The sequence below is a fragment of the Microbispora sp. NBRC 16548 genome (assembly GCF_030268985.1).
GTDB lineage: Bacteria > Actinomycetota > Actinomycetes > Streptosporangiales > Streptosporangiaceae > Microbispora > Microbispora catharanthi.
The window spans coordinates 282783-339540 of record NZ_BSSF01000002.1 but is presented as its reverse complement, the minus strand read 5'-3'; the positions used below and the strand labels follow the sequence as shown (position 1 = coordinate 339540).

General features: G+C 71.9%; 55 protein-coding genes (2 of these 55 only partly in view). 15 read left to right on the top strand and 40 right to left on the bottom strand.

Annotated elements, in window-relative coordinates; all coding sequences use genetic code 11:
• Positions 1-110: the 5' portion of a hypothetical protein gene (locus QSK36_RS06015; RefSeq protein WP_285781604.1), read on the bottom strand. The gene continues 268 nt to the left of window position 1, outside the view; the window shows 110 of its 378 coding nt (coding positions 1-110); its start codon is at positions 108-110; its stop codon lies beyond the left edge, outside the window.
• Positions 111-273: 163 nt separating this feature from the next.
• Positions 274-927, bottom strand: coding sequence for a TetR/AcrR family transcriptional regulator (locus QSK36_RS06010; protein ID WP_183534643.1), 654 nt, complete (start codon positions 925-927; stop codon positions 274-276).
• A gap of 162 nt (positions 928-1089) precedes the next feature.
• Here QSK36_RS06010 and QSK36_RS06005 point away from each other — a divergent pair, with 162 nt between their 5' ends.
• Positions 1090-2997 carry an AfsR/SARP family transcriptional regulator gene (locus tag QSK36_RS06005; RefSeq protein ID WP_183534641.1) on the top strand — a complete coding sequence of 636 codons (1908 nt, stop codon included), beginning with the start codon at positions 1090-1092 and terminating at the stop codon, positions 2995-2997.
• A 72-nt stretch (positions 2998-3069) separates the two neighbouring features.
• Here the strand turns inward: QSK36_RS06005 and QSK36_RS06000 are convergent, their stop codons facing one another.
• From QSK36_RS06000 to QSK36_RS05980, 5 genes are all read right to left on the bottom strand, one after another.
• Positions 3070-3243: a hypothetical protein gene (locus tag QSK36_RS06000; protein ID WP_183534639.1), complete on the bottom strand. Its 174-nt coding sequence runs from the start codon at positions 3241-3243 to the stop codon at positions 3070-3072.
• Between the two features lie 108 nt (positions 3244-3351).
• On the bottom strand, positions 3352-3798 hold the full coding sequence (locus QSK36_RS05995; protein WP_183534637.1) for a S26 family signal peptidase: 447 nt from the start codon (positions 3796-3798) through the stop codon (positions 3352-3354).
• Positions 3795-5714 carry an ABC transporter ATP-binding protein gene (locus QSK36_RS05990; RefSeq protein WP_285781603.1) on the bottom strand — a complete coding sequence of 640 codons (1920 nt, stop codon included), beginning with the start codon at positions 5712-5714 and terminating at the stop codon, positions 3795-3797. The genes QSK36_RS05995 and QSK36_RS05990 overlap by 4 nt, the downstream gene beginning before the upstream one ends.
• A complete protein-coding gene (locus tag QSK36_RS05985; RefSeq protein WP_183534635.1) occupies positions 5711-6253 on the bottom strand; it encodes a TlpA family protein disulfide reductase in 543 nt (180 codons plus the stop codon). Before QSK36_RS05985 ends, QSK36_RS05990 begins: the two co-directional genes overlap by 4 nt.
• Positions 6254-6268: 15 nt before the next feature.
• Positions 6269-6811: a MauE/DoxX family redox-associated membrane protein gene (locus QSK36_RS05980; RefSeq protein ID WP_183534634.1), complete on the bottom strand. Its 543-nt coding sequence runs from the start codon at positions 6809-6811 to the stop codon at positions 6269-6271.
• Between the two features lie 464 nt (positions 6812-7275).
• Here QSK36_RS05980 and QSK36_RS05975 point away from each other — a divergent pair, with 464 nt between their 5' ends.
• Entirely contained in the window at positions 7276-8613 is a 1338-nt protein-coding gene (locus QSK36_RS05975) for a penicillin-binding transpeptidase domain-containing protein (RefSeq protein ID WP_183534633.1), read from the top strand.
• 40 nt (positions 8614-8653) lie between these two features.
• On the opposite strand, the gene QSK36_RS05970 is transcribed toward QSK36_RS05975, so the two are convergent.
• Both QSK36_RS05970 and QSK36_RS05965 read right to left on the bottom strand, forming a co-directional pair.
• On the bottom strand, positions 8654-9715 hold the full coding sequence (locus tag QSK36_RS05970; protein WP_285781602.1) for an FUSC family protein: 1062 nt from the start codon (positions 9713-9715) through the stop codon (positions 8654-8656).
• Positions 9716-9939: 224 nt separating this feature from the next.
• Positions 9940-10932, bottom strand: a complete 993-nt coding sequence (locus QSK36_RS05965) for a GlxA family transcriptional regulator (protein ID WP_285781601.1) — start codon at positions 10930-10932, stop codon at positions 9940-9942.
• A gap of 349 nt (positions 10933-11281) precedes the next feature.
• Between QSK36_RS05965 and QSK36_RS05960 the strand changes: the two genes are divergently transcribed.
• The gene (locus QSK36_RS05960) at positions 11282-11920 is read left to right on the top strand and encodes an HD domain-containing protein (protein WP_285781600.1); all 639 of its coding nucleotides are present in this window, start codon (positions 11282-11284) and stop codon (positions 11918-11920) included.
• A 299-nt stretch (positions 11921-12219) separates the two neighbouring features.
• Here QSK36_RS05960 and QSK36_RS05955 read toward each other — a convergent pair whose 3' ends face one another.
• On the bottom strand, positions 12220-13812 hold the full coding sequence (locus tag QSK36_RS05955) for a glycoside hydrolase family 44 protein (RefSeq protein WP_285781599.1): 1593 nt from the start codon (positions 13810-13812) through the stop codon (positions 12220-12222).
• 369 nt (positions 13813-14181) lie between these two features.
• Here QSK36_RS05955 and QSK36_RS05950 point away from each other — a divergent pair, with 369 nt between their 5' ends.
• Positions 14182-14481, top strand: coding sequence for a site-specific integrase (locus tag QSK36_RS05950; RefSeq protein ID WP_183534629.1), 300 nt, complete (start codon positions 14182-14184; stop codon positions 14479-14481).
• A gap of 159 nt (positions 14482-14640) precedes the next feature.
• On the opposite strand, the gene QSK36_RS05945 is transcribed toward QSK36_RS05950, so the two are convergent.
• A complete protein-coding gene (locus QSK36_RS05945; protein ID WP_285781598.1) occupies positions 14641-15804 on the bottom strand; it encodes an acyl-CoA dehydrogenase family protein in 1164 nt (387 codons plus the stop codon).
• A 226-nt stretch (positions 15805-16030) separates the two neighbouring features.
• Between QSK36_RS05945 and QSK36_RS05940 the strand changes: the two genes are divergently transcribed.
• On the top strand, positions 16031-17344 hold the full coding sequence (locus QSK36_RS05940) for a UDP-glucose dehydrogenase family protein (protein ID WP_183534625.1): 1314 nt from the start codon (positions 16031-16033) through the stop codon (positions 17342-17344).
• 99 nt (positions 17345-17443) lie between these two features.
• On the opposite strand, the gene QSK36_RS05935 is transcribed toward QSK36_RS05940, so the two are convergent.
• The gene (locus tag QSK36_RS05935) at positions 17444-18043 is read right to left on the bottom strand and encodes a TetR/AcrR family transcriptional regulator (protein WP_183534623.1); all 600 of its coding nucleotides are present in this window, start codon (positions 18041-18043) and stop codon (positions 17444-17446) included.
• Positions 18044-18139: 96 nt separating this feature from the next.
• On the opposite strand from QSK36_RS05935, the gene QSK36_RS05930 reads away from it, so the two are divergent.
• Positions 18140-19567, top strand: coding sequence for an MDR family MFS transporter (locus QSK36_RS05930; RefSeq protein WP_285781597.1), 1428 nt, complete (start codon positions 18140-18142; stop codon positions 19565-19567).
• Positions 19568-19650: 83 nt separating this feature from the next.
• On the opposite strand, the gene purE is transcribed toward QSK36_RS05930, so the two are convergent.
• From purE to QSK36_RS05915, 3 genes are read right to left on the bottom strand one after another with little or no spacing between them, the layout of a single operon-like run.
• Positions 19651-20154, bottom strand: a complete 504-nt coding sequence (purE, locus tag QSK36_RS05925; protein ID WP_285781596.1) for a 5-(carboxyamino)imidazole ribonucleotide mutase — start codon at positions 20152-20154, stop codon at positions 19651-19653.
• Positions 20147-21313, bottom strand: coding sequence for a 5-(carboxyamino)imidazole ribonucleotide synthase (locus QSK36_RS05920; protein ID WP_183534622.1), 1167 nt, complete (start codon positions 21311-21313; stop codon positions 20147-20149). Before QSK36_RS05920 ends, purE begins: the two co-directional genes overlap by 8 nt.
• 35 nt (positions 21314-21348) lie before the next feature.
• The gene (locus QSK36_RS05915) at positions 21349-22323 is read right to left on the bottom strand and encodes a hypothetical protein (RefSeq protein WP_183534620.1); all 975 of its coding nucleotides are present in this window, start codon (positions 22321-22323) and stop codon (positions 21349-21351) included.
• 242 nt (positions 22324-22565) lie between these two features.
• On the opposite strand from QSK36_RS05915, the gene QSK36_RS05910 reads away from it, so the two are divergent.
• Positions 22566-23096, top strand: a complete 531-nt coding sequence (locus QSK36_RS05910; protein ID WP_183534618.1) for a GtrA family protein — start codon at positions 22566-22568, stop codon at positions 23094-23096.
• A gap of 16 nt (positions 23097-23112) precedes the next feature.
• Here the strand turns inward: QSK36_RS05910 and QSK36_RS05905 are convergent, their stop codons facing one another.
• The 9 genes from QSK36_RS05905 to QSK36_RS05865 form a co-directional block, all read right to left on the bottom strand.
• The gene (locus QSK36_RS05905) at positions 23113-24381 is read right to left on the bottom strand and encodes a sensor histidine kinase (protein ID WP_183534616.1); all 1269 of its coding nucleotides are present in this window, start codon (positions 24379-24381) and stop codon (positions 23113-23115) included.
• A 35-nt stretch (positions 24382-24416) separates the two neighbouring features.
• Entirely contained in the window at positions 24417-25085 is a 669-nt protein-coding gene (locus tag QSK36_RS05900) for a response regulator transcription factor (protein ID WP_030451323.1), read from the bottom strand.
• 271 nt (positions 25086-25356) lie between these two features.
• On the bottom strand, positions 25357-25839 hold the full coding sequence (gene bfr, locus QSK36_RS05895; RefSeq protein WP_183534614.1) for a bacterioferritin: 483 nt from the start codon (positions 25837-25839) through the stop codon (positions 25357-25359).
• 13 nt (positions 25840-25852) lie between these two features.
• On the bottom strand, positions 25853-26032 hold the full coding sequence (locus tag QSK36_RS05890) for a (2Fe-2S)-binding protein (RefSeq protein WP_079316362.1): 180 nt from the start codon (positions 26030-26032) through the stop codon (positions 25853-25855).
• A gap of 134 nt (positions 26033-26166) precedes the next feature.
• Positions 26167-27252, bottom strand: coding sequence for an S-(hydroxymethyl)mycothiol dehydrogenase (locus tag QSK36_RS05885; protein ID WP_285781595.1), 1086 nt, complete (start codon positions 27250-27252; stop codon positions 26167-26169).
• 10 nt (positions 27253-27262) lie between these two features.
• On the bottom strand, positions 27263-28264 hold the full coding sequence (locus QSK36_RS05880) for an adenylate/guanylate cyclase domain-containing protein (RefSeq protein ID WP_285781594.1): 1002 nt from the start codon (positions 28262-28264) through the stop codon (positions 27263-27265).
• A gap of 38 nt (positions 28265-28302) precedes the next feature.
• Positions 28303-28815, bottom strand: coding sequence for a PH domain-containing protein (locus tag QSK36_RS05875; RefSeq protein WP_183534610.1), 513 nt, complete (start codon positions 28813-28815; stop codon positions 28303-28305).
• A 44-nt stretch (positions 28816-28859) separates the two neighbouring features.
• Positions 28860-29705 (bottom strand): biotin--[acetyl-CoA-carboxylase] ligase, encoded by an 846-nt coding sequence (locus QSK36_RS05870; protein WP_285781593.1) that lies wholly within the window; start codon positions 29703-29705, stop codon positions 28860-28862.
• Positions 29706-29850: 145 nt separating this feature from the next.
• A complete protein-coding gene (locus QSK36_RS05865) occupies positions 29851-30999 on the bottom strand; it encodes a glycosyltransferase family 9 protein (protein WP_285781592.1) in 1149 nt (382 codons plus the stop codon).
• A gap of 114 nt (positions 31000-31113) precedes the next feature.
• Here QSK36_RS05865 and QSK36_RS05860 point away from each other — a divergent pair, with 114 nt between their 5' ends.
• The 3 genes from QSK36_RS05860 (at position 31114) to fdhD (ending at position 34392) form a co-directional block, all read left to right on the top strand.
• On the top strand, positions 31114-32307 hold the full coding sequence (locus QSK36_RS05860) for a glycosyltransferase family 4 protein (protein WP_285781591.1): 1194 nt from the start codon (positions 31114-31116) through the stop codon (positions 32305-32307).
• Positions 32300-33403 (top strand): glycosyltransferase family 9 protein, encoded by a 1104-nt coding sequence (locus QSK36_RS05855; RefSeq protein WP_285781590.1) that lies wholly within the window; start codon positions 32300-32302, stop codon positions 33401-33403. Before QSK36_RS05860 ends, QSK36_RS05855 begins: the two co-directional genes overlap by 8 nt.
• 137 nt (positions 33404-33540) lie before the next feature.
• Positions 33541-34392 carry a formate dehydrogenase accessory sulfurtransferase FdhD gene (gene fdhD, locus QSK36_RS05850; protein WP_285781848.1) on the top strand — a complete coding sequence of 284 codons (852 nt, stop codon included), beginning with the start codon at positions 33541-33543 and terminating at the stop codon, positions 34390-34392.
• A gap of 78 nt (positions 34393-34470) precedes the next feature.
• Here the strand turns inward: fdhD and QSK36_RS05845 are convergent, their stop codons facing one another.
• From QSK36_RS05845 to QSK36_RS05830, 4 genes are all read right to left on the bottom strand, one after another.
• On the bottom strand, positions 34471-37107 hold the full coding sequence (locus QSK36_RS05845) for a phosphoenolpyruvate carboxylase (RefSeq protein ID WP_183534604.1): 2637 nt from the start codon (positions 37105-37107) through the stop codon (positions 34471-34473).
• Between the two features lie 78 nt (positions 37108-37185).
• On the bottom strand, positions 37186-37659 hold the full coding sequence (locus QSK36_RS05840; RefSeq protein ID WP_285781589.1) for a hypothetical protein: 474 nt from the start codon (positions 37657-37659) through the stop codon (positions 37186-37188).
• 131 nt (positions 37660-37790) lie between these two features.
• On the bottom strand, positions 37791-39374 hold the full coding sequence (locus tag QSK36_RS05835) for a hypothetical protein (RefSeq protein ID WP_285781588.1): 1584 nt from the start codon (positions 39372-39374) through the stop codon (positions 37791-37793).
• Entirely contained in the window at positions 39353-40114 is a 762-nt protein-coding gene (locus QSK36_RS05830; protein WP_182898677.1) for an ABC transporter ATP-binding protein, read from the bottom strand. The genes QSK36_RS05835 and QSK36_RS05830 overlap by 22 nt, the downstream gene beginning before the upstream one ends.
• A gap of 223 nt (positions 40115-40337) precedes the next feature.
• Between QSK36_RS05830 and QSK36_RS05825 the strand changes: the two genes are divergently transcribed.
• From QSK36_RS05825 to QSK36_RS05805, 5 genes are all read left to right on the top strand, one after another.
• Positions 40338-41927, top strand: a complete 1590-nt coding sequence (locus tag QSK36_RS05825; RefSeq protein WP_285781587.1) for an acyl-CoA carboxylase subunit beta — start codon at positions 40338-40340, stop codon at positions 41925-41927.
• Positions 41924-42148, top strand: a complete 225-nt coding sequence (locus QSK36_RS05820; RefSeq protein WP_182898675.1) for an acyl-CoA carboxylase epsilon subunit — start codon at positions 41924-41926, stop codon at positions 42146-42148. The genes QSK36_RS05825 and QSK36_RS05820 overlap by 4 nt, the downstream gene beginning before the upstream one ends.
• 143 nt (positions 42149-42291) lie before the next feature.
• Positions 42292-43230, top strand: a complete 939-nt coding sequence (locus tag QSK36_RS05815) for an NYN domain-containing protein (protein ID WP_139573440.1) — start codon at positions 42292-42294, stop codon at positions 43228-43230.
• 156 nt (positions 43231-43386) lie between these two features.
• Positions 43387-44910 (top strand): DNA-3-methyladenine glycosylase 2 family protein, encoded by a 1524-nt coding sequence (locus QSK36_RS05810; RefSeq protein WP_285781586.1) that lies wholly within the window; start codon positions 43387-43389, stop codon positions 44908-44910.
• Positions 44907-45401 carry a methylated-DNA--[protein]-cysteine S-methyltransferase gene (locus QSK36_RS05805; RefSeq protein WP_182898672.1) on the top strand — a complete coding sequence of 165 codons (495 nt, stop codon included), beginning with the start codon at positions 44907-44909 and terminating at the stop codon, positions 45399-45401. Before QSK36_RS05810 ends, QSK36_RS05805 begins: the two co-directional genes overlap by 4 nt.
• A 72-nt stretch (positions 45402-45473) precedes the next feature.
• On the opposite strand, the gene QSK36_RS05800 is transcribed toward QSK36_RS05805, so the two are convergent.
• The 12 genes from QSK36_RS05800 to QSK36_RS05745 all read right to left on the bottom strand — a co-directional run.
• On the bottom strand, positions 45474-46436 hold the full coding sequence (locus tag QSK36_RS05800) for a hypothetical protein (RefSeq protein ID WP_183534592.1): 963 nt from the start codon (positions 46434-46436) through the stop codon (positions 45474-45476).
• Complete coding sequence (locus QSK36_RS05795; RefSeq protein ID WP_183534590.1) at positions 46433-47092, bottom strand: hypothetical protein; 660 nt, start codon at positions 47090-47092, stop codon at positions 46433-46435. The genes QSK36_RS05800 and QSK36_RS05795 overlap by 4 nt, the downstream gene beginning before the upstream one ends.
• A gap of 127 nt (positions 47093-47219) precedes the next feature.
• Positions 47220-50606: a hypothetical protein gene (locus tag QSK36_RS05790; RefSeq protein ID WP_285781585.1), complete on the bottom strand. Its 3387-nt coding sequence runs from the start codon at positions 50604-50606 to the stop codon at positions 47220-47222.
• Complete coding sequence (locus QSK36_RS05785; RefSeq protein ID WP_182898951.1) at positions 50603-51004, bottom strand: pilus assembly protein TadG-related protein; 402 nt, start codon at positions 51002-51004, stop codon at positions 50603-50605. The genes QSK36_RS05790 and QSK36_RS05785 overlap by 4 nt, the downstream gene beginning before the upstream one ends.
• A 149-nt stretch (positions 51005-51153) precedes the next feature.
• On the bottom strand, positions 51154-51543 hold the full coding sequence (locus QSK36_RS05780; RefSeq protein ID WP_285781584.1) for a TadE/TadG family type IV pilus assembly protein: 390 nt from the start codon (positions 51541-51543) through the stop codon (positions 51154-51156).
• The gene (locus tag QSK36_RS05775) at positions 51540-52073 is read right to left on the bottom strand and encodes a TadE family protein (protein ID WP_285781583.1); all 534 of its coding nucleotides are present in this window, start codon (positions 52071-52073) and stop codon (positions 51540-51542) included. Before QSK36_RS05775 ends, QSK36_RS05780 begins: the two co-directional genes overlap by 4 nt.
• Positions 52074-52084: 11 nt before the next feature.
• Positions 52085-52330: a hypothetical protein gene (locus QSK36_RS05770; protein WP_285781582.1), complete on the bottom strand. Its 246-nt coding sequence runs from the start codon at positions 52328-52330 to the stop codon at positions 52085-52087.
• Positions 52330-53364, bottom strand: a complete 1035-nt coding sequence (locus QSK36_RS05765) for a type II secretion system protein (protein WP_285781581.1) — start codon at positions 53362-53364, stop codon at positions 52330-52332. The genes QSK36_RS05770 and QSK36_RS05765 overlap by 1 nt, the downstream gene beginning before the upstream one ends.
• Positions 53361-54296: a type II secretion system F family protein gene (locus QSK36_RS05760; protein ID WP_285781580.1), complete on the bottom strand. Its 936-nt coding sequence runs from the start codon at positions 54294-54296 to the stop codon at positions 53361-53363. Before QSK36_RS05760 ends, QSK36_RS05765 begins: the two co-directional genes overlap by 4 nt.
• A complete protein-coding gene (locus QSK36_RS05755) occupies positions 54293-55612 on the bottom strand; it encodes a TadA family conjugal transfer-associated ATPase (protein ID WP_240808812.1) in 1320 nt (439 codons plus the stop codon). The genes QSK36_RS05760 and QSK36_RS05755 overlap by 4 nt, the downstream gene beginning before the upstream one ends.
• On the bottom strand, positions 55609-56400 hold the full coding sequence (locus QSK36_RS05750; RefSeq protein ID WP_139573449.1) for a CpaE/TadZ family protein: 792 nt from the start codon (positions 56398-56400) through the stop codon (positions 55609-55611). Before QSK36_RS05750 ends, QSK36_RS05755 begins: the two co-directional genes overlap by 4 nt.
• A gap of 1 nt (position 56401) precedes the next feature.
• Positions 56402-56758, bottom strand: the 3' portion of a protein-coding gene (locus QSK36_RS05745; protein ID WP_183534579.1) for a hypothetical protein. It continues 327 nt past the right edge of the window; 357 of the gene's 684 nt are visible here — the last part of the coding sequence; its start codon lies beyond the right edge, outside the window — the gene reads right to left on this strand; the stop codon is at positions 56402-56404.

Sequence of the window (56758 nt, the reverse complement as noted above, 5' to 3'; positions counted from 1 at the left end):
AACGGGCGCTCCGAACCGCCGGGATAGCGGGAGCGCCACTTGTGCACCGCGTGCCGGCTCACGCCCAGCGCCTCGCCGATGCCGACGACGCCGAGGTACCGCTCGGTCATGGTGCACCAACTCTGTCTGTACGGCCTCCTCCGCGGGTCTCATTACTACCACGCCCAGGACGAAGCCCCGCAACGACAACGAGTTAACTTCGTCTCTTACGGAGACGAAGTTAGAGCAGGAGGCGGGACATCGTCAACCGCCCGCAGGCCGACGGTCTCCGTCTCACCTACGAGATGGACGCTCCATCGGTGGGGGCTCCCCCGGCAGGCGGAGCGTACGGTGGACCATCTGATGCAGATAGCTGCGGAATCGCCACAGCGCGACTGGATGGTCGTGGTCGTAGCGCCGGCCCGACCGGTCGTACACGCCGCTCTGCACGAAGCTGTGGACGCACCAGATCACCGAGTTGATGGTGTAGTCCACGTCCACGTCCGGGGCGGTCACCAGGGGAGCGATGGTGTCGATCACGAACTGCGCCGCCGGCGCGGCGTACATCGGCTCAAGCTCGGGGATGTCGGTGGCGTCGGAAAGCCACCTGTGGGTGTAGAGCGCCGGATACTCCGGCTGCCTGCGGCAGAAGTCGATGTATCGGTCGAGGAGCCGGTGCATGGCGACGATCTTCTGTTCGGGCGAGGCGCCGACGATGTCCTTGACCCCCTTTTCCAGGACGGCGTTGTGCGCGCTGTTCATGCGATCCATGACCTCGAGGTAGATCTCGCGCTTGTCGCCGAACCGCCGCCTGACGTAGGCCACATCCGTGCCCGCGGCGTCGGCGATCTGCCGCATGTCCGTGCCGTCGTAACCCAACCCGGCGAACAAGCGGGTCGCCACCTGGAGAACGCGGTCGGACAGGCCCCCGTCGCCCGTACCCGTCATGGGGTAGTCGGTTCCCGCCTGGTCTCCCCCTAATCACGCACTTGCCCCGGTAGGCGCGATCCGGAACTGTTCCGGACGCTCGCCGACCTTGTGGGGGTTTGCGGCGGGCAGGGATCTTCGTGGGGATTCCGACGCCTATGGAGGTCCCCTCGTGCACCGATCATGCGATTGGACGCGTACGTCCGCGCCCTCGGGCTTCCGGAGGGCGGATTGAGCCTCCGGTTCGGGTTGCTGGGCCCGGTCGAGGTCAGGAGGAACGGCAGGCCGGTCCCGCTCGGCTCGCCCAAGCAGCGCGCCCTGCTGACCGCGCTGCTGCTCGAACCCAACCGGGTCGTGTCGATCGACCGGCTGATCATGGCCGTGTGGGACGAGGAGCCGCCCCACTCCGCCGTCGCCAACGTCCGCACCTACGTCAACCGGCTGCGGGGCACGCTCGGCGAAGGCGACCGGCTGACGGCCCGGCCGCCCGGCTACGTCCTCACCGCGCACGCCGGCGAGCTCGACGTGACCGAGTTCGCCGATGCCCTGCGGCAGGGCAGGAAGGCGCTGTCCGCCGGGCGGCCGGAGGCGGCGCTGCGGCACCTGTCGGCGGCCCTCGCCCGGTGGCGGGGCGCACCGGCCGAGGACGTGCCCAGGTCGGCGGCGCTCGGCCCCCGCCTGGACGCGCTCGCCGAGCAGCGCTGCCTGGCCCTGGAGGCGCAGGCCGAGGCCCGCCTCATGCTGGGCGAGCACGCCGACGCGGTGCCGGAGCTCCGTGAGACGGTGGCCGCCCATCCCACCAGGGAGCGGCTGTGGGGCAGTCTCATGCTCGCGTTGTATCGCACCGGCGACTCCGCGGCCGCGCTGTCCGCCTATGGGCAGGCGCGCGCGTTCCTGGCGGAGGAGCTGGGCGTCGAGCCCGGGCCAGAGCTGGCCGAGCTGCACCGGAGCATGCTCAACCGGGATCCGGCGCTCTGCGCGGTTCCCCCGCTCCGCGCCCCCGGCTCGTCCCACCCGGCGCCTGCGCCGAAAGCGCGGCCGAAAGCGGAACCGATGGCGGAACCGAAAGCGGCGCCGACGCCGGTCGCGGGGTCCGGAAGTCTCGTGGGCCGGGATCTGGAGCTGGATGAGCTCGTGGCCGCGATCGCCGCCTCTCCCCCGCGGCCCGTCGCCGTCCACGGCCCGGCGGGGGTGGGCAAGTCGGCCCTGGCCCTGCATGCCGTCCGGATGGCGGCGCCGGATTTCCCCGGCGGCGTGCTCCACGTCGATCTGCGGTCCCTTCCCCGGCCCGGCGCTTACGAGACGCCGGCGCGGCTGCTGAGCCTGCTGGGGCTGGCGAGCGACCAGATCGCCCCGGACCTCGACGACGCGGTGCTCCAGTTCAGGACCGCCACGACCGGGAGGCGCGTGCTCGTCCTCCTCGACAACGTGACCGACGAGGGGCAACTGCGTTCTCTGATCGGCGCCTGCCCGGACTGCCGGTTCGTGATCACCAGCCGGAGGGTGCTCGCGGCGCTCGACGATGTCGACCATCTGCCGCTCGCTCCCCTGACGGACGACACGGCGTACGAGCTGCTGGTCCGGCTCTGCGGCCGGGACCGGGTCGACCCCGAGCAGGTGAGGAGAGTGGCCCGGCTCTGCGACAACCTGCCGCTCGCGCTGCGGATCGCTGGCAAGCGACTGGCGGTCAGACGGGAGTGGACGCTGGCGGCGTTCGCCGACATGCTGGCCTGCGAGGAGCACCGGCTCGACCTGCTGACCTGCGGTGACCTTTCCGTGCGGAGCGCTCTCGACCTCGACTACCAGGCCCTGCGGCAGTGCGGGGGAACGGCGAACGGCAGCGCGCTCGCCCTGTTCCACCGCCTCGGCGAGCGAGGCATGGCCGACTGCGGGTCTGCGACCGCAGCGGGGCTCCTCGGATGCGACCGGCGCACGGCGTGGGCGGCGCTCGGCAGGCTGGCCGATCTCCGCCTGATGAAGTCGATGGCCCCCGACCACTACCGGATGAACGACCTCACCCGCCTGTACGCCATGGAGATCGCCAGAACCGCCGGAAAACACGAGAGCGGGAATTCGGCGGCATTCGCCTAGGGTGGCGATGCGAGAGCGGAGCGCCCTTTACGCAAGGGGCGTTTACGCGACAGGGCGCTCCGCTGTATCCGTCTAGCAGAGGTACTGCCACGGAGTGCAGTAGCCGCTGGGGATGCCCGACCCGGTGCAGCAGTAGCGCTGGACGCAGGTTGAGCCCTCATACCAGCAGTTGACCGCCTCCGCGCGGGTGGCCGGGACCAGCCGGGCGACCATCCGGTCCGCCAGCCGCTGAATCGTCCGTGTCATTCAGCTCCTCCTTCTGAAGGACTCCTTTTCGGTGACCGACATTAGGAGCGGCTTCGGTCAGGGACGTATTACCCCGATACACGATTTCCTGTATTCGCTTCACCTGGTTCACGCGTTCAACCGCCGGAGCACGACACCGGTGATCCTGCTTTCCGGCAGGAGCCCCCACTGCCGGGAGTCGGTGCTGCGCGACGGGTTGTCCCCGAGGACGAGCAGCCGCCCCGGCGGCACCAGGGTCTCCCCCAACGCCTCGAATCCCGGAGGGATCGGATCCCCGGCCACGGCCGCAGCCCGCTTGATCGCCAGGTTCGTGCCGCCGTCGAGCGTGACGCCCTCCCCCGGGCCCACGCGGGAGATGACCACGATGTCCCCGCGCCGAACGCGCCGGCCGGGCCGGCCGGGCCGCAGCCTGCGCACGAGAACCTGGTCACCGGGCCACAGGCCGGGCTCCATGCTCTCCCCGTGCACCTCGACGACGTGCAACGTCCGCCTGGCCACCATCACGACGACGCCCCCGAGCGCCGATGCGAGCAGGACGAGCAGGACGGGTGTCATCGTGCCCCCGAGAGCCGGTCGCGCGGGGCGTCGGCGTTCCGGTCCTCCCGCTGCCGATATCCCTCCGCCTGGAGGGCGAACATATGGGCGTAGATCCCGCCGCACGCGAGCAGCCCGGTGTGCGTGCCCTGCTCGGCGACCTGTCCGCCGTCGAGGACCACGATGTGGTCCGCGTCGCGCACGGCGCCGAGCCGATGGCTGATCAGCAGGCTCGTACGGCCGCGGCGGTGCTCCCGCAGGCCCTGGTGGATCTCGTGCTCCGCTTCGGCGTCGAGGCCCGAGCTGGGCTCGTCCAGGATGAGCAGGTCCCGCTCGCCCCGCAGGTAGGCGCGGGCGAGGGCGAGCCGCTGCCACTGCCCGCCCGACAGGTGGACGCCCACGTCGCCGCCGCCGTCCGCCGCGGGACCGTCCTCCGCGGGGCCGTCCTCCGCGAGGCCCTCTTTCGCGGGGCCGGCGAAGATACGGGACAGCATGGTGTCGTACCCCCGGGGCAGGCCGCTCACGACGCCGTGCACGCCCGCCCGCCGCGCCGCCGCCTCGACCCTCCCCCGGTCGTCCAGCGCGGCGAGATCGCCCAGGCCGATGTTCTCCGCCGCGGTCATGTCGTACTCCATGTAGTCCTGGAACACCGCCCCGATCCGCGCCCGATGCTCCGCCGGGTTCATCTCCCTGAGATCGATCCCGTCCCAGAGGACCGAGCCGCGCTCCGGGTCGTACATCCGGCACAGGAGCTTGACCACCGTGCTCTTGCCCGCGCCGTTCCTCCCGGCGAGCGCCACCGCGCTGCCGTACGGGATGGTCAGGCTGACGCCGCGCAGGGCCCAGGGATGGCCGGGCGAGTAGCGGAACCACACGTCCTTCAGCTCGATCCCCCGGCGCAGCGGACCGGCCCGCCGGGGCCGGGCCGGGACCGGCAGGTCCGGCTCGGCGTCCAGGACGGCGAGGTAGTGGCCGAACAGCAGCACCTGCTGATGCGCGGTGACGAGTTCGACGACGAGACCGCTCGCCGCCGCCTGGACTCCGGCGACGGCGGCGAGGAACAGCGCGACGTCGCCGACCCCGCCCGTGCCGTTCGCCGCGGAGAGGAGAACCCACAGCAGGCCGCCCCCGGTCGCCAGCGCCGCCGTGGTCCCGGTGAGGGCCTGGACGCCGAGTTCCCGCCGGTCGGTGCGGCTCCGCTCGGCGTTCGCGGCCCGCCGCTGGGCGGTCATCAGCCCGCGCAGATGCGCTCCGATGCCGAAGAGCCTCAGCTCCTTGGCCGCCCGGACGTTGACGAGAAGCTCACCGAAGAAGAACTCGCGGCGCTCGACCGGGCCGATGCCCCACAGCATGGCGGCACGCCGCCGGGACAGCCAGAGCTCCGCGGCCAGGGACGGCACCGCGGCGCCGACCACGAGGGCGGCCGTCCACGGGCTTATCGTCACGAGGGAGACGAGGAACCCGGCGCCGGTCATCACCGTCCTGGCGGCGCCCAGGGCGGCGGAGACCACCATGCCCGGGGTCGCCCCGCCGTACTGCTGGGCCATGCGGATCCGGTCGAGGAACGCGGGGTCCTCGAACCTGGCGAGGCCGACGAACCGCTCGGTGGCCCTGAAGAGGCTGTCCTGGGCGACGAGCCCGATCCTGCGCCCGCTCTCGTCCCTGACGTACTGGACGATCTGCGGCCCGAGCGCCGTCAGCACCCCGCACCCGGCGAGCGCGGCGCCCAGCGCCGCCGTCACACCGGCCCCGGGCCGGCCGCCGGCGATCTCGTCGAGGACCAGCTTGGTGCACCAGGCGATCGTCACCGGCAGGACGGCCATGAGCGCGCTGAGGACGGCGAAGGCGATGGTCAGCCCCCTGCCGGCCCGCCAGGCCATGCCGAGAGCGGTGACCACCGCCCGCGCTCCGGCGAGGCCCCGCACCCGCGCCGTCACGCGTGTACGGGAATCTTGTCGAGGTCCTCGAGAGTGGTCCCGCTGGCGACGATCCTCCCGCGCACGTCGACCAGGGCGAGGGACGGGAAGCCGTTCACCTGCAACGCCTTCGTCAGGCCGGTGCCGTACTCCTCGATCAGCACCAGGGCGACCGGCTCCAGCGTCCGCCGCTCGTCCGCCACCTCCTCCTCCGTACCGACGAGCACGGCGAGCACGTTGCCGCGTCCTCCGGGGAAGGATCGCGCACGCTCGGCGAACTGCGGCAGACGGTCGTGGCAGGCCGAGCACCCGGGAGAGAAGACGCCGACGAGGACCGGCTCGGTCAGCGTCTCGTCGGAGACGTGGACGCCGTCGGTGCTCACCGCGGAGAAGCCGCCGATCGTCGCCCCGGGTGGGAGCACGATCGACGGGGACGCCACCGGCCTCGCCGACAGCATCTCCTCGTGCGCCCGCAACCGCCGGATCACCCCGACCGTCAGCACCAGGTCGATCAGGCACAGGACGCCGACGCCCAGGACGAGCGCTGTCAGGAACGGCATGAGGGACTACCTCCGTCAGGGTGAACTGGTGAAGAGACCGGCGATCTCGCCGATCGCGGACAGCAGGACCGCCGCGGCTCCGGCCGCCAGGGCGACCGCGGCGAGCCCGGCCGGCCCGAGACCCGCGGGGACGGCTCCGGTCCAGGCCGGAACCGCTCCGATTCCGGCCTGCACCGCTCCGGCCGCCGCCGCGACGATCAGCACCGCGTTGCGCGCGAGATGACCGGGGCCCACCGGAACGGCGGAGGCGCCGAAGCAGCGGCAGGGGACCCGCCTGCCGCGCCGCATGGCGACGACGATGGCCACGGTGAAGGCCACGAGCAGCCCGAGCGCGACGCAGAAGCCGGCGAGCATGGTGGGCGGCCAGGCCAGCAGTGGCGCGACGGCGACCTCGGCGGCGACGACGAGCGCCGCGACGGGCCGGGCCGGCAGCCGTGTGAGGGCGCGAGTGGCCAGCGTGAACTCCTCGTACGCCGCCCGCCCGCGCAGCTTGCTCACCGCGGACATGAGGAAGACGATCCCCGTGAGCAGCCGGAGGAAGGCGAAGAGATAGGCCACGGGCGTCCTCATCCCCGGTCGGGCGGGCGGGTCGCCCACCACGCTAGGAATCACCGCGGGACGCCGGGTACACGACGGCTACACGCGGCGATGTATCGGGGACGAACGCCCCGCCCGCCTGGCGATTCCCGCTACGCCTCTGCGCATGTGGTGAGCCGTTCCACAGCGACGTTTCATCCTCGGCGCTGTTCCAGCGATTGAGATGAAGTCGGCTCGCTAACGCTTTCGATGGCCATCCAATCGTTCATCGGCGGGGCTGAAAACTGAATAACGGCATGTCCATCGGCAATGACCGCCGCCTGCGGCCGTCATCGGTGAAATCACCCTGTCGAGGAATGGGCACCGCGGTGCCCGCGCGAATTTGGCCGGTGTGGTGCAGGGACTGCATCATGGAAGGACGTTTCGGCCCGGCGAGACAACAGGGGCGTGACGGAAACGCGGCCTTGGGCGACCGAAGGGCGACGATGAAGGCATTTCTGGTTTTCCTGGGCGTCGCCACGCTGGGTGCGGTGGTCGCGGTTTTCCTGTTATTGCGGAACCCGGCGGGCGGCAACGTCGACGAGGAGCCTGTGGCCTCGGTTTCCACCGCGGCGGCCTCCGCTTCCCCCGCGGCGCGGAAAAGCGTGCTACTGGATGCCGAGGGCGCCGTCATCGAGGAGTTCTCCGGCGACTGCGCGAACAGCGGATATCCCTATCTCTGCCGGTATGTCAAAGGGCGGCTTCTCGCCGAGGACCCGCGACTGCTCACCCGTGACGGCCTGACGATCCAGACGACGATCGACCAGCGGCTCCAGCGAGCGGCGCAACAGGCCGTCGACGCCTACGTCCACCGAGACGACCCGCAGGTCGCCACGCAGGTCATGATCGTCCCAGGCGAAGGGGCCGTGCAGGCGATGGTCACCAGCCGTGATCCCGCCGACGGGCCGGGCTTCCAGCAGGGCACGACGGCGATGCCCTACGCCCTGGCCGCCGCGCTCGCCGCCGGTGTCCGGTACGACGACGGGTTCATGGTCTCGGACGAATACCGTCCCCGGAGCTACTCGAAGTTCAAGGACTGCGCGGGCCGGGCCGTCGCGGATCCAACCCACAGCATCCACAACCGGAAGAAGGACGGGACCCGGTTCGTCACCCTGCGGTCGGGCACCCAGGACGCGGTGAACACCTTCTACATGCAATTGCAGGAGAAGGTCGGCCTGTGCGAGACCATCAGGATGGCCGAGCGGCTCGGGCTCAGGAGCGCAAACGGAAAGCCGCTTCAGGAGTTCGAGACCTTCGCGCTGGGCCTTATTGAGGCCGATCCCGTCTCGGTGGCCAACTCGTACGCGAGCCTCGCCGCCCGCGGCCGCTTCTGCGAGCCGCGAGTGATCACGGAGATCCGCGACGGCTCAGGCGCCGGGCGCCCCTTCCCAGCGCACTGCGTGCAGGTCCTGGACCCGGCGGTCGCCGACGCGGTCACCGGAGTGCTGGCGGACGTCCTGGCGAAGAGCTCACTCAAGGGCGTCGGCCGCGAGGCGGCGGGCATGCCCGGCACGGGCGACATCTCCCGCACCGCCTGGTACGCCGGTTACACCCCCGGCCTGGCCTCGGCCGTCAGCCTCGGCGACTCTCGTGGCCCGGTGCGGCACCCGATGGTGGACGTCACCATCGGCGGTCGCCGCTATTCGCACGTGGACGGCACGTCGGTGCCCGGCCTGATCTGGAAGAAGGCGATGACCGAGGCGCTGCGCGGAACGCAGGAGACCCGCTTCGTCCGGCCGGACGCCGAGCGCTTCGGCGGCTGCCACGACGCCTGCCCGAACTGACCGCCGCCGTCCCCGGGCGACGCTGGGCAGGCGTTCGATCTCAGCCGCGCATGCTCTCGTCGCTCAGCTCGTTCAGCGGGGTCAGCGCGGCCGATGCCGCGTCGTGATCCATGCCGGTCGCCTCGAGCAGGTCCACGGCGATGGAGCGCAGCTGCGCGATGATGACGTTCGCCGAGAAGCCCAGGTTCTTGGGCCGCTCCCGTGCGGCGACGGCGAGCAACGCCTGCCTGGTCAACATCGGTTCCCGTCCGGCGCCCAGTTCGAGCTGGAGCAGCAGCGCCGCCTCCGAGACTTCGCGCAGCAACTCGGCCAGGGCGACCGGTGGCGGGCTCGCCTCCCCCATCGCCGCGAGCGTGCGGCGGACCAGGACGCGTGCGTTGCGCAGCGCCAGATCCACCGGTAGGGCGGCGGTCGTGTACCTGGCCAGTCTGGCCCGGTGATGCCAGCGCAGCGGCGAGATCCTGATGATCTCCTTGCTGTTCTCCAGCGCCGCCGCGAAATCCTCGACCGCCGTCTGGGTCCTGCGGCCGCACTCCAGTGCCTCGGCGGCCAGGTCCATATCGCCCTTCTCGATCGCCTCCGCCGCCTGTTCCAGCACGGTGGAGAAGGCGTCCAGCACGCCGGACAGATGTTTGCCCGCGATGGTGAGCGGGCTGGCGGGCAGCAGCGCGACCGCGGCGATGCCGATGATGCCGCCGGCCAGCGCATCGGCCATCCGGTCCAGCCCGCCGCCGTCCTCGCCCGGCACCAGCATGGCGACCAGCACCGCGGACGACCCGGCCTGCGACACGAACAGCTCGCCGCTGTTCAGCAGCGCCGCGATGGTCATCGCCAGCGCGATCACGAGCGCCAGCTGCCAGGGGCCCGAGCCGATCCAGGACACCAGCAGGTCGCCGATGCCCACGCCCAGACTGACGCCGACCACCAGCTCGGCCACCCTGCGCAGCCGCTGCCCGAACCCCAGACCCACGCAGATCATCACAGCGATGGGCGCGAAGAGGGGATGGGCGTGGCCGAGCAGGTGAACGGCGACGATCCAGGCCAGCGCCGCGCCCACGGCGCACTGCGCGATAGAGGGCACGATCAGGCCGAACGTACCCACCCGTTTCCTCACCTGATCACCGAGCCACGTGCGCACTCCTCTACGATCGCGGATCTTTATGACATTGGGATCACATTTGCCCCGAATTCTTCTGGTTCGAACCATTCTGCGAAGGCCAGGCTTTTCAGGCGTGGCGATCGCCCTGTCGCCGTCACCTCGCACGACTGTCCAGAGGGTTGGCGGCTACCAGCCCGGGGACGTCGTCGCCGACCGATGCGGCGGCGCTACCCGGCCTGCGCCTGACCCGCGTTGACGTGCCGGGCCGTGCTGAACCGGCGCCGGTAGGCGGCGGGACTGATCGACATCTTTCTGCCGAAAACCCGCCGCATGCTTTCGTAACTGGGGAACCCGGCGAGGGCCGCGGCCTGCGTCGCGGTGTGTCCTTGGTCGAGCAGTGCCCTGGCCAGGTCGAATCGGATGTCCTCCACGTAGCGGGCCGGTGTCGTGGACAGCTCGTCGTGGAAAAGCCGGGTGAGGTGCCGGGTGCTCACGTTGAGGTGTTTAGCGAGCTCACCGAGCGAGTGGTCCCCGCAGGGGTTCGCCGTCACCAGGTCGGTGACCTTACGCAGAGCCGACGAGCGGGGCGGCGGTCCTTGCAGCGGTGCCGAGAACTGGGACTGGCCACCCGCACGCTGCATGTACACCACCAAGGCGCGGGCGACGTCGCGCGCGAGGTCGGGCCCGTGGTCCTCTTCGACGAGGGCGAGCGCCAGATCGATGCCGGCCGTCACCCCTGCCGACGTGTACGTGGTGCCGTCACGAACGTAGATCGCGTCGGGCTCGACACGACACGTCGGACACCGGGTGGCGAGCTCGTGCGCGACCTTCCAGTGCGTGGTCGCGCGCTTGCCGTCGAGGAGGCCGGCGGCGGCGAGGACGAACGCCCCGGTGCAGATCGACGCGACCCGGCCGGCCACAGCCGCGGGTATCCGCGCGGCGTCCGCCAGGTCGCCGGGGACACGGGCGCGCGGATAGAGATCGGACCCGGCCACCAGCAGCGTGCCCAAAGCCGTCTCCGAGGAGACGGCGCCGTCCACCGCGATCCGGACCCCGAGGTTCGACGTGACGTCCGCACCGGTCGGCGACAGCAGCACGATCCGGTAGTCGGCGCCGAACCGGTTCGCCTCCTTGAACACCTCCGCGGGACCGGCGACGTCCAGCAACGTCACTCCGTTGTAGACGAGGATCGCGACGCGATGGGGGGCGGCGTCCGTCACTCCGGCCCCACGGGAGCCGGATCCGCGCGATGACCGGCCGGATCCCGCCGGCACCGACCGCTGTCGGGCCGGCGACGCAGGAGGCATTGACACCGTTCATTGGTAGCACATCGTCATCGGAGATCACGGGGATCCTCCAGGCGTGACCGGACGATGCGAAGTCGCAGGCCACGCGCGGGGCCCTGCTACGCGAGGTGGTCGCGGTGGAGCACCCGGCTGCGATTTCGCCCTGTCTGGATATAGGTGATTCCTGGCCGGACGAAGGCGGCGGCGCACGCCGATCGGCGGGGAGCATGGAAGTCGGACACACGGTCCACAGCCCGACATAATTCCCGGAAGGTCAGGGGTCATGCCAGAGGTCATCGCGGGGTTGGAGATTCCTGAGACAGCGGCGGTCGCCGAAGCGACCGCGCTCATCCAGGAGACGACCAGCCCCCTCATCTACCACCACTCCCGGCGGGTCTACTTCTTCGGCCTGATCCACGCTCACAAGCTCGGTGTGGAACCGGATCCGGAGCTGCTCTACTTGGCCGCCATGTTCCACGACCTCGGCCTCCTGACTCCCTTTTCCGATGTCGAGCAGCGCTTCGAGGTGGACGGCGCCGACCATGCGCGCGAGTTCCTCCTGGACCGGGGTTTCTCGACGACCGCCGCCGAGACCGTCTGGACGGCGATCGCGCTGCACACCACGCCGGGCATCCCCGGCCGGATGGCCCCGGAGATCGCGAGCACGCACCTCGGCGTATTGACCGACGTGATCGGCTTCGGCCTGGACGGACTGGAACACGCTCAGCTGGACGAGATCCTCACCGTCCACCCCCGGGGGGACTTCAAGAACGAGTTCCTGCGAGCCTACGTCGACGGGCTCAAGAACCGCCCGGACACCACGAACGGCACCGTGAACTCCGACGTGCTCGAGCACTTCATCCCCGGCTTCCGGCGCACGACGACGGTCGAGCGCATCCTTGGCTCGCCCTGGCCGAGTTGACCGCACATCAAACGAGGCCCCAACGCCGACGCGTGCTCGTGGTGGCCGACGTTGTCGTCAGCGTTCGCGGCCCTCGGTGAATCGTCGCTGTTCGTAAGCGGAAGGCCGGTCGGCGGCGACAGGCGATCAGCGTCCCGGACGGCGCCGAAGCTCGCGAACATCCACGCCGGTCGGATCTTACTGGCGCCGCCGTCCGGTCTTCACAGAGATCCTGCCGCTGGAAACTCTCGCCTGCGAGGTGATTACGCGTCCAGGCCGGGAGAGGTCGGCCGACCAGGGCCGCGCCCTCCCGGGAACCATCAACGCCGATGCCCTGGCAAGACCAGCAGGGTGATCGAATTCGCCGGGTACGTCGCAGTGACCCGGCCCTGGTGCACCATGAGATCGTCACCGCGCACGATCGAGTTGAGATCGGCCGGGCTGTAGGTGAACCGCTGCGCCCTGGCGTTGCCGTGCAGTCCGGCGATCGACAACGGTGAGGTCAGATCACCGCCGGTCTTGTTGATGACCATCAGGGTCAGCGCCTTGTCGCGCGAGCGCTGCGCCCCGTACACCGCAAGCTGCCCTTGATCGCTGCTGGCCGCCGACACGCTCACGTCGCCGAACCGGCTCCCCGCACCGTCATAGTTGCGATACATCCGGAACGCGTAGGCGCCGGGCTGCGTCGGCTGAGGTTCGCCCCAGATGGTCGCGAGGTCGAGACCCTCACGCCCGAAGATGCCGAGAACGTCGGCCTGCGCCAGGGCGCCGTTGATGTCGTCCAGCGCGCCCCAGTTGTACTCGGTGATCGCGGTCTTCGTGCCGGGGTAGTACTGCGCGACCCACTCCTTCATCTTGCGGATGAACTGCAGCGGCGGCGCGTTCACGCCCGTGGGGCCGATCCAGGACTCCTCGACGTACGTCGGGTCCCACAGCGAACGCGTGGACCGCAGCCGCCACGCGTTGGACTCGGGGTCCTTCCCGCCGTTGATCTGCGGGTAGTAGTGCTGGTCGAAGTAGTTGAGCATGCGCTTGCCGCCGTGCGCGTCGCTGTAATCCTTCATGTTCTTCAGGAACCACTGCGACAGGTTGAGCCCGCCGTGCGCGGCCGCGTCAGCGCCCGGCGCACATCCGTCCACCCCGGATGCGACCCACTCGCAGTATCCCCAGCCGGACGGGCCGAGCACAGCGGCGCTCGGGTCGGCGGCCTTGATGGCCGCGGCGGTCGCGGTGCTCTTGCTGCCCAGCTCGTCGTACGAGACCGCCTCGGGGTGCACGTCGCGGTGCGTGGAGTTCCACAACACCGGCTCGTTGTCGAGCTCGTAGATCGACACGCCGCCGCGCGCCGCCGTACCGAACTGGCTCACGAGATGCGACACCATCTCGCCGTCGAATGAGGCGTCCACCGGGATCGAGGTGTCCTCAGGCACCGCCCCGGTGAGGTTCGCGTTGTTGAGCCTGCCGTTGCCGCAGCCGGCGTCCCACTGGTCGAATCCGTCCTGAGCGGGGAACCGGCTGGCAGGGAATCCGCAGGCGAACGGGTGCTGGGCGGGCGAGTCCTTGGCCACCCACCCGCTCATCGGCACGGTGACGACCTGTTTGCTGCCGCGGGCCTGGTTGGTCTTGACGAACGCCTCGACCGTGTTGTCGGGCCCGGCGACGATGTTCTCGAAGTACCAGTCGCTTCCCGTGTTGTAGGTGTGGTTCTTGAAGTTGTAACGCGTGCTCGCGTTGCCGCCCCAGCGCGCCACCGGCAGGCCGATCTCGGCGGCGAACGCCGGGTCGGCGCCGTTCATGCCGTAGATGTCCGGACTGATCGGGTGCCGGGCGGCGGACAGGTCCACCGACAACGTAGGACCCGCTGCCGCCGCAGCCGGGTCCAGGGCCGCCTGGGCGGTCAAAGTCCCCGCCACGAAGGACACCGCTACGCCGAGCGTCGTGGCCGATCGCAGCTTCCGCCGCCGTTGAGCACCCATCATCGACGCTCCCGTCAATCGATCTATCGGTCAACAATCGAGGAGCCTGACCGGACGCTTCACTCGAGTCAAGGCGCTGCAGTCGCGCGGAGGCGGGCGGCCAGGCGGAATCGAAGAAACTTGGCCCCCCTGACTTGGTGCGTCTCCAGGTCAAGCCTTGGCCGCCCCGTAACGACCCGGCCGCGGTTCAGGAGGACAGCCTGAAAGTTCCACACACAGCCCACGAATTCGGCCTCTCGGCTGCGCGGCGACCTGCAGATCGACTTCGTGGGCTCGGTTGACCTCGCTGGTCGACAACCGCGATCAGTGGACAACGTCACCACCTCGTGGTGTGACCGAAAACAATCAGGGCTGATCGCTTGGTCGGACGAGCGCCTCCATGCGCTGATCCACGCTCACCCCGATCTCTTCCGTCCGGTCCCGGTAATTGCGGCGTCCTGTGGGCTCCGACAAGGCGAACTCTTCGGCCTCGCCCTGGAAGACGTCGACTTCGACGAGCAGGTGATCCGGGTCCGCCGACAGATCAAGAAGCTGGGTGCCGACCACGTCTACGCGCTGCCGAAGAACGATCGGGAACGCGTCGTGCCGGGCCTATCAAAACAGTGATGGCATGCCCTCCTGGCCGCAATGGTGTTGCCCACGACGGTGGGCACCGCACCGTCTCTCACGGAGCAGGGACGGAACAGTGATCGTTTACGAGTCCTGTCAGGACACAGCGAACCCCGCCCGCCCTGAACGGCAGACGGGGTTTTCGCACGTCAGGGGTTACTTGAGGAGCTGGCGGGCCATGACCATGCGCTGGATCTGGTTGGTGCCCTCGTAGATCTGGGTGATCTTGGCATCGCGCATCATGCGCTCGACCGGGAACTCCCGCGTGTAGCCGTACCCTCCCAGCAGCTGGACGGCGTCGACAGTGATCTCCATGGCGGCGTCGGAGGCGGCGCACTTGGCGGCGCTGGAGAAGAACGTGAGGTCCTTGACCCGAGTGCCCTTCATGGCCAGCTCCGACTTGGCGGCGGCGGCGTAGGTGAGCTGGCGGGCGGCCTCCAGCTTCATCGCCATGTCGGCGAGCATGAACTGCAGGCCCTGGAAGTCGGCGATCGCCTTGCCGAACTGCTTGCGCTCCTTGACGTATCCGAGCGCGTAGTCGAGCGCGCCCTGCGCGATGCCGAGCGCCTGGGCGGCGATCGTGATGCGGGTGTGGTCGAGCGTGGCCAGGGCGGTCTTGAACCCGGTGCCCGGCTCGCCGATCATCCGCGAGGCCGGGATGCGGACGTTCTCCAGGATGACCTGGCGCGTGGGCGAGCCCTTGATGCCGAGCTTCTTCTCCTTGGCCCCGAACGAGACGCCCTCGTCGTCCTTCTCCACCACGAACGCCGAGATGCCGCGGGCGCCGGCCGAGGGGTCGGTCACGGCCATGACCGTGTAGTACTCCGACACGCCCGCGTTGGTGATCCACATCTTGGTGCCGTTGAGCACGTAGTGGTCGCCGTCACGCTCGGCCCTGGTCTTCATCGAGGCGGCGTCAGAGCCGGCCTCCGGCTCGGACAGGGCGTAGGAGAACATGCCCTCCCCGCGCGCCACCGGCGTCAGGTAGCGGTGCTTGAGCTCCTCGGACGCCGACAGCAGCAGCGGCACGGTGCCCAGCTTGTTGACGGCCGGGATCAGCGAGGACGAGGCGCACGCGCGGGCGACCTCCTCGATGACGATCACGGTCGCGAGCGCGTCGGCGCCCGCCCCGCCGTACGCCTCGGGGATGTGGACGGCGTGCAGGTCGGCCGCGACGAGGTCCTTGTAGACCTCCCAGGGGAACTCCTCGTTCTCGTCGGCCGCCGCGGCACGCGGGGCGATCTTCTCGTCGGCGAGGGCCCGGACCGTCTCGCGGAGCATCTCGTGCTCCTCAGCGGGGGCGTAGAGAGGGAAGCTCATAGCGCCGATACTAGGACGTCCGACTAGAAAGTTACCAGTCAGTACGACTCCCTCCTTGACACAACGCCCTGACAGGGGCGAGGAAGTGATGGCCTGGCGTCGACCTGGCACGTCCGGAGCCGTACCGTGGGGGCCAAGGCGCTGGTTTGCCCAGGTGGCTCACAGGGCAGTTGACTAGGCCGGTACCATGCCAGATCACAAAGAGTCGGTAAGAGGGGAGCATGCCGTGCCGTACCGCCTCACTGTGCTGGGGACCGGATACCTGGGTGCTACGCACGCGGCGTGCATGGCCGAACTGGGCTTCGAAGTGCTCGGTATTGACGTGGACCAGAGCAAGATCGAGCGACTGCAGCGCGGCGAGTTGCCGATTCACGAGCCCGGCCTGCAGGAGCTCCTCCAACGCAACCTCGACTCGGGCAGGCTGCGCTTCACCACCTCCTACGAGGAGGTGGCGCAGTTCGGCGACGTCCACTTCATCTGTGTGGGCACGCCCCAGACGAAGGGCGGGTACGCCGCCGACGTCTCCTACCTCGACGCGGTCGTCGAGTCGCTGGCCCCCCACCTCGACCGCGAGTGCCTGGTCGTGGGCAAGTCCACGGTGCCGGTCGGCACCGCCGAGCGCCTCGCGGACAAGCTCGTACGGCTCTCGCCCGCCGGGATGCAGGTCGAGCTGGCCTGGAACCCCGAGTTCCTGCGTGAGGGCTTCGCCGTGCAGGACACGCTCCGCCCCGACCGGATCGTGCTCGGGGTCGCCTCCGAGCGGGCCGAGAAGGTGCTGCGGGACGTCTACGCACCCCTGGGCGAGGTCCCGATCGTGGTGACCGACTTCCCCACCGCCGAGCTGGTGAAGTCGGCCGCGAACGCTTTCCTGGCCACGAAGATCTCGTTCATCAACGCCATGGCCGAGGTCTGCGAGGCCGCCGGCGGCGACGTCACCCAGTTGTCGCAGGCGCTATCGTACGACGAGCGGATCGGCGGCAGATACCTCAACGCCGGCCTCGGCTTCGGCGGCGGCTGCCTGCCCAAGGACATCAGGGCGTTCACGGCCAGGGCCGACGAGCTCGGCGCCCACCAGGCGCTCGCCTTCCTCCGCGAGGTCGACGAGATCAACCTGCGCCGCCGCGTCCGGACGGTCGACCTCACCCGCGACCTCCTGGGCGGGGCGTTCGACGGCCGCAGGGTCGCGGTGCTGGGAGCGGCGTTCAAACCCAACTCCGACGACATCCGCGACTCGCCGGCGCTCGACGTGGCCGTGAAGATCGCGGAGCAGGGCGGGCAGGTCACGGTCTACGATCCGGCCGCCCTGTCGAACGCGCGGGCGGCCCACCCCCACCTCGGGTACGCCGGGTCGGCCCTGGAGGCCGCACAGGGGGCCGAGGTCGTGCTGCTGCTCACCGAGTGGCAGGAGTTCGTGGCCCTCGACCCCGAGGAGCTGGGCACGGTCGTCACCGCCCGCACGATCGTCGACGGCCGCAACGCGCTCGACGCGGACACCTGGCGCGAAGCCGGCTGGGACTACCGCGCCCTCGGCCGCCCCTGATCTCCCCGCCGACCACGCCGACCACGCCGACCACGCCGATCTCGCCGACCTCACCGGCCGTGCTTGCCCAGGCACGGCCTGGGCGGTCGAGGAGCTCCGTCACCCCGCCCTGAGGCGGACGAGGGGCAGGAAGACGTCGTCGACGATCTCGGCGATGACATCCTCGGAGACCGGTCGCCGGGTCATCAGGAGTTCGTGACGGATCAGGTCGACCGGCAGGTCCGCCAGCCGCGCGGTGATGCGCCGAGGGTCGATCTCCCCGCGCGCGGCGGCGCGGCCGAGGACCTGCTCCATCAGGCGGGGTCCCCCGCGCTCCGCCAGGAGCCGCTCCCGCAGGTCGGCCAAGGTGGAGTCGGTCTCCGCGAAGTATTCGCTCATCTGCATGCTCATCACCACCGCCAACTCGCCGCGCCGCTCCGACATCCAGCGCAGCAGGGCCACGAGGTCGTCGCGGAGAGATCCGGTGTCGGGCACCGCGAACGGGTTCTTCCGGCCGTAGTGGCCGATCGCGGCTACCGCCAGGTCTGCCCGGCTGGCCCAACGGCGGTAGACGACCGGCCGGCTGGTCTGGGCACGTGCGGCCACACCCTCGAACGTGAAGCCGCCATAGCCGACGCTGACCAGTTCGTCCCAGGCGGCGTCCAGCAACGCCTCCTCCAACTCGGCCCCGCGCCGCCGGCTTGCGGTCTTCTCTGGCACGACTCCCCCTCAAGATACACGAATGCATCTTATTGACGGCGCGACGTCCGGTCGATTAGATACACGAGTGCATCCAATCATCGTCCGGAGGTCACCGTGAGCACCTTGCGGCCATCCCTCGCCCGGGAACGCCTCGACCCGGGATTCGTCCGGCTCTCGCTCGTCATGCTGACCGGCGCCCTCGCCGTCGTCTTCGACACGACGATCGTCAACATCGCACTGGAGACCTTGGGACGGCAACTGCGCGTGCCGGTCTCGACCGTCCAGTGGATCACCACGGGCTACCTGCTCGCCCTCGGCATGGCGGTGCCGACGACGAACTGGCTGACCGGCCGTTTCGGCGGCAAGAAGGTCTGGCTGGCCGCGCTGGCGCTCTTCCTGGCCGGATCCGTCGGCGCGAGCCTCGCCCCGGACGCGACGACGCTGATCGTCTGCCGGGTGGTGCAGGGCGCGGGCGGCGGTCTCATGCTGCCCGTCATGCAGACGCTCCTGGTCCAGGCCGCGAACGGGCGTTCACTCGGCCGCGCCACGGCGGTCATCGCGCTGCCCGCCCTGCTGGGCCCGGTGCTCGGCCCGGTCCTCGGCGGCCTGATCGTCCAGCACCTCACCTGGCGCTGGATCTTCTGGGTCAACGTGCCGTTCTGCCTGGCCGGGCTCGCGCTGGCCTGGCGCTTCATGCCCTCGGGGGAACGCGACCGCGACGCGGCGCTCGACTGGATCGGCCTTGCCCTGCTGTGCCCCGGCATCGCCGCGATCATCTTCGGGCTCTCCCGGGTCAGCGCCGACCGCGGCTTCGGCCACGCCGAGGTGCTCCTGCCGCTCGTCGCGGGCGCCACGCTCGTCGCCTGCTTCGCCGTACGAGCACTCAGGACGGACGGCACACCGCTCGTCGACGTGCGACTGCTGGGGAAGCCCTCGTTCGGTGCGGCGAGCGCGTTGATGTTCCTGTCGGGCTTCGTCCTGTACGGCGCGATGCTGCTGATCCCGCTCTACTTCCAGCAGGTGGGCGGCCTGGACGCGCTCACGGCCGGCCTCCTGCTCGCCCCGCAGGGCATAGGCGTGCTGCTGAGCCGGGGACCGGCCGGCACGCTCACCGACCGCGTGGGCGCGCGCCCGGTCACCGCCGTGGGCCTGGCGGTCACGGCGCTGGGGACGCTGCCGTTCGCCTGGGCCGGACCGGGCATCGAGACGTGGTGGCTCATCGCCGCGCTGGTCGTGCGCGGCATCGGCCTCGGCGCCGTCACGATTCCCATCATGACCAGCGCGTACGAGGGACTCGCCCGCGACCGGGTGCCGCATGCCAGCGTGATCACGAGGACCTTGCAGCAGATCGGCGGCTCGTTCGGCACCGCCGTGCTGGCCGTGGTCCTCGACAGCGAACTCGCCCGTCATCCCGGCGGGTCGCCGGACGCCGCGGCGGCCTTCGGCCACACGTTCTGGTGGTCCGTCGGCTTCACGGTGCTCGCGCTGGCCGTGTCGGCGTGGCTGCCCTCCCGGCTCACCCGCCGCGCGACGGGCCGCTGACCGCGCCGGGACTACTGACCGAGCTGTGCCTACTGACCGACCTGTGACTACTGACCGAGTTGGGCCTACTGACCGAGTTGGGCCTACTGACCGAGTTGGGCCGCCTCGGCGCGCAGGCGCTCGCCCTTGGCGTGCGCCTGGTCCCGCAGGGTGTCCTGGAACTCCTCCATCCGCCGCCGCAGCCCCTCGTCCGACGCCGCCAGGATCCGTACGGCGAGCAGCCCCGCGTTGCGGGCCCCGCCGACGGCGACGGTCGCCACGGGCACCCCGGCCGGCATCTGGACGATCGACAGCAGCGAGTCCATGCCGTCCAGATACTTCAGCGGCACCGGGACGCCGATCACGGGCAGCGGGGTGACCGAGGCCAGCATGCCCGGCAGGTGGGCCGCGCCGCCCGCACCCGCGATGATCACCTTCAGCCCGCGCCCGGCGGCGCGGGAGCCGTAATCGATCATTTCCGCGGGCATGCGGTGCGCCGACACCACGTCGGCCTCGAAGGAGACGCCGAACTCCGCGACCGCCTCGGCGGCCTGCCGCATCACCGGCCAGTCCGAGTCGCTCCCCATGACGATCCCGACGTCAGGCATCCACAGGTCCTCTCAGGCAGGTGACGGCGTGGTGAGCGCGGGCCCGCACCTCGTCGAGGTCGGTCCCGAGGGCGGTGACGTGCCCGATCTTGCGGCCGGGCCGGACATCCTTGCCATAGAAGTGAATCTTGATGCCCGGGTCGTTGGCCATCACGTGCTCATACCGCGAGTACACGTCGGGGTCGGGCCCGCCGAGCAGGTTGGCCATTACGACAACCGGCGCGGTCATCGACGGCGACCCGAGCGGCAGATTGAGCACGGCCCGCAGGTGCTGCTCGAACTGCGAGGTGCGGGCGCCCTCGATCGTCCAGTGGCCGCTGTTGTGGGGGCGCATGGCCAGCTCGTTGACCACGAGCCCGGACTTCGTGACGAACATCTCGACCGCGAGGAGCCCGGTCACACCGAGGTCGCGGGCGATCGTGAGCGCGACACGCTGGGCGTCCGCCGCCTGCTCCTCACCCAGGCCGGGCGCGGGCGCGATGACCTCGACGCAGATGCCGTCCTTCTGCACGGTCTCGACCACGGGATAGCTGACGCCCTGGCCGTGGGCGGACCGGGCCACCAGCACGGCGACCTCCCGCTCGAACGGGACGAACGCCTCGGCCAGCAGGGCCACACCGGTGCCGAGCACCTCGCGCGCCTCGTCGGGGGTCTCGCAGACCCACACGCCCCGGCCGTCGTAGCCGCCGCGCACGGCCTTCAGCACGACCGGCCAGCCGTGCTCCTCGGCGAACGTCTCCACACCGGCCAGGTCCTCGACGCGGGCCCAGGCCGGGCAGGGCGCGCCGATCTCGGTGAGCCGCTCCCGCATGACCGCCTTGTCCTGCGCGTGGACCAGGGCGTCCGCCCCCGGATGTACGGCGTGGCCGTCGGCGGTCAGGGCCCGGATGTGCTCGGTCGGCACGTGCTCGTGGTCGAAGGTGACGGCGTCGCACCCCTTCGCGAACTCCCGGAGATCGGCGAGGTCGCGGTAGTCGCCGAGCCGGGTGTCCACGATCACCTTGGCGGCGCTCTCGTCACGGGTGTTCGCGAGCACGCGCAGGTCGATGCCGAGCGCGATCGCGGCCTGCTGCGTCATCCTCGCCAGCTGGCCCGCGCCGACCATGCCCACCACGGGCGCGGTCACGGGTGCGGAAGGGGGAACGTTCGAGCTGTTCACGACAGGTCAGCCTACCTATTGCGCGAGGAAAACCGTCAGCCGGAGCCCTCGGCGAGGTCGGCGAGGACCCGGCGCATGCCGACCGTCGTCATCGTGGTGTCCTTCGCCACCCTGGTGGCCAGCACCAGGATCTCGCTGCCGGTGACGGTCGTGGCCGCGCCGCCCGTGAAGGCGCGTACGTCGGCGGCCCGATAGCGGGGGTGGGCGAGGGAGTGACGGCCCGAGCCCGGCTTCTGGGTGAAGACGACGCGCAGCGCGTGGAACACCAGCGATCCGCCGCCGGGCAGCGCGAGCGCGCGGGCCGGTCCCTCGATGCGCACGTCGGTGGACAGGTGATCGGGACGGACCCTGCCGGGGGCGCGGACCAGTTCCGCGAGAAGGCGGCGCATGGGATCGCCGGAGGCGAAGCGCACCCCGCTGACCCCGTCCCCGTTCGCTCCGGCGGGATCGGTCAGGAACGCGACGTGCCGGGTGGGCGCGAGCCGCGCCCCGACGGCCGCGTCCGGGTCGGCCGCGGCGTCGATCGCCTCGCCGTCCACGCCGCCCTCCACCTCGGGCGCCTTGCCGACGAGCGGGATCGGCCCGGCGCCGAGCCGCCATCGGCCGTCCGCCCGTACGAAGACGAAGTAGGCCGGCTCGGGCTTGCGGGCGAGCACGGCGAACCAGGCGCCGTCCTCACCGTCCTCCCGGGTGGGCAGCAGGAACTCCGGATCCCGATAGGCACGGAAGGCGGGCGCCGAGCGGCCCTCGCGGGCGGCCGCGCAGACGCGGCTCCCGACGGTGCTCTCCACACCGGTCGTGAGCTGCTCGATCTCGGCGCAGTCCCGGTCCTTCCAGGCGCCGGACAGGTCGCCGAGGCCGTCGAAGGCCGCCTGCGCGTCGGCCGCGGTGATCTCGACCGTCGCCGGGGACGTGGTGCCTGGCTCGGCCGGGGTCTCGCGTGCGCCCTCGGTCCCACACCCCGCGAGCAGGACGAGGCCGAGACCGAGGGCCGTGAGTCTGCGCAACACGAGAAAGGCCACCCCTCCAGAACGCGCGCGTCCCCGAACTAGGTGATCCTGGTCGGGCGAGAGCGTAGTGCGAAGAGCGCCCGCTCATCCCACATAGCAGGATTTTTCTTGAAATGTTCTTCGATGACCTGGGACGAAGCGGGCGAAGGTTGCGGCAAGACCCCGATTTGTGCTTGCTACCGGTAGCCTGAGAAGACCTCGCCGCCGACCATGGCCGCCGAACAGGAAGGACCGTGCGGGACGTGCAGTTTCTACGACGCGCCTACGAGCGGTTCGCCGCGCTCATCCACGAGTTGATCAAGTTCGGCCTGGTGGGCGCGATCGCGTTCGTCATCGACTTCGGCGGCGCCAACCTGCTGCGGTTCGGCGTCGGCATGGGCCCGCTGTTCTCGAAGGTCCTGGCCACGATCGTCGCCGCGACGTTCGCGTACGCGGGCAACCGCTTCTGGACCTACCGGCATCGCCAGCAGAGCGGCCTGGCGCGCGAGTACGTCCTGTTCTTCCTGCTGAACGGCATCGGCCTGCTGCCCGCGCTACTCGCCATCGGTTTCGTGACGTACTCGCTGGGCCTGCACGACACGCTGAGCTACAACATCGCTCAGGCCGTCGGCCTGGGCCTCGGCACGCTGTTCCGCCTCTGGTCGTACAAGAAGTGGGTGTTCCTGGCGGCCCCTGAGCTGGCCGAGGAGCCCGTCGAGGGGGCTGTCGAGAGGGTCGGCGCGCGGCCCCACCCCGACGTGAAGGCACAGGCCGACCCCCTCACCACCAGCTGAACCCTCAGCTGAACCCTCAGGCGGGGCCGCTCACGACACGGTGACGTCCGCTGTCACGGGTGTGGCGTAAGAAGATGGCGAAGGTCGCCGGACGGCGCTTGACCAGCTCAAGCCGCCCGCCGTCGGCCGCCACCAGGGCACGGGCGAGGGTGAGCCCCAGGCCGGTGCCGCCTCCCCCGCTCACGCTCCGCTCGAACACCCGATGGCCGAGGGCCTCCGGAATGCCCGGGCCCTCGTCGGCCACCTCGATCACCACAGACCTGCCCGTACTCGATGTGTTGATCGTCAGCACGCCGTCGCCGTGCTTGAGGGAGTTCTCCAGCAGGGTGGACAGCACCTGGCTGAGCCCGCCGGTCGTGCCGAGCGCGCTGAGTCCCCGGTCGCCCGCGAGCACCAGCGACCGGTGGGCGCGGCGGAACGCCGGCTCCCACTCGGTGATCTGCTGCCCCACCACGTCGTCCACGTCGATCGGCGCCGCCTGGGCGTGACGCTGGCGGCGGGCGGCGGCCAGCAGTTCGTCGATCACGGCGGTCAGCCGCTCGACCTGCACGACCGCGGCCTCGCCCTCCTCGCGGACCACATCGGGCTGGTCGGCCGCCGCGACGATCTCCTCCAGGCGCATGCTCAGCCCGGTCAGCGGCGTGCGCAGCTGATGGGAGGCGTCGGTGGCGAACTCGCGCTCCCGCGCGAGCAGGTCGGAGATCCGCAGCGCGCTGCGGTCCAGCACCTCGGCCACGAGATCCAGCTCAGGGATCCCGTAACGATGCTTGCTCGGCCTCGCGTCGCCCGAGCCCAGCCGCTCCGCGATCCTGGTGAGATCTTGGAGCGGCAGGTTCAGGCGACGCGAGGTGACGGTGGCCAGCCCGATCGCGGCCCCGAGGGCCACGACCGCGAGCGCGATGATGAGCACCAGCCGCGCCTGGGTGTCCTGGTGGATCTGGGCCGCGTCGCGGCTGACGCGTACGTAACCGTTCTCGGAGCGCGCCTCCTCGGTCAGATCACGGCCTGCCGGCGGAGGCGAGCCCACGACGATCGGCGGTTTCCCGCGGACGAACACCTGGAGGTATCGGTCCGGGTAGTTCCGCGCGAGCTGGTCCGGACTGATCCCCTGCCCCTGGCTGAGGGAGTACTCCACTCCCAGCAGCAGGCGGCCCGCGTCCGTTCTGAGCTCCTGGGCGACCTCGTCGCTGATCAAGCGCACGACGACCACACCCAGGGGCACGCCTAACAGCAGTACCGCGATGACCGCGACGAGCAGCATGGAGGAAAGCAGGCGCCGGCGCACGTGCTAGCCCCTCCCCCGCAACCGCCCCACGGCGGCTACTCGCGCTCGAAACGGAAGCCGACCCCTCGGACGGTCGTGATGTAGCGCGGCTTGGCCGCGTCGTCGCCGAGCTTGCGGCGCAGCCACGAGATGTGCATGTCGAGTGTCTTCGTCGACCCCCACCAGTTCGTGTCCCACACCTCGCGCATGATCTGCTCGCGGGTGACGACCTTGCCCGCGTCCCGTACGAGCACGCGCAGCAAATCGAACTCCTTGGTGGTCAGGTGCAGTTCCTTGTCTCCCATCCAGGCCCGGCGGGAGTCGGCGTCGATGCGGACGCCTTGCACCACCGGGGTCTCCGATGTTCCGCGCCGAAGCAGGGCCCGCACGCGGGCGAGCAGTTCTGCGAGGCGGAACGGCTTGGTGACGTAGTCGTCGGCCCCGGCGTCGAGGCCGACGACGGTGTCGACTTCGTCGACACGGGCGGTGAGGATCAGGACCGGAGTCCCGTGTCCCTCCGCGCGTATGCGGCGCGCGACCTCCAGCCCGTCCATCTCTGGAAGGCCGAGGTCGAGAACAATCAGGTCGACGCCCCCCGACAAGGCCCTCTCCAGGGCCTGCGGGCCATCGGGGCTCACCTCCACCTGATAGCCCTCCCGGCGCAGGGCTCGCGCCAGCGGCTCGGAAATCGAGGTGTCATCCTCGGCGAGAAGTACGCAGGTCATGGTGCGATCGTAGGACCTTGTGCGATCGTTTCCCGGCTACAGCGCGCCTTTTGACTTGTCGTTGACCCATCAATTGACCTGGGCAAACACTGATAAATCCGGGATAGTCAGCACGCAAGCGACGCGATCTTCCGCCTCATTCTCGACCATTCCGAACTTCGTCGCTGGAAAGCGGATAATGGCGCGAAAAACGCCCGCCGAAACGATGACGACGGGCGTTGTCCATCTGATTTCCCGTGCGGCCAGAGGCGACGGCCGGGAGAGCACCGGCTCAGGAGGACGACGGCGGCTCCGCGTACCGCTGGAGGTACAGCTGCTCGCCCAGGCTCTCCAGGAGGCCCAGCTCGGTCTCCAGGTAGTCGATGTGGTGCTCCTCGTCGGCCAGGATGCGCTCGAAGAGCGTGGCCGAGGTGATGTCCCCCCGCTCCCGCATGAGGGCGATGCCGGGCCGCAGCCTCTTGACCACGCCCAGCTCCAGATCCAGGTCGGCCTGAAGCTGCTCCCTGACGGTCTGGCCGATGTGCAGGGTGTTCAGCTTCTGGTAGTTCGGCAGACCCTCCAGGAACAGGATCCGGTCGGTGAGTTCCTCCGCGTGCCGCATCTCGTCGATGGACTCCGCCCGCGTGAGGGCGGCGAGCTTCGTATATCCCCAGTTCTCCTGCAGCTTGGCGTGCAGGAAGTACTGGTTGATGGCGGTCAGCTCGGAGGTGAGCTGCTCGTTGAGCAGCGCGATGATCTCTTTGTCGCCCTGCATAAGCTTCCTCGATCTATGCGCTGGTGACCAGGTCCTCTGACCGTTTCAGGATCGCACAGATCTTCCGGACGCAAGACGCGCAGTCCCCTCCTGCACCGGTGGCGTCCCGCACCTGGCGAGCCGTCCTCGCCCCCTCGGCGATGCAGTCGTGCACCTCGCTCTCGGTGACCGCGCGGCAGATGCAGACGTACATGGATCGCCTCTCAGGGATCATGAGGAAGGTTAGGCATACCTAAGATAACTCACTTTGGTAAGGCTTGCCTATGTGATCCAAGGCACAGAAAAGGGCGGCACTCCGCAATGGAAGCGCCGCCCCTCGCGTGAGCGTCAGAGCACCACGACCGACCTCAGCACCTCCCCGCGGTGCATCTTGCCGAAGGCCTCCTCGACCTGGTCGAGGCCGATGGTCTCGGAGACGAACCCGTCGAGGTCGAGCCGTCCCTGCAGGTAGAGGTCGATCAGCATGGGGAAGTCACGGCTGGGCAGGCAGTCGCCGTACCAGGAGGACTTGAGCGCGCCGCCGCGGCCGAAGACGTCGAGCAGCGGCAGTTCGAGCTGCATCTCCGGCGTCGGCACGCCGACGAGCACGACGGTCCCGGCCAGGTCGCGAGCGTAGAAGGCCTGCTTGTACGTCTCGGGACGGCCCACCGCCTCGATCACGACATCGGCGCCGAACCCGCCGGTCAGCTCGCGGATGGCCTCCACCGCGTCGGTCTCGCGCGAGTTGACGGTGTGCGTGGCGCCGAAGCCGCGGGCCCAGTCGAGCTTGCGGTCGTCCACGTCGACCGCGACGATCGTCCGGGCCCCGGCGAGCTGCGCGCCCGCGATGGCCGCGTTGCCCACGCCGCCGCAGCCGATCACCGCGACCGTGTCGCCCCGGGTCACGCCGCCGGTGTTGATCGCGGCCCCGAGGCCGGCCATCACGCCGCAGCCGAGCAGGCCGGCGACGGCCGGCTTGGCCGCCGGGTTGACCTTCGTGCACTGCCCGGCAGCCACGAGGGTCTTCTCCAGGAACGCCCCGATGCCGAGCGCCGGGCTGAGCACGGTGCCGTCGGCCAGGGTCATCTTCTGCGCCGCGTTGTGGGTGCTGAAGCAGTACCACGGCCGTCCCCGCAGGCACGCGCGGCACTGCCCGCACACCGCCCGCCAGTTGAGGATCACGTAGTCGCCGGGCTCGACCTCGGTCACGCCCTCGCCGACCGCCTCGACGACGCCCGCGGCCTCGTGGCCCAGCAGGAACGGGAACTCGTCGTTGATGCCGCCCTCGCGGTAGTGGAGGTCGGTGTGGCAGACCCCGCAGGCCTGCACGTTCACGACCGCCTCGCCGGGCCCCGGGTCCGGCACGACGACCGTCTCCAGCGTCACCGCCTCTCCCTTGCCGCGCGCCACCACGCCCTGGACTTCGTACGGCATGTCCTGCACCTCAACTCTCTCGGCTGGATCTCCTCAGAACATACGGCTCCACCACGCCGAGCCCACGGGCGGGACGGCGGCGGAGTTTGACCAGGTCGACGCCGGGCGCCCCGGCGAGGCCCGCGGCCAGCTCGCTGTCGGCCAGGATCGTGCCGGGCCTGGCGATGGCCGTCAGCCGGGCCGCCAGGTTGACGGTCGTGCCGAAGACGTCGCCCATCGCCGGGAGCACCGGGCCGTACGCCAGCCCGACCCGCACGTCGGGCCCCTCGGCGTCCCGTTTCAGCTCGTCGAGCAGGTCGAGCGCGATGAGGGCCGCGGTCCTCGGGTCGGCGGCGGTGAAGAGCACCTCGTCGCCGAGCGTCTTGACCAGCCGGCCGTCATGGGCGGCGATCACGTCGGAGGCCCGCGACTCGAACCCCTCGACCAGGTCGGCCAGCGCCAGCTCGTCCAGCTCCCGGGACACGCGGGTGAAGGCGACGAGATCGGCGAACCCGACCCCGAGCCTCGGCCGGGTCGGCGAGACGTCCTCGCCGGGCTCGGCGAGGGAGACCAGCCGGCTCGCGGTCGCGGCGAGCTGGGAGCGCCAGACGTGCACCAGCGTCTGCTCGAAGTCCGGCAGCAGGCGGCTGACCGTGTCCATCACCTGCCGCAGCGCGTCCTCCCCCGCCCGCGCGCCGGGCTCGATCAGCGCGTCGACCATGATCTCGGCCTGCCACTGGGCGAGCCGCGCGGTCGTACGGCCGAGGGCCCTGGCCATGCGGATGACGGTCCGCTCGTCGAGCATCTCCGTGTCGAGCAGGTCGCGGATGCGGTGCAGGGACGCCAGGTCGGCCTCGGTGAACGCCACGGCGTCGTCGGCGAACGTGGCGAAGCCGAGGGCCCGCCAGATCCGCGCCGCCAGCTCCTGCGGGATGCCGGCCGCCTCGGCGACCTGCCTCCGTGTGTAGGCCGGCGCCGGCCCCAGGAACAGCCGCCGCATGTCGTCGGCACCGGGCCGCCCGCTGATGTCCACGTCTCCCTCCCCCGCACGGCGCGTGGGCCGCGCCGCGTTCAGTCCCCGTCGATGTTCCCGTCCGCGGCATCCTCCACCAGCCGGAACAGCTCATGCCGCACACGCTGGATCTGGGGGATGTCGCGGTAGTCGATGTCGCCCTTCTCCGACGCCGACTCGACCCGGAGCGTGCCGCATCCCAGGACGCGCTCCAAGAGCCGCTGGTCGGAGCTCACGCTGCTCACCTTGGCCAGCGGGATGTCGTCCTCCGACTTGTTCAGCACTCCCGTGCTGATCGCGAAGCGGTGCGAGGTCAGCGTGTAGGACGTCGTCACCCAGCGCAGATAGGGAACGATCGTCCACAGGACCAGCGCCACGAAGGCGACCACGGCCACCGCGCCGCGGGCGTACCCCGCGTACTCGTAGTCGCCGGGGATGAGGACGAAGGCCGCGACGGCGGCGGCCAGCACGACGACGAGAGCCAGGACCGGAAGGATCAGACGCTTCCAGTGCGGATGGAACGATAGAACGACCCGCTCGCCGTCGGCCAGGTATTGATCGGGAAGACCCATGGCGCAAATCGTGACACGATCCCCGGTCGATTGCATGTGTTCGATCAGGACGGCGGGCCGGTCTCCGACGACGGACCCCGGCGGACGTGGACGACGTCGCCCGCGCTGAGCGTGTGCTCTCCGTCGCCGGCGCGTACGAGCAGGTGGCCAGATGCGTCGACGCCGGTCGCCAGGCCGGTCAGCACCCGCTCGCCGGGCAGTTCGATCCTGACCTCCTGCCCCACGGTGGACGACCGGGCGAGGTAGGCGGCACGCAGGCCCGAGGCGTCCGCGTCGCCGTCGGCGGCCTTCCAGTCGCGGTAGTGCGACTCGACCTCCCGCAGGATGGCGCGCAGCAGCGGGTCGCGGTCGGTGCAGGCGGCGTTCTCGACGGCGAGGGACGTGGCCCGTTCCACGGGCAGTTCCTCCGGCCGCAGGGAGACGTTGAGCCCCATGCCGACGACCACCATGCGGTCCACCCGCTCGGCCAGGATCCCGGCGAGCTTGCGCTCCCCCACCATGAGGTCGTTGGGCCACTTGAGCCGCACGTCGACCTCCGCGATCCGCCGTACGGCCGAGGCGGCGGCGAGACCGACCAGCAGCGCCAGCCAGCCCTGCCGGGCGAGCGGCACCTCCGGCCGCAGCAGCATCGAGAACGTCAGCCCCGAGCGCGGCGGCGCGGTCCACGGGCGCCCGAGCCTGCCCCGGCCGGCGAACTGCGACTCCGCGACCAGCACGGCGCCCTCCGCCGGGCTCTCGCGCACGGTCCTGGCCAGGTCGGCGTTGGTGGACCCGGTCCGCTCGACGACGCGTACGGACGACCACAGCGAGCCTGGGCGCACCAGCGCCCTGGTCAGCGCGGTCTCGGACAGCGGGGGCCGGTCGAGATCGGCGTACGGCGAGTCGGGCACGCACCCAGGCTATCGGCCCCCGGGCGGCCTCCGCCGCCGCGCCGTCCGTCTGCCGGAACCGCGGGTCCGATCACCGGCCGGGCCGGCCCGCGAGCACGGGCTCCAGGGCGCGCATCCGCCGGAGCCGGGCGGCGAGGGGCCGTCGTCATCGGGCGTCCTGCGTGCCCGCCGGCGTCTGCCACCAGGGGCCGCCGCGTTCGTCGGCCAGGCGCAGCGCCTCTGCGGCGACCTGCTCGGGCGGGATGTCGAGGCAGTCGAGGGCGAAGGGGCAGGCGAACTGGCGGCACGGCGAGCACGCGGTGGGCACCGTGAGGATCGACGCCGGGCCGAACCGCGGCCGATACTGCTCCACCTGCTCGGTGCCGGCGAACAGCACGACCACGGGCGTGCCGAGCGCGCTGGCCAGGTGGGCCCCGCCGCTGTTGTTGCACACGACCACGTCGACGGCGTCGATGAGCGCCGCCAGGACCGGTACGTCGAACCGGCCCGGCAGCAGGACCGCACCGGGCACACCGGCGCCGGTGGCCTCGACGAGCGGCGCGTCCCTCGCCGTGCCCGCCACGAGGACCCGCAGCCCGGCGGCCGTCAGCAGCCCGGCCACCCGGGCGAACCGGTCGGCCGGGTAGCGCCGCGCGGAGCAGGAGGCCCCCGGAAGGATGAGCGCGCACGGCCGCCGTCCGCGACCGTCGGCGTGGCCGTCCCCTCCTGGTCGGCCGTCGAGCAGGCGGCGGGCCGTACTGGCCGCCTCGGCGGGCACGCGCACGCGGAGCCTGCCCTCGACCGGAGGGACGCCCGCCCGTTCGAGGAGGTGCAGCGCGCGATCCACCTGATGGGTCTCGTCCGGCGGCGAGGGCACCCAGTGGGTCAGCCCCGCCCCGCCGAACTCCTTGGACATGCCGACCCGTACGGGCACCCCGGCGAGCCGGCAGAGGTACGCGGCCGGCCAGGGGGCCTGTGAGAACGAGGTCAGGATCACCGCCGCTTCGTAGCCGCCCCACCCGATCCGCTCGACGAGATCCAGGTCTTCGGTGACCGGGACGTCCTCCCCGCCCGTCTTCTGCCACGAGACCGAGGCGGTCAGCACGCCGTCCACCTCGGGGAGCAGCGCGGCCGCGGCGGCGCCCGCGGGGGTGGTCAGCAGATCGAGCCGGGCGCGGGGAGCGGCCCGCCGCAGCGCCCGCAGCGCCGGGCCCGCCATCACGACGTCGCCGAGGTTGTCGGGGCGGATCACGAGCACGCGGGCGAGCCCCCGCCACGGGACCGGTGGGCCTGCGAGCGCCGCGGGATGCTCCATCTCCTGCGCGTACCCCTCAAAAACTGCACATAAAGCCCCATAAAAGCACGGTTTGCCCTGAAACTCCCTCGGGCACCTCCCGGGCAGCGACGCCGAGGAGGGGGAGGCGCGACCGTGACGGAGGGTGGCCGGATCCGCGTGGCCATGGTCCACGGTCCCGGGCCCGCCGACCGCGACGGCGTCGGCGACTACGTCGAACGGCTCGTCGGCGCGCTCGGCGACGCGGGAGTCGAGGCGGTGGGGGTGCCCGTGGGGTCCCCGGGGGCTTGCTCCCCCCGGCACTGGCTGCCGGCCACGCTCGACGCCGCCCGTCGGGTGCGGCGGCTGCGCCCGGACGTGGTCCACGTGCAGTTCGCCCCTTCGGCCTACCGGTTCTCCGGGCTCCCCGGACTGCTGCCGCCCCTGCTGCCGCCCGGCGCGCCGCTGGTGACCACCCTGCACGAGTACGGCTGGTGGGCGGCCCCCGATTGGGTGCCAGGCCCCCTCTGGCGGCCCCTGGAACGGGCCCGCCTGTGGGACCGGGAGACCGGGCGACTGGTGCCCGCAAGCGCTCTCGTGGTCGTGACGAACGCCTCTCACGCCCGGCAGGTCAGGCGGCGCGTCGGAACGGCCGCCGTGGAGGTGCCGCTGGCCCCGAACGTCGTGGACCACGGCGGCGGACGGCAGGCGCGCATGCGGGTGCGGGACCGGCTCGGCATGAACCCGGACGACCCGCTGCTCGCCTTCTTCGGGTTCGTGCACCCCGTGAAGGGCGTGCGGCAGCTCGTCGAGGCCCTGCCCGCGCTGCGCGCGACCCGCCCCCGCCTGCGCCTGCTGGTCGTGGGCGGCTTCACCTCCCAGGCGCTGCCGGAGGCCGAGGCCCGGGCCTTCCTGGCGGAACTGGAGGCGCTGGCGGCGCGGCACGGCGTCGCGGACGCGGTGACGTTCACCGGGCACCTGCCCGCCGCCCGGGTGTCGGAGTTCCTGCACGCCGCCGACGCGGGCGTGCTGCCCTTCACCGCCGGGGTGACGACCAAGAGCGGCGCGCTGCTCACGATGCTGGCGCACGGGCTGCCGACCGCGGTCACCGTGCCGGACGAGCCCGACCCCGCCCTCCCGTTAGGAGAGGCCGTCGCCGTGATCAGGGCCCGCCGCGATCCCGCCGCCGTCGCGGACGCCGTCGCGCCGCTGCTCGACGACCCCGAGGCGAGACGGCGCATGGGCAGGGCGGCCCGGCGGCTCGCCACCCGCCACTCCTGGTCCCGGGTCGCCGCCGCCCACCGCGCGCTGTACGAGACCCTGGCCGGCCCGCGCCGCCCGGATGCGTGAGCCGTACCGGGAGATCCTGGTCGTCGACCTGCTCGGCGGGATCGGCGACCTGCTCATGCTCCTGCCCGTCGTGCACGGCCTGGCCCGCGGGAACCCCGGCGGGTCGCTGCGCGTGCTCACCCACGAGCCCGGCGCCGCCCTCCTGCGCGGCGACCCCGCCGTCACGCGGGTGCTCACCCCCCGCCACGGCGGGGCGGGCGCGGAGCGTGAGGCGGTGGCCGAGGCGCTGGCCGCCCGGCGCCCGGATCTCGCGATCACCACCACCCGCTACGACGGCATTCCGGATCTCCTCGCCGCCTCGGGCGCCCGCACCGTCACCGACCTGTGGCGCCGCCCGCCCGCTGACGAGCCGGTCGGCGGGCGCTACCTGCGCATCCTGCTCGCCGAGGGCCTGCTGCGGCCCGAGGACGCCCTCGTCCGTCCGGCCGTGCGCCTGACGCCGGCCGAGATCGCGTACGGCGAGAGCGCGCTCGCCCGCCGCGTTCCGGCCGTCGCGGCGCGGGCCCCGGTCGTGCTGATCACGGACGCGGGCATGGACGTGAAGCGGTGGCCCGCCGGGCGCTGGCGCGAACTCGCCGCGTCGCTGGCCCGGCGCGGCCATCCCCTGCTCACGCCCGACGCGCCGCCCGAGCGGGGCCCCGCAGAGGCCGCCGTTTTCGGCCGAGAGGTGGCCGTGCTGCCGCGATGCGGCCTGCGCGGGCTCGCCGCGTGCTTCGCCGCCGTGGCGCGTCGCGGCGGCGTGGTCGTGGGCGGCGACACCGGGCCGCTCCGGCTGGCCGCGGCGGCCGCAGCGGCCACCGTCGGGCTGTTCGGGCCCACCTGGGCCGGCCGGTACGGCATCGGCTCCGGGGATGGAGCGGGCTCCGCCGACCTGCAGGGGCTGCCGGGCTGCCCGCACCGCAGGCCCACGGCCATCACCGAACAGCCGTGCTGGTGGACGGCCGAATGCCCGCTGTCCCCTGCGGGCCCCGCCTGCATGGCCGACATCCCCGTGGCGTCCGTCGTGCGCGCCGTGACCCGCCTGTGCGCCGGTCGCCCCGATCTCCCCGGTCTTCCCGGTCTCCTCCCTGGGTGCCACCCGGCGGACGACCGCTGAACCCTGCTGACCCCTGCTGACCCGTGCTGACCCATACTGATCGTGGCGTGGCAGGCTGCGTACGGGAAAGAACGGCAGCCATGCCGTCGAGGAGGAAACAGATGGAACGGGACGGCGCGGCGCGGCCCACTGCCCGTTTGGGGCCCGTCACGCGGTCACGCGTCCGGAGGGTGTCCAGATCGGCCGTACGCGACCGGCGTGACGACCTCGCCACGGAGGAACCGCTGGAGATCCGGCTCCTGGCCGGAGGCGAGAGCCGTACGGTGGCGATCACGATGCGGACGCCGGGCGCGGACTTCGAGCTCGCGGCGGGGTTCCTGCACGCCGAGGGGATCGCCGGCCCCGGCGACATCGCCGCCATCGGCTACTGCACGGACGAGGATCTGGACCCCGAGGCGCGCTACAACACCGTGACCGTGCGGCTCGCCGCCTCCCGGCTCCCCGACCTCGCCGCCACCGCGCGGAACTTCCTGACGTCGAGCGCGTGCGGCGTCTGCGGCACGGCGAGCCTCGACGCCCTGCGCGACCGCTGCGCCGTGCCGGCCGCGCGCCCGCCGGTCGCCGTGCCCGCCACGACCCTGTACGGCCTGCCCGACCGGCTGCGGGAGGCCCAGGGGGTGTTCGGCAGGACGGGCGGGCTGCACGCCGCCGGGCTGTTCACCCCCGACGGCACACCGCTGGCCGTGCGGGAGGACGTGGGGCGGCACAACGCCGTCGACAAACTGGTCGGGTGGGCGCTGCTCGGCGGCGGGACCCCCCTCGACCGGCACGTCCTGCTGGTCAGCGGCCGGGTCGGCTACGAGATCATGCAGAAGGCCGCGAGCGCAGGGATCCAGATCGTGTGCGCCGTGTCCGCGCCCTCCTCGCTCGCCGTCGATCTGGCGCGCGAGTTCGGCATCACGCTCGTGGGGTTCCTGCGCGAGGAGCGCTTCAACATCTACGCCTGTCCCGAGCGGATCGACGTCGAGCAGGCGGCCGAGACGCCGTGATCCGAACCGCCAGTCGAACCGGCAGTCGAACCGGGCGGGCGCTCGGGTTCGAGCGCCCGCCCGGTTCGCACGCCGCCGTCAGCCGGTGTTCTGCAGGCCGGCCGCGACGCCGTTCACGCTGAGCAGCAGCAGCGTGGACAGGCGCTCGCGCTCCTCCTCCGACAGGTCGCCCGCCGCCCGCAGCGCCGACAGCGCCCGCAGCTGGAGGTGGCTGAGCGCGTCCACGTAGGGGTCGCGCAGTTGCACGGCACGCGACAGCACGCGCCGGTTCTCCAGCAGGCGGGCGTGGCCGGTCACCTCCAGCACCAGCCGCCTCGTGAGGTCGTACTCCTCCAGGACCTGCTCGGCGAACTCGCTCCGGCCGCCCAGGGCCAGGTAGCGGGACGCGATGGAGCGGTCGGTCTTGGCCAGCGACATCTCCGCGTTGTCCAGCATCGCGGCGAACAGCGGCCACTCCTGGTAGGCCGAGCGCAGTTCGGCCATGCCGCCGTCGGTGACCACGGCGGCCAGGCCGCTGCCCAGGCCGTACCAGCCGGGGAGATTGACCCGCGTCTGGGCCCACGAGAACACCCACGGGATGGCCCGCAGGTCGTCCAGGGAGCGGGGCGCGCCGAGGCCGCGCCGGGCGGGCCGGGAACCGAGCCGCAGGGAGCCGAGCTCCTCCAGCGGGCTGACCAGCGCGAACCACTCGGGGAAGCCCGGGGCCTCGGTCAGCGCCCGATAGGCGCGCTCGGAGGCCGCGGCCACGGTGTCGGCGAGCCGGCGGAACTTCGCCGCCGCGGCGGCCGTGCTCGACTCCACCGCCGAGGTGGACGCGAGCAGCACGGCGTTGGTGACCTGCTCGATGTGCCGCTTGGCGATCGCCGAGTGGCCGTATCGCGCGAAGATGACCTCGCCCTGCTCGGTGACCTTGAACCGGCCGGCGACCGAGCCGGGGGCCTGGGCGAGCACGGCGCGGTTGGCCGGGCCGCCGCCCCGGCCGAGTGCGCCGCCCCGGCCGTGGAAGAGCGTCAGCCTGATGTCGTTGGCCGCGGCCCAGGCGGTGAGCGCCGCCTGCGCGTCGTACAGGCGCAGGGTGGCCGCCGCCGGGCCGAGTTCCTTGGCCGAGTCGGAGTAGCCGAGCATGACCTCCATGCGCCGCCCGTTCTCGGCGAGCCGCCGGCGCACGGGCTCCAGGTTGACCATGCCCTCCAGCACGGCGGAGGAGTTGTCGAGGTCCTCGCCCGATTCGAACAGGGGGACCACGTCGAGCACCGGGGCGCGGTCGCCCAGGGCGTGCCTGGCCAGCTCGTAGACCGCCGCGATGTCGTCGGACGAGCGGGTGAACGAGACGACGTAGCGGGAGCAGGCGGCCACGCCGAAGCGCTCCTGGATCCACCCGATCACCCGGATCGTGGCCAGGACCTCCTCGGTGCGCTCCGACAGCGTGCCGGAGGCGATCTCCTTGAGCGCCGCCGCGTGCACCGCCGAGTGCTGGCGCACCTCCAGCTCCGCCAGGTGGAAGCCGAACGTCTCGACCTGCCAGATCAGGTGCTGCAGCTCGCCGTACGCCTGCCGTACGGCGCCGGCCCCGCGCAGGGAGTCCTGCGTGAGCCGCAGGTCGGTCAGCAGCTCGGCGGGCGCGCGGTAGGCGAGGTCGAGGTCGCGGCGGCGGGTCGCGGCGATCCTGGCCGCCACGAACATCAGCCACTGGCGGTGCGGCTCCCGCGGCGACCGGGTGGCCATCTCCGACACCAGGTCGGGGTGGTCGTCCTCGGCCTGCGCGAGCGCGGCCCGCAGCTCGGCGGACGGCGGCGTGAAGACGCTGGCGAGGGTGAGCGACCTCCCGATGCGGGTGGTGGCGTTCTCCAGTGCGATCAGCACGTGCTCCGCCTGGATCTGGATGGCCTCCCTGGTCACCTTGGCGGTGACGTTGGGGTTGCCGTCGCGGTCGCCGCCGATCCAGCTTCCGTAACGGATGTAGGCCTTGGCCAGCGGCTCCCGCGTCCCGGTGCCGGACCCGAGCGCCGCGTCGAGCGAGCGGTAGATCAGCGGCACCGTGCGGAACAGCGTCTCGTCGAACGCCGCCATCGCCGTACGGACCTCGTCCAGCGGGTCGAGCTTGGTGTGGCGGAGCTGGGCGCTCCGCCACAGGATGTCGATCTCCTCGAGCAGCCGCCGGTGGGCCTCCTCCCGCTCGGCGGTGCCCCGGCCGGGGGTGTTGTAGGCGTCGAGCTGGGCGCTGATCCGCTGGATGGCGGTGACGATCGCCCGCCGCCGCGCCTCCGTGGGGTGGGCGGTCAGCACGGGCCGGAACTCCAGCCCGTCGATCAAGTCGTGGAGCCGGTCGTCCCCGCGCAGCCGCTGCACGGCCTCCGCGAGGGACTCGCGCAGCGGCACGTCGTCCTTGTCGCGCTGCCGCAGGATGCGGATGCGGTAGTGCTCCTCGGCGAGGTTGGCGAGATGGAAGTAGCAGGTGAAGGCACGGGCGATCTGCACGGCGCGGTCCACGGGCCATTCGGCCACCAGGGCCGCGACCTCGTCGGCCGTCGTCTCCTGACGCCGGGCCGCGATCACCGCCTTCCGGAGCCGTTCTACGTCGGCGAGGAGGTCGGGGCCGCCGTGTTCGGCGATCACCTGACCCAGTAGTCCACCCAATAGGCGCACGTCAGCGCGGAGTTCGTCCGGCATCTCCGCTACGGCGTTGTGTCGTTCGGCAGGAGCGATGGCGGCCATGTTTGGAAGGCTAGCGAATCGCGCTCGGGAGCCCGAGGGCGGTCTCACCAATTGGACTAGACCACTCAAACGTGCAGGTCAGGCCGGTCGCGCGTCCGGGGTGCGGAGCGCCTCGGCCGGGGCTTCGGGGAGCACCCTGAAACGGCGGGTGAGGTGCTGGGCGAGCTGCCCGTGCGCCACCACGATCGCGGCGAACGCGACGACCAGCATGGTGATCGGCGTCAACTGGTCGTCGTCGGCCAGGACGATGATCTTCGCGTCGCTGAGCCCCGTCCTCGCGGCCATCAGCCCCGTGAGCGCGGCGGTCACCCAGCGACCGGCATGCATGATCGCCGGACGAGCGGTCGCGGTCACCGCGGCCGGCAGGGCCAGCACGACGAACGCGACGAGGATCCCGACCGTGCCCACCAGGGACAGGCCGGTCGATTGGTCGACGGCCAGCGCGACGCCCCGCATCAGGAGGCGCGCCAGCCCCCCGATGACCAGTCCGCTCAGCGCCGCCGCACCCACCGGCGCCCAGATCGCACGGCCCAGCCGCCTGTTTTCGCCCATCACTTCTCCCCTAGAACGGTCCAAAACGGTTATAGAGGCGGGCCGTATCCCCCGCCACCACCGCAAGAACTTCGCAACTCCTCTGTTACGCGAGAGCGCGGCCGTATCTGGACTGCGGCAAAACACCGCAGTCAGGTGGGGCGGGAGACGGCGGTGAGGAGTTCGGGGAGGCGGGCGAAGCCGACGCCGGCGGCGATCCGGCGGCCCGCCCAGGCGGCCGCCACGCCGTACGGCACGGCGAACACGGCCCACCAGGCCAGGCCGAACAGGACCGGCAGCACGACCGGCAGCGTGAGCACGCCGGTGACGAGCATCGTGGCGAAGGAGGCCACGAACGCCTGTCCGCCCTGCCCAGGAGCGGCGCCGCTGAAGGCGTTCAGGCGGTCGGGGTAGGTGTACGGCGCGGTCACGCTGGTGAGCGCGCCGACGCCCATGGCGACGCCGAGCACGCCCCAGGCGACCGGCGCCGCGGCGAGGGCCCAGACGGCGTCGCCCGCCACCAGCGCGGCGATCACCGACACCGCGGTCAGCAGCGGCACCCCGATGACCGCCATGGCCAGGTGCCGGCCGGCCAGGTCGGTACGCAGGTCACGCGGGGTGGAGAACACCACCGCGTTCATCCACAGCGACCTGCCGTCGATGCCGAAGGAGTTGGCCGCCTGCAGCCCGATCACGACGGCCGCCAGGCAGGCGGGCCCGACCACGAACTGCGGCCCGGCCATGCCGTCCGGCCCCCGTAGGGAGAACATGATGACCACGCTCACGAAGAACGCGACGATCCAGTTCACCCGGCCTCGGGGCTCTCTCGCGGCGTACTTCAGCTCCTTGGTGACGACGGCGCCGAGCATGCCGTCCGGCAGGAACCGGCCGAACGGGACCCGTCCGGACCGCCGGACGGAGCCGCCGCCCTGGCTGGAGGCGTCGGGCCGCACCAGCGCGTGCCGCAGCGCGGCGATCCACAACCACCCGAGCACGACGACCGCCATCGCGACGACGATCAGCTCGGCGACGCCGATGAGACCGCCGTCGGCGATCGCGTGCGCGGCCAGCCCCGGCGGAGTCCACCGCAGGACGTCCCCCGCCGATGCCAGGATCCGGGTGGGGTCGCCGGAAAGCCCCCGGTTGATCAGCAGGTTGGGCACCTGGAAGAGCAGCACGCCGAAGACGGCGGCGACCGCGAGCAGGTCGCGTCCCCTGCGGGTGCGCAGCACGCCGGACAGCGCGGTGGTCACCAGGCGGGAGGCCGTGAGGCAGAAGGCGAACTGGAGGACCACCGCGGGCACCCCGAGCAGCACCCCGCCCGGCCCGTGGGCGAGCGCGACCACGCCGCCGAACAGCGCGGCCAGCGAGGCGATCGGCCACGGGCCGGTCGCCGACGCGGCCAGCATGCCGGTCGCGAGCTGCCGGGTGGTCAGCGGGAACAGGGCCAGCCGGGCCGGGTCGAGCGTCTCGTCCAGGCCGAAGGCCATCAGCGGCACGACGATCCACCCGACGGCGAACATCGCGAACGCCGCCGACACGAGGTCGAGGGCGGCGTCGGACGGCGCGAACCGGATGAGGGACAGCAGCGCGAACCCCGCGACGGCGGCGAGAAGGGCGGCGCCCAGCGAGAAGACGAAACCGACCTGCTTGCCGACCTCGCCGCGCAGGCCTCCGCGCACCAGGCTGAGCTTCAGCCGGACGAACAGCCAGGTCATGCCGGGGACCCGAGCCACGACAGGCCCTCCTCGCCGTTGCCGCGCACGCCCACGAGGTCGAGGAACGCCTCGTTGAGCGTGCGGCCCCGCCGTACGTCGTCGAGCGGGCCCTGCGCGACGACGAGGCCCCGGTTCATCACCGACACCCAGTCGCACAGCCGCTCGACCAGGTCCATCACATGGCTGGAGAAGACGACGGTGGAACCCGACGCGGTGTATCTGCGCAGCACCTCGATCAGCGTGTTGGCGGAGACGGGATCGACGCCCTCGAACGGCTCGTCGAGGAACAGCACGCCCGGGTTGTGCAGCAGCGCCGCCGCGAGGCCGATCTTCTTGCGCATGCCGGTGGAGTAGTCGACCACCAGCTTGTCCTGCGCCTCGACCAGGTCCATGACCTTGAGCAGCTCGTCGGCGCGCCTGCCGACCTCGTCCAGGGGGATGCCGCGCAACTGGCCGCCGTACATCAGCAGTTCGCGGCCGGACAGCCGTTCGAACAGCCGCAGGCCCTCGGGCAGCACGCCGATGTGCGCCTTGACGCCGACGGGGTCGGTCCACACGTCGTGGCCGTCGATCTCGATCCGCCCGCCGTCCGGACGCAGCAGCCCGGTGACCATGCTCAGCGTCGTCGTCTTGCCCGCGCCGTTGGGACCGACCAGGCCGGCGAAGCTGCCCCTCGGCACGACCAGGTCGACCCCGCCGACCGCCACCTGCTGCCCGAAGCGCTTGTACAACCCCTGCGTGCGTACGGCGTCCGTCATGGAGCCCCCATTTATATAAAGCCGTCGTAAAGACGAACGAACGGCACACGGGCCGCGTTCCTGTGGAGAGTTCCCGCCCGGGCGATTGCGATCCCGGTGAGCGCGACCCGGCGCGACCGCGCGGCCCCGGTCTGGTTAACCTGTCGGCCATGGATTCGACGCGACCCGGAGCGGCGTTCGGGACCCGAGGGCCGCTGAGCATGCGAGGAACGGTGAGCGGGCGATGAGCGCCGAACGCGCCCCCGAGATCGACATCCACACCACCGCCGGCAAGCTCGCCGACCTGGAGCGCCGCCGGAGCGAGGCGGCCCACGCCGGCTCCCAGCGGGCGGTGGAGAAACAGCACGCCAAGGGCAAGATGACGGCCCGCGAGCGACTGGCCGCCTTCCTGGACGAGGGCTCCTTCGTGGAGTTCGACGAGCTGGCCAGGCACCGGGCGACCGCCTTCGGCCTCGACCGCGAGCGTCCGTACGGCGACGGGGTCGTGACCGGGTACGGCACGGTGGACGGCCGGCCGGTCGCGGTGTTCGCGCAGGACTTCACCGTGTTCGGCGGCTCGCTGGGCGAGGTATTCGGCGAGAAGATCGTCAAGGTGATGGACCACGCGCTGAAGACCGGCTGCCCGGTGATCGGCATCAACGACTCGGGCGGCGCGCGCATCCAGGAGGGCGTGGTCTCCCTCGGCCTGTACGCCGAGATCTTCAAGCGCAACGTGCACGCCTCCGGCGTGGTCCCGCAGATCTCACTGATCATGGGCCCGTGCGCGGGCGGCGCCGTGTACTCCCCCGCACTGACCGACTTCGTCCTGATGGTGCAGGAGAAGTCGCACATGTTCATCACCGGGCCGGACGTCATCAAGACCGTGACCGGCGAGGAGGTGACGTTCGAGGAGCTGGGCGGCGCGCACACGCACAACTCGCGCTCCGGCGTCGCCCACTACGAGGCGTCCGACGAACAGGACTGCCTCGACTTCGCCAAGGCGCTGCTGTCGTATCTGCCGTCCAACAACATGGACGACGCGCCCGCGTTCGACGTCGAGGCGGACCTGGAGACGACCGACGAGGACAGCGAGCTCGACACGCTGATCCCCGACTCGGCCAACCAGCCGTACGACATGCACACGGTCATCCAGCACGTCCTCGACGACGGAGAGTTCCTGGAGATCCACGCGGGCTTCGCGCCGAACATCGTCGTCGGCTTCGGCCGGGTCGAGGGGCGTTCCGTGGGCGTCGTCGCCAACCAGCCGATGAGCTTCGCCGGGACGCTCGACATCGCCGCCTCCGAGAAGGCCGCCCGGTTCGTGCGCACCTGCGACGCCTTCAACATCCCGGTGCTGACCTTCGTCGACGTGCCGGGCTTCCTTCCGGGCACCGACCAGGAGTGGAACGGCATCATCCGGCGCGGCGCCAAGCTGCTCTACGCCTACGCCGAGGCGACCGTGCCGCTGGTCACCGTCATCACCCGCAAGGCGTACGGCGGGGCCTACGACGTCATGGGGTCCAAGCACCTCGGCGCGGACGTCAACCTGGCCTGGCCCACCGCCCAGATCGCCGTGATGGGAGCGCAGGGCGCGGTCAACATCCTCTATCGGCGGGAGCTGGCCGCCGCCGACGACCCGGACGCCGACCGGGCCCGCTTCATCAGCGAGTACGAGGACACGCTGGCCAACCCGTATCTCGCGGCCGAGCGCGGCTACGTGGACGCGGTCATCCGGCCCTCGGACACCCGGGTCCAGGTCGTCCGCGCGCTGCGCGCCCTCCGCAACAAGCGGGCCACGCTGCCCCCGAAGAAGCACGGGAACATTCCGCTGTGACCAGTCGCGAGCCATACCTCAGCATCGTCCGGGGGGACGCCACCCCCGAGGAGACCGCCGCCCTCGTCGCCGCGCTGGCGGCGCGGGCGGCGGCGCGCGCCACCCGGCCGGCGGCTCCGGAAACGAGCCCGGCAAACTGGAGGAATCCGGCACATCGGCTGCGCCTGGGCCTCCCGCACGGTCCGGGAGCCTGGCGGGGGGCCTTCTTCCCCGGCGGGTGACACGTCTTCCGACGCCATCCGCGACGACTACGGACCGATTACATCGCCGGAACAGGGTGTCAACTGGCTCAAGAGTTGGGACTATCTAGAAAGCGGGGGAATATAGTCAGCCGATCAACTAGTGACGAGTCCAGGAGGACACCATGGCCATCCCGGACTTCAGCGCACATGGCATTGCCGCAAAGTATGCCGTTCTCGTGGACGTCGGTTACCTTTACGCGGCCGCCGGTGAAGTTCTCTTAGGCGCCAAGGAGCGTAAGGAGTACCGCGTCGCCGCGGACGAGCTGATCCAGGCGCTCCAGAAGCACGCGCTCGAGCGCATCCCGGGCGAGCTGCTGCGCGTCTACTGGTACGACGCCGCCCGCGACCGCGTGCCCACGGTGGACCAGCGTGTGATCGCCCAGCTGCCCTGGGTCAAGGTCAGGCTCGGCAACCTGAACGCCCGTGGCCAGCAGAAGGGGGTGGACGCGCAGATCCGCAGCGACCTCGAGGCCCTCGCCCGCCACCACGCCGTGAGCGACACCGTGCTGATCGCCGGGGACGAGGACATGGTGCCCGCCGTGGAGGCCGCGCAGGCGTACGGCGTGCGCATCCACCTGTGGGGGGTCGAGCCGCCGTTCGGGACCAACCAGGCCGAGCGGCTCGTCTGGGAGTCGGACACCGTCGAGATCATCAGCGCCGACTTCCTGCGTCCGTTCTTCACCCGCGCCCCGGTGCCCGTGCCCGTTGTGCCCACGCCGTCGCCCGCCCAGGTCTTCGCGGGCCGTACGGTCAAGCCGATGCCGCCGAAGACGCCCGTGGGCCAGGTCGCCAAGCTGGGCCCGGGCCGGCCCCGCGTGGAGGAGGTCGGCGAGCACGTGGCGCAGAAATGGATACTGACCAGAGGCCGCGACAACATCCGCGACCTGCTGCCGGGTCCGCTGCTGCCCACGGTGATCGACACCGAGCTGCTCATCGAGGCCGAAAAGGAGCTCGGCCACTCCCTGCGGCCCTATCCGGAGGCGCGCGTCTGGCTGCGCGACGGTTTCTGGGCCCGGGTCTACCGCGAGTTCGACCTCGGGGTCGGCATCTCCAGCAAGTGACGCCGGCGTTCTGATCCAGCGTCCCAGCTCGCGCGGGAGCACTCCAGGCGCACTGCCCGGTCTCGCGCGGGGCCCCTCCGCGTTGTCGCGGCATCCTGACGGCCGCGTCCGATTTCCGCCAGTCCGCATCGGCGGCCAGCGCATAACGTCGTGTGCGTGACCACACGACAGCTCGACTTCGACGCGTGCTACCTCGCCGTCTCCGCGCGGGACTCCCGCTTCGACGGGCGTTTCTACACGGCTGTCACCACCACCGGCATCTACTGCCGCCCGATCTGCCCCGCCCGCACCCCCTCCCGGGGCAACGTCCGCTTCTACCGCCACGCCGCCGCGGCCGAGGCCGCCGGGTTCCGGCCCTGCCGCCGCTGCCGTCCGGAGCTCAGCCCCGGCGACCCCGGCTGGGACGTCCGCGCCGACCTGGTCGGACGCGCGCTGCGGCTGATCGACGACGGGGTGGCCGACGAGTCCGGCGTCGCCGGGCTGGCCCGCCGCCTGCACGTGACCGAGCGGCACCTGCACCGTCTGTTCGCCGCCGAACTCGGCACCGGGCCGCTCGCCGTCGCCCGCACCCGGCGGCTGCTGCTCGCCAAGCAACTGCTCACCGAGACCACCCTGCCGATCACCGACGTGGCGTTCGCCGCCGGATTCGGCAGCGTACGCCAGTTCAACGCGGCCATGAAGGAGTCGTACGGCTTCGCACCGGGAGAGCTGCGCAGGGCCAACGGGCCGGTGCACGAGAAGGGGGGTCCGGTCGCCCTCACGACCGGGCTGACCCTGCGGCTCGGCCACCGGGAGCCGTACGACGCGCAGTCGGTGCTGCGCTTCCTCGCCGCCCGGGCGATCCCCTCGGTGGAGGCGGTCTGCCGGTCGGGGGACGACGTGACGGCCTACACGCGGGCCGTGCCGGGCGGCTCGATCACGCTGCGGCCCGCCGCCGGACACGTCCGGCTCACGGTGCGGACCACCGAGACGCACCTGCTCTCCCGGCTGGTGGCCCGCTGCCGCCGCCTGCTCGACCTCGACGCCGACCCCGGGGCGGTGCGGGAGATCCTCGGTTCGACGTCGCTCGCACCGCTGGTCGCGGCCCGTCCCGGGCTGCGCGTGCCGGGAGCGTACGACGGGTTCGAACTGGCGGTCCGGGCGGTCGTCGGGCAGCAGATCTCGGTGGCCGGGGCCCGCACCCTGCTGGGCCGCATCGCCGCCCGGGCCGGCGTTCCCGCCGTCCCCGACCGTTCTGCCGACGAGAACGGGAACCCCGACGCGGCCGTGACCGGCCAGGTGCCGTTGCTGTTCCCCACGGCCGACCTGCTCGCCGCGGCCGACCTGGACGGCCTCGGGCTCACCACCCGCAGGGTCGCCACGATCAGGGCGCTGGCCGAGGCGGTGGCCTCCGGCGCGATCGACCTCGACGGCGCGGGCGACCCCGCCGACACCACCGCCGGGCTGCTGGAGATCCCCGGGATCGGCCCGTGGACGGCCGGCTACATCGCGCTGCGCGCGCTGCGTGACCCGGACGCGTGGCCCGAGGGCGACCTCGTGCTGCGCAGGACGATGGAACGGCTCGGCGTCGCCGCGGGCGAGGCCGAGCGATGGCGGCCCTGGCGCGCGTACGCCGCGCTCCACCTGTGGAGCCACGCCTCCGACAATCCAGACACCACACCACGAGGACACGACAGATGATCATCACGCAGACCGTGCCGACCCCGGTGGGCCCCCTCGCTCTGCTCGCCCGCGACGGCGTGCTCGTCGCGGCCGGATTCACCGCCGACCCGCGCGAGATGTTCGCCCGGCTCTCGCCGTCCCTGCGGGCGCTTCCCCTGCGGGAGGACGATCTCGGCGACGCGGCCGAGGCCGTGCGGGAGTACCTCGACGGGAAGGTCGACGCGCTCGACCGGATCCCCGTCGAGCAGCCCGGCACCCCCACGAGGCAGCGCCTGTACGAGGCGCTGCGCGCCGTGCCCGCCGGGACGACCGTGTCGTACGCGCAGCTCGCGGAGAAGGCGGGGCTGCCCAGGACGGCCGCGCGAGCCGCGGGGTCGGCCTGCGCGCAGAACCTGATCGCGCCGTTCGTGCCGTGCCACCGCGTGGTGCCCTCGACCGGCGGTTACGGCAGTTACTACTACGGCACGCCGGTCAAGGAGTGGCTGGTCGCCCACGAGTCCCGCGCCTGACCTGCCTGCGGGGCCGAGGTCCGGGGCTCCAGTGCAGGAGCGAGGCGCCGAGCGCCTCGCGGGCCGGACGGGTCAATCCTTGACGATGCTCTGGACCTCGCCGACGGGCACGTCCCTGGTCGCGGCGACCTGGATCGGGTCGTACGCGAACGGGACGACCTGGCCGCCCTGGTTGCCGTTGCCGGCGACGTTCCAGACGCTCGTCACGGTGAGCGTGTAGACCTTCTTCGGCTGGTCGATCGAGGAGTGCAGGTAGACGACGCCGCACTCCGGCTTGCCCTCTCCGTCCTTGTCTGCGCCCTTCACGTACGGCTTGCCGGTGGCGCCGCATCCCTTGTCGTACACCTCGGCGCGGTCGCCGCTGGTGCCGGACTTGATCTCGAGGTGGTCCGGCGTCGCCGTGACGGTGGCGGACATGACCCCGGGCAGCGTGGCGGTGACGGACCGGGGGGCGGCCTCGGCTCCGTCCAGCCACACCCAGGTCCCCAGGTTGACGTAGCTCTTGGCGTCCGGGCTCAGTTTGATCTTCGGCTCCGGCACGGTCAGCGCGGCCCGGGCGATCTGCATGAGCTGCTCAAGCGTGATGCCTCCGGCGGGGGTGGTTCCCTCGGGCACCCAGACGAGCGGCTCGAGTCCGGCGGCGCACGAGGGCCCGTCCGGGTTGCCGGCGTCGTAGGCGACGCCCCACCACTGACCCTTGTCGCCGATCTTGCTGCCGAACTTGCCGAGATCGACGTCGTAGTCCAGCCCCGCCTCCACCGCCTGCTTCTTCTGCTGCGCCTGGAGGTTGCGCATGTCGTCGGCCGAACTGTTCGGCTCGTACCAGCAGGGGCGGGGCATCCGGTAGCCGTCGCTCTTGCCGCCGAGCCCGTTGCCGGACAGGCCGATCTTGGAGTTGGTCAGCCTGACTCCGGCCGTGTTGCCCTCCTGGAACGCCTCGCCGTGCGCCCCGACGTCCGGGTCGGCGGCGGCGGGTGGCGCGCACACCGCGAGCAGGACCCCTGCCAGCAGGGACGTCACAGCAATGGCCCTCATCTCAGGCACTCCTTCGCGCGCTCGTCCGGATAGTCCGCGTGGCGGTAGAGCCGGATCCGCCAGACGCCGTCGTCGCCATGCCCCATGCCGGCGGTCTGCAGGAAGACCGCCCGCGGGCGTTTGAGCCAGGCGGGCTGACGGGCCAGCGGGGTGCCCTCCTGGTCGGTCAGCCGCACGCCGGTCAGGTCGACGCAGCCGTCGGCCTCCGCCCCGCGTCCCATGACGGAGGGCACCCGCAGGGCGTAGAGCCTGGCCACGCCCCGGGCCGACTGTCTGTCCTTGAGGAACCCCTGCACCCAGGTGACGGCGTCCATGTAGGCGGACGACTCGGCATCGATCCCCTTCACGTACGAGCGGTCCCCGCCGGAGGTCCCGACCGCGCGCCACTGCGCCGTGAAGTCGTCGGCGAACGCCTTGATCACGGCCGACCGCTTCGGGTCGGGCTCGAGCGGCCACTCGATCTCGATCGTCAGTCCGGGCGCCGCCGTGACCGTCTCGGTGCCCGGCTGCGGGCCCGGCGTCCCTGAGGCCGTCGCCGCGACCGGTGCCACGCCGCCGCCGGGGGTGAAGCCGCGGTCCGCGTCCGGCGCCGTACATGCCGACAGGAGCAGCGCGCAGGCCGAGGCGAGCGACGCCGTGGCGAGTCCTGGACGCATCACCGGGTCCTCCGCAGTAAGCGATCCCCCGCCGCTGTCACCCTAGAAACGGCCGTCGGGGACGAGCCAGCGCTATGCGTGGATCGGCATGATTCGGAGGAGGACGTCCCTGGCATTGGGGTTCCGATCAGGCGAGACGTGAGGTTCTGAGGTCCGCCGGGTTTCCGGGGTTCGGATTTCTGGGGTTCGGGTTTCTGAGGTCCGGGGAGACGGTCCGGCGCCAGTCGGGCAGCAATTCGTCGATGAGCGCCTCCGTCTCCGGGGCCATCCCGCCGCCGTACGGATGGGAGGTGGCGCGGCGCAGCAGGCCGTCGACGACCGCTCGCAGCCGGACGGGCTCCCCGGTGGCGTGCGCCGCCCGGAGGAGGTCGCGCCACAGCCCCTCGTCGTCGGCCGCGAGCAGCAGCCCGGACCGGGCCGCCGCCACCGCGCCGTGCGGGTCGTGGCGGGCCAGTCGTATCTCGCACAGCGCGTGGGCGGCGTCCGCCACCCAGGCCGTCACGTCGTACTCCAGGGGGTCGGCCGCCAGCCAGGCGTACCGGTCGGGCGGCCTGCCGTTCAGCAGCGGGCCGCGCACCAGCGTGAGCGCGCGCTCCAGCAGGTCGGCCTCCATGTCACCGGGCTTGCCTTCGGTTGGAGCGGCGGCGTCGGCCCACTCGCCGGCCTGCCGTACGAGGTCCTGGAACAGCCGCCAGTCCGTACGGATCTCCGGCCCGAGCCGCAGGCGCCCGGACCGGTCGAGGAACAGGTGAGGGCGTCCCTCGGAGTCGCGCCCGAGCCATTCGGCGACCCTGGCGATCGTGGCGTCGCGCACCGCGAGCTGCACGCCACGCGGCCACAGCACGCCGGCCAGCACGGCCGGGTGCACTCCGTCCGGATGAGTGGCCAGGTAGACGACGAGTTCGTGGGCGAGGGCCGCCCGGCCCTCTTCGAGCGGGTTCACCGGGCTGATCTCGATCTGGCCGAGGATGCGCACCTCGATGGAGGGCGGCTCCTCGCTCAGCCGCTCCACCACCGGCGTGAGCGGCTCGCCCTCCTGCTGCCGGGCCGTGCGGAAAAGGCTGATCACGGCGTCGTAGTGCCGGCGCGGCAGCAGGTGCGCCTCGATGTCCAGGCCCAGGGCGTCCACGCGGGCCCGGCCGTCGTCGGTGACCTCCCACGTCCAGGTGGCGTGCGGCACCTCCCCCGCGATCACGAAGCCGCTCGCCGTACGCGTGCCCTTGCCGAGCAGCGCCAGGCGGCGCGCCTCGTCCTCGTCGGGGCGGATGGCCGACAGGAGGTAGTGCGGGGTGTACGCGGGGTCGGCCACGCGGCTGTGGATGCGGCCGGTCAGCACGTCGCCGTCGTAGCGGGCACGCTCCTCGAACTCCGGCAGCACCTCGGCCAGGCTGCTCGCCGTCCTGATCCGCTCGGGCGCGAGCAGGGTCAGCTCCTCGCCGAAGCCGACGAGCGTGATGCGCATCCGGTCGGACCACCGGTTGGTGGCCAGCTCGACGGCGAGCGCCGACAGCGCGGCGACGGTGTGCGCCCCGGTGATCGAGATCACGCCGTGGGCGGCCTCCAGGTCGGCCAGGACCCGGCCGCCCTGTCCGGTGCCGAGCGAGACCAGCCCGGGGTAGGGCGCGGGCACCCCGGCCAGCACGTGCTCGTCGATGCGGCGTCCTTCGTGGGCCGGAAGGCGCCACACCTGCCCGTCGTCGCAGGACTCCCACGGCTCGGGCGCGTCCTGTTCGGCCGGGTGGATCCACAGGTCGAGGCCCCGGTTGGACAGGTGGACGGCGTAGATCGTCGGAGGGCGCCGGCCGGCGTCGGCCAGCAGGCGGCCGAGCAGGCGCAGGCCGATGTCGAGCATGCGGCTGCCGGGGGCGTCGGCGCCGAGGCGGATGGCGACCTCGGCCTCGGCGGCGTCTCCGCGCGGCCGGGCGATGCGCCATCCGAAGGCCCGCCGCCACAGTTGCTCCCGCCGCCTGCGGCCGAGCAGGGCCAGCAGCCCGGCCGCCGCCAGCGACGAGGCCGCCAGATAGTCGGCGAGGACCGGCCCGGCCTGCCGCTCGTCGACGGGCCGGTGGCCCGCTTCCGCGGGCGCGATCGCGGGCTGGACGGTGGTCGTGATGATCGGACGCGGGGTGGGCGTCGCGCGGGTGGTGGCGGGCGTGTCCTTCGCATCGCCGGTCCGGCCCTTCGGCTCCGACGGGGTGTCCTGCGGCATCGCGGGCGGCGGCAGCACGATCCCCGGCTTGCCCGGCTCGGGTGTCACCCTGCCCCGCTCGTGGCCCGCGTCTCCGGACCGCCCGGCTTCGCCCGGCCGAGCGCCGTCGCCGGATCCCTGGTCCGGGCGAGTGGTGTCCCCTTCACTTCCCGTTGTGCCTCCGGTGTGCGAACCGGCGGTGGGACGCGGGTCGGGCGTAGCGTGCCGGTCCTCCGTCGCGTGCCGGTCCTCCGTCGTGTGCCGGTCGGCGTGGACGTCGCCGCCGGTCGCCCCTCCCCCGGCGTACCGGGTGTCGCCGTCGAGTTCGGCGGGTGCGTGGCGGTGCTCCTTCAGGGTCTCCGGCCGGTCCTCGTCCACCGGCACGATGTGGACGTTCCTGGCGTCGTCCGGCATGTCGAGCACCCAGCCGGGACGGATGAGGTCGGCCATGTGCAGCCGGCTGCCGTCGGGCTGCTCCTTGTGCTGGTTGAGCCGGTAGATCTCCGGATAGCGGCGCCCGTCCCCCAGGCACTTCTCCGCGATCTCCCACAGGCTCTCGTGGTGGCGCCCGTGCGGGGGCTGGACCACGTAGACCTTCTTGACCTCCCTGGCGTGCAGGGCCGGTCGCTCCGCCTCGATTTGCGGCACCGGCGCCGACAGCGCCGCGACCTGGGGCCGGATCGGGGCGGGGGCGCCCGCGCGGGCGATGGGCATCGCCACGGCGGTCGCGGTGAACAGCAGCAACACGGCGGAGACCAGGCGGTTCGCGAGCGCCTGGGTGCCGCCCGACAGCGGCACCCGGGCCGGCATGCCGACCCGCCGCAGCGCCGCGTAGACCTCGACGACCACGCACAGGAACAGCTGCAGCCAGGCCAGCCACACCAGGAGGATCAGGATCGCGATGATCGTCTCGGGGCCGACCTGGCTCGTGAACAGGTCCGCGTTCAGCAGGTCGCCGCTGATCGGCGGACCGGCCAGCCGGAGCAACGCGTACGGCACGCCGCCCACCAGGCCCACCAGCGCGACCAGGGCCCCGAGGCCGGCGAGGACGTCCCCGGCCGTACGCCGGGCCCGCAGCCGTACGGGCCGGTCGTCGTGCCAGTGCTCGGGCGCCCGCTGCGGCCCCAGCACGGACGGCATGCCCTCGGGGCGCGGTCGCGGGCCCCGCCCGGGCGTGCCGGCTGCCGGTGCCTCGCGATCCGCGCGCGAAGCCGGGCCGGGGATGCCGCCTCCCGGGACCCCGCGCGCGACCCCCCGCCCGGCCCCCCGCTGGGCCTCGCGGTCGAACTCCTCCCGCCGGCCGCCCGGCGGCCGTGTCCCTGTCACGCCTCCCCCGGATCAGGAGCGGCCGTGGCCTCGGCCTCCATGTCGGAGCCGGCGAAGCCCAGCGCGGCCAGGAAGAAGGCGTCCCAGTGCACCGACACCGCCACCGTGACGTCCGCCTGGCCGCCGCCCACGGTGCACTCGGTCATGCGTACGCCCTCGGCCCCCTGGTCCGCCGTGATCTTCTCGGCCTCGCCGCACACCGCGCCCTCGTCGGCGAGCAGCCGCACCTGGCCGGTGGCCCGCAATGTCTCGACGTCGATCTGGTCGGCGGCGGCGCGGGCGGCCTGCTCGGCGATGTCGGCGGCCTTGAGGCGGGCGTTCATGGCGGCCCCGCCGTCCACCAGCAGCCCGGCCAGCAGGAACACCACCCCCGAGAAGAGGACCACGAACACCGACATGGAGCCCCGCTCCCCCGCCCGCCCGCCTCCGACGGGCGACGGCACCCTCATGGGGGCGCACGGCACCGTTGACGTGTCTCGGACGGGACGCGGAGCGGCCCGGCTGTCCCGGACACGCGAACCACACCCGCGACGCGGACCCGGCGGGGTCACTTCACCCTCCGATACCGTTCGAGCGGCACGACCGAGGTGCCCGACATCTGCTTGGCGGCGCCGAACCCGAGGAAGTCGAGGTTCAGCTCGCAGGTCACGGTCATCCGGACGAAGCCGTCCATCTTCCAATCGCTGCCGGACATGTCCACCAGTGGCGAGCAGTCGCCGGAGAGCGATGCCTCGGCGGCCTCCTTCGCGGCCGACTCGGCCTCCGCCTCGGTGCGCTGCACGGAGGCCGCCCGGGCGGCGTCCCGTGCGGCCCCGTTGACCTCCCCCTGGGCCTCCACGATCCGGCCCGCGCCGACGAGGAACAGCAGGAAGAGCAGGAACAGCGGGGCCAGCATGACCGTCTCGGCCGTCATCGAGCCGTGCTCCGACCGGGTCATTCGCAGCCGTCCGAACCGTCGTCGGGGCGGAAGCACTCGATGGGCCCGCCGAAGCGTGACGTGATCGTGAAGGTCATCGCGGGCAGCAGCGGCACCACCTGGACGGCGCTGCCGGTCACCTCCACGCCGCGCTGGTCGCCCTGCTCCCACGCCTGCGCCTGGGCGTTCTTCAGCAACTGCGGTCCGATCGCCTGCACGATCTGCCGCGCCTTGCCCTCGGCCGCCTCCTGCCAGCCGTCGGAGCCGCCCGCACGGGCGATCCGCGCGCCCTCCCGCGCGGCGGCGTCGGCGACCTGGCGACCGTGGAACCAGAGCGTGACCTGGACGATCAGCAGCACGACGGCGAGCACGATCGGCATGAGCATGGCGAGCTCGATCACCGTGGCGCCCCGCTCGCCACGCCCGCCCCGCCCACGTCGCCGGATTCGCCGAGCCCGCCCGCTGCGCTCGACCCGCCCACCTTGCTCGCTGCGCTCGACCTGCCCACCCCGCTCGCGGCGCGCGGCAGTCGGGGCGCGGGGGCCGGTCACGCCCTGCACAGTCACTCCCCGTTACCCCCGCGGCCGCCCGCGCCGCCGCCGGAGCCGCCGCCGCTGAAGCTGTTCTGGATGTCGGACTGCTTCTGCTCGACCAACTGCTTGATCAGCGTGGCCAGGCCGAGCGCGACTCCGGCGATGATGGCGGTGATGATCACCCATTCGACCGCGGAGGCTCCCCTGGACGGAGCGTTCCTGGCGCGGTCCAGCCGTACGTGGAGCACGGCGATCAGATAGTGGAACCAGAGCATCAGGCCCCCAACATCTTCATGGCTGCGGGAAAAGAGAGGAAGATCACGAACCCCGCGCACAGCAGGAGCTGGGCGACGAGCATCGACTGGGACCGCTCACCCGCCTTGCCCTCGACCTCCGCGAGTTCGCGGCGGCGGAGGGTGGCGGCGCGGGCCGTGAGGGAGGCGCGGACCTTGGCGCCGTCGTCGGCCACGAGCCCGAGCGCGGCCGACAGGTCCCGCAGCTCGTCCACGTTGATCTCGTCGCCGAGCCGGCCGAGGGCCTGCCAGGGGGTGATGCCGACGATCCGGGCGTTGGCCAGCGCCTCGCGGATGCGCTCCATCGCCCAGTTGGAGCCGGGGGCGGGACCCGCGCCGTCCGCGGCCCCGGTGGTGACGGCGGAGGCGGCACCGTGCACGGCTCCGTTCGCAGCGCCGTTCACAGTGCCGTTCAGCGCCCCGGGCGTGGTGACGGGACTACCCACGGCGACCGCCATCATCAGCGCCTCGGGCACGCCTCTGCCGCCTGCGAGGTTCATCGAGACGAGGTCGAGGAAGGCGCCCACGGCGTGCCGGAAGTCCCGGCGGCGTACGGCGGCGTCCCGCCGGATCTGCGCGTCGGGCAGCAGGAAGAAGATCACGCAGACGACGAGAGCCGACCAGAGTGGCACCTGCACCGAGACGCCCCATCCCATCAGCGAGAGCCAGCCGACGAGGAGCGGGAACGCCAGCAGGCCCGAAACCCCGAGCAGCAGCTTGGTCGCGAGGAACCCCTCGAACGACTTGCCGAGCAGCGCGAGGTCGGCCTTCGTCGACCGTGCCTCCCACCCGCGCGCCGCGTAGAACCGGGCGAGCCGCAGGCCGAGCATGCGGCGAAACTCGCTGACGTCCTCCTCGGGCGCGATCAGCGGCGCCAGCGGCACGCCCTTGCCGTCGCGGGCCTGGTCGAGCGCGGCGAGCCGGGCGGTCAGGCCGGGCCGGGGCGGGAACAGCGCCCGCACCAGCAGGAAGAGCCCGAGGCCGAGCACGGCTCCGCAGAGCACCGTCGCGATCACCTGATCACCTCCGCCGCCGGCGGCTGCGCCTGCGCGGCCGCCGCGGACCGCGGGCGGTGGTAGGGGGCGAGGATCCTGGCCGGCTTGTCGAAGCGGGCGAGCCGCCGCATCCAGGCGAACCCCGCGCCGAACAGGCCCGCCACCACGACGAGCACGGCCTGGCCGAGCACGGAGTTGTACTCCTCGACGTATGAGCGGTTGAAGACGACCAGCGCGGCGGCGAAGGCGAGGGCGGTGCCGACCACGATCTGCACGCTCTTGCGCGTGGACCTGCGCTCGGCCTCCACGCGCCGGCGCATGTCCAGCTCCTCACGCGCCGAGACCGCCAGGGCCGACAGCACGTCGCGCAGGCCCGGCCCGCGCAGCCGCGAGTTGAGGATCAGCGCCGCCACGACGAGGTCGGCCGAGGTGTCGTCCAGCTCGTCGGCGAACATCCGCAGCGCGTCGGCGAGCGGCATCCGCGTGTGCAGCCGGTCGACCAGGGCCCGCAGGTGCGGTTGCAGCATGGGGGCCGCGGCCCGGATCGAGGAGGGGATGGCCTGTTCGAGCCCGGCCGCCCCCGCGATCGTGTCGCGCAGCGACTCCGTCCACGCCGCCAGACCCTCGAGGCGCCGCATGGCGGCCCGCTCCTCCGCCGCGCCGCCGGTGAAGCCCCGCCAGGCCAGGACCAGCAGCACGGCTCCCGCCGCGATGACCGGCCAGCCGGTCACCACCAGCACCACGACACCCGTCACGGCCGCGATCGCCGACCTCGTGGACAGGGTGCGCAGCAGGCGCATCCGCTCGGCCCGGCCGTCCGGCGTCGCCGGGCGGGGGCGCAGGCCGTAGACGGCCAGGGCGAGCAGGAAGAGCCCGCCGCCCGCCGCGGCCCCGGCCAGCAGCACCAGGGGGTCGAGGACACCGGGAGGCAGCGCAGGCAGCAGGCCGCTCATCGCCACGCTCCCCGCGCCGGGTCGTATCCGTGGGCGGCCAGCTCGTCGGCGCAGGAGATCGGGGCGTGCGGCACCAGGTAGTCGCCGGCCATGGCGAACACCTCCGAGGACAGCACCCGCCCGTCGCAGCCCGTGACCTCCCGCACGCTGGACACGTAGCGCCGCAGGGTGCCTCCCCGGTGGTAGTCGTTGCGCTTCTCGATGAACACCACGAAGTCGATGGCCCCGGCGATGAGCATGTGGGTGGCCTCGATCGGCAGCCGTTCCACGGCCTGCAGCGCGTAGGTCGCGATGCGGTTGAACACCTCCATGCTGGAGTTGGCGTGAATCGTCGACAGCGACCCGTCGTTGCCCTGGGTCATCGCGTTGAGCATCGTGACGATCTCGTCGCCCAGCACCTCGCCGACGATCACGCGCGAGGGGTTCATGCGCAGCGACCGCCGCACCAGCTCGGCCATCGTGATCTCGCCCTGCCCCTCGGCGTTGGGCAGGCGGTGCTCGAAGGCCACCGCGTTCGGGTGCAGCTCGGGGAACTGGTCCAGCCCCAGCTCCAGCGCCCGCTCCACCGTGATCAACCGCTCGTGCGGCGGGATCTCGTTGGCCAGCGCCCGCAGCAGCGTCGTCTTCCCCGCGTTCGTCGATCCCGCGATCATGATGTTCTTGCGCGCGGCCACGGCGGCGGTGAGGAATCGGCCCAGCTCGGGGGTGAGCGTGCCGTTCCCGACGAGGTCGCTGAGGAACACCTTGCCGAGGCGGGCGCGGCGGATCGACAGCGCCGGCCGCACGGTGACGTCCATGACGGCCGACAGCCGCGAGCCGTCCGGCAGGCGCAGGTCGAGCTGCGGGTTGGCGGTGTCGAACGGCCGCGACGACAGGCCGGAGTACGCCGCCAGGATCTGGATCAGCTCGATGAGCTCCTCGTCGGTCTCCGCGACGGGATCGTGCATGAGCTCCTGGCCGTCGGCGTAGCCGACGAAGACCCGGTCGCAGCCGTTGATGTCGATGTTCTCGACCTCGGGGTCGTCGAGCAGCGGCTGGAGGCGGCCGACGCCGAACAGCGCGGCGTGGATGCCCGCCGCCAGCGCCTCCTCCTCCTCGGCCGTGGGCGGGGTGCGCCCGACGCCGATCTCACTGCGCGCGTGCTCCTCCAGCACCTGCGCGATCAGCGCCCGGGCGAACTGCCGCTCGTCCTCCCCCGACATCGGCGGCACGCCGCTCGCCTGGTCGAGCCGCCGCTGGTGCGCCAGCCGGTCGCCGACCTCCTGCCGGAACCGCTTCACCAGGCCGTGGTCGATAGGCCGCCGCTGGGAGTTCACGACCGCACCTCCGGCTCCCTCTTCGCCCGTCTGACGGCGGGCGGTGCCGCCGTCTCGCCGCCCGCCGCCAGCTGCGTGGCCAGGCGCGTGGCCAGTTCCCTGGCCGTACGGATCAGGAGGCTGCGGTCGAGCCGCCCGCCCCACTGGCCGCGCAGCAGTTCGGCGCCCTTCGGGTCGTACGCGAGACCGCCGACGAAGGCGACGTCCCAGCCGGAGACGATGCGCCGGATCTCCTCCAGCGACGACCGGTACGACCGGGGGTCGGCGATCACCACGATCCCGACCTTCCGCCCGATCAGCGACAGCCGTTCGCGTAGGTGGGCGACGTGGTCGAGGCTGGCCCTGGTGAACAGCACCACCTGGTCGGCCTCGGCCACCAGATCGCCGATCTGGGGGTGCAGCCCGAGCCTGCCGCAGTCGGCGAGCACGTCGGCCTGCGGCAGGGCGGCGAACGCCCGGCCGAGCGGGCCCCACAGCCAGGTGAGGCCGGCCGCCTGCTCGCCGTTGGTCAGGCCGGCCAGCACGTCGAGGCCGCCGACGAGTCGCTGCGTGTGCTCGTAGATCAGCTCCGCGTGGAGCCCGCGCCGCGCGACCGCGCCGAGGCTGAGCAGGCCGCGCCCGGGGTTCAGCACGCTCCCGTCGTCGCCCGGCAGCCGGTAGGCGAGGTCGCCGCCGGAGGGATCGCACTCGGCCAGCAGCACGGGGCGGGGCCACACGGCGCCGAGGGCGGTCGCCGCGGTGGTCACGCCGGGCGCCCCCTTGTCGGCGGCGAGCACGATCAGCGCCACGTCACTTGACCCCCGGGAGCGTGACGAGGGCGATCTCCCCGCTGGAGGCGTACTGGGCGATGGTGGGCGCGATCGACGTGTCGACGACGATCGTGACCAGCCCGCCCCCGGACCGCCCGGAGGACGCGCTCTCGACGCGGGCGGCGGTCGCCAGCACCTTCTGCTGGGCGCTGCCCGACCCCCGGCCCGCCGACGGCACGTAGATCACCTGGACGATGTCGCTCCATTTGAGGTCGGTGGGCATCTGGCCGGCCTTGAGCGACAGGCCCACCTTGGCCTTGCCCGGCCCGACCTGGTCGGTCGTCGTGGCGGTCATGCGCTGGGTGAGCAGCGTGCCCGGCAGCAGCGTCACCGCGGC

Bases quoted from the DNA above. Each gene is read 5' to 3' on its own strand.
- QSK36_RS06010 (WP_183534643.1), bottom strand. From the start codon at position 927: ATGACGGGTACGGGCGACGGGGGCCTGTCCGACCGCGTTCTCCAGGTG.
- QSK36_RS06005 (WP_183534641.1), top strand. From the start codon at position 1,090: ATGCGATTGGACGCGTACGTCCGCGCCCTCGGGCTTCCGGAGGGCGGA.
- QSK36_RS06000 (WP_183534639.1), bottom strand. From the start codon at position 3,243: ATGACACGGACGATTCAGCGGCTGGCGGACCGGATGGTCGCCCGGCTG.
- QSK36_RS05995 (WP_183534637.1), bottom strand. From the start codon at position 3,798: ATGACACCCGTCCTGCTCGTCCTGCTCGCATCGGCGCTCGGGGGCGTC.
- QSK36_RS05985 (WP_183534635.1), bottom strand. From the start codon at position 6,253: ATGCCGTTCCTGACAGCGCTCGTCCTGGGCGTCGGCGTCCTGTGCCTG.
- QSK36_RS05975 (WP_183534633.1), top strand. From the start codon at position 7,276: ATGAAGGCATTTCTGGTTTTCCTGGGCGTCGCCACGCTGGGTGCGGTG.
- QSK36_RS05960 (WP_285781600.1), top strand. From the start codon at position 11,282: ATGCCAGAGGTCATCGCGGGGTTGGAGATTCCTGAGACAGCGGCGGTC.
- QSK36_RS05945 (WP_285781598.1), bottom strand. From the start codon at position 15,804: ATGAGCTTCCCTCTCTACGCCCCCGCTGAGGAGCACGAGATGCTCCGC.
- purE (WP_285781596.1), bottom strand. From the start codon at position 20,154: ATGCCTGACGTCGGGATCGTCATGGGGAGCGACTCGGACTGGCCGGTG.
- QSK36_RS05900 (WP_030451323.1), bottom strand. From the start codon at position 25,085: ATGACCTGCGTACTTCTCGCCGAGGATGACACCTCGATTTCCGAGCCG.
- bfr (WP_183534614.1), bottom strand. From the start codon at position 25,839: ATGCAGGGCGACAAAGAGATCATCGCGCTGCTCAACGAGCAGCTCACC.
- QSK36_RS05890 (WP_079316362.1), bottom strand. From the start codon at position 26,032: ATGTACGTCTGCATCTGCCGCGCGGTCACCGAGAGCGAGGTGCACGAC.
- QSK36_RS05885 (WP_285781595.1), bottom strand. From the start codon at position 27,252: ATGCCGTACGAAGTCCAGGGCGTGGTGGCGCGCGGCAAGGGAGAGGCG.
- QSK36_RS05875 (WP_183534610.1), bottom strand. From the start codon at position 28,815: ATGGGTCTTCCCGATCAATACCTGGCCGACGGCGAGCGGGTCGTTCTA.
- QSK36_RS05865 (WP_285781592.1), bottom strand. From the start codon at position 30,999: ATGGAGCATCCCGCGGCGCTCGCAGGCCCACCGGTCCCGTGGCGGGGG.
- QSK36_RS05855 (WP_285781590.1), top strand. From the start codon at position 32,300: ATGCGTGAGCCGTACCGGGAGATCCTGGTCGTCGACCTGCTCGGCGGG.
- QSK36_RS05845 (WP_183534604.1), bottom strand. From the start codon at position 37,107: ATGGCCGCCATCGCTCCTGCCGAACGACACAACGCCGTAGCGGAGATG.
- QSK36_RS05840 (WP_285781589.1), bottom strand. From the start codon at position 37,659: ATGGGCGAAAACAGGCGGCTGGGCCGTGCGATCTGGGCGCCGGTGGGT.
- QSK36_RS05830 (WP_182898677.1), bottom strand. From the start codon at position 40,114: ATGACGGACGCCGTACGCACGCAGGGGTTGTACAAGCGCTTCGGGCAG.
- QSK36_RS05825 (WP_285781587.1), top strand. From the start codon at position 40,338: ATGAGCGCCGAACGCGCCCCCGAGATCGACATCCACACCACCGCCGGC.
- QSK36_RS05815 (WP_139573440.1), top strand. From the start codon at position 42,292: ATGGCCATCCCGGACTTCAGCGCACATGGCATTGCCGCAAAGTATGCC.
- QSK36_RS05805 (WP_182898672.1), top strand. From the start codon at position 44,907: ATGATCATCACGCAGACCGTGCCGACCCCGGTGGGCCCCCTCGCTCTG.
- QSK36_RS05800 (WP_183534592.1), bottom strand. From the start codon at position 46,436: ATGAGGGCCATTGCTGTGACGTCCCTGCTGGCAGGGGTCCTGCTCGCG.
- QSK36_RS05795 (WP_183534590.1), bottom strand. From the start codon at position 47,092: ATGCGTCCAGGACTCGCCACGGCGTCGCTCGCCTCGGCCTGCGCGCTG.
- QSK36_RS05785 (WP_182898951.1), bottom strand. From the start codon at position 51,004: ATGTCGGTGTTCGTGGTCCTCTTCTCGGGGGTGGTGTTCCTGCTGGCC.
- QSK36_RS05780 (WP_285781584.1), bottom strand. From the start codon at position 51,543: ATGACCCGGTCGGAGCACGGCTCGATGACGGCCGAGACGGTCATGCTG.
- QSK36_RS05770 (WP_285781582.1), bottom strand. From the start codon at position 52,330: ATGCTCTGGTTCCACTATCTGATCGCCGTGCTCCACGTACGGCTGGAC.
- QSK36_RS05760 (WP_285781580.1), bottom strand. From the start codon at position 54,296: ATGAGCGGCCTGCTGCCTGCGCTGCCTCCCGGTGTCCTCGACCCCCTG.